61 protein-coding genes and 1 other annotated feature (2 of these 62 cut by a window edge) are annotated in these 56826 nt (G+C 42.6%); of the genes, 8 read left to right on the top strand and 53 right to left on the bottom strand.

What is annotated here, in order from left to right:
- The 3 genes in view from deoC to ACVC7Q_RS01595 are tightly spaced (at most 17 nt apart) and all read right to left on the bottom strand, a layout consistent with a single transcriptional unit that may run on beyond the window.
- On the bottom strand, positions 1–186 hold the start of the coding sequence (gene deoC / locus ACVC7Q_RS01605) for a deoxyribose-phosphate aldolase (RefSeq protein WP_447264576.1). Its footprint begins 477 nt before the window's first position; the window shows 186 of its 663 coding nt (coding positions 1–186); the start codon lies at positions 184–186; the stop codon falls past the left edge of the window.
- A 17-nt stretch (positions 187–203) separates the two neighbouring features.
- Positions 204–1481 (bottom strand): pyrimidine-nucleoside phosphorylase, encoded by a 1278-nt coding sequence (locus ACVC7Q_RS01600; protein ID WP_447264575.1) that lies wholly within the window; start codon positions 1479–1481, stop codon positions 204–206.
- On the bottom strand, positions 1478–2071 hold the full coding sequence (locus tag ACVC7Q_RS01595; protein WP_315377374.1) for a class I SAM-dependent methyltransferase: 594 nt from the start codon (positions 2069–2071) through the stop codon (positions 1478–1480). The genes ACVC7Q_RS01600 and ACVC7Q_RS01595 overlap by 4 nt, the downstream gene beginning before the upstream one ends.
- A 90-nt stretch (positions 2072–2161) precedes the next feature.
- On the opposite strand from ACVC7Q_RS01595, the gene coaA reads away from it, so the two are divergent.
- The 3 genes from coaA to ACVC7Q_RS01580 all read left to right on the top strand — a co-directional run bounded on the left by coaA (position 2162) and on the right by ACVC7Q_RS01580 (position 4003).
- Complete coding sequence (gene coaA, locus ACVC7Q_RS01590; protein WP_447264574.1) at positions 2162–3082, top strand: type I pantothenate kinase; 921 nt, start codon at positions 2162–2164, stop codon at positions 3080–3082.
- Positions 3083–3178: 96 nt separating this feature from the next.
- Complete coding sequence (gene rpsT / locus ACVC7Q_RS01585) at positions 3179–3427, top strand: 30S ribosomal protein S20 (RefSeq protein ID WP_003007640.1); 249 nt, start codon at positions 3179–3181, stop codon at positions 3425–3427.
- Positions 3428–3493: 66 nt separating this feature from the next.
- On the top strand, positions 3494–4003 hold the full coding sequence (locus ACVC7Q_RS01580; RefSeq protein ID WP_447264573.1) for a DNA topology modulation protein: 510 nt from the start codon (positions 3494–3496) through the stop codon (positions 4001–4003).
- Positions 4004–4317: 314 nt separating this feature from the next.
- Here the strand turns inward: ACVC7Q_RS01580 and ldcB are convergent, their stop codons facing one another.
- From ldcB to hemW, 17 genes are all read right to left on the bottom strand, one after another.
- On the bottom strand, positions 4318–5097 hold the full coding sequence (gene ldcB / locus ACVC7Q_RS01575) for an LD-carboxypeptidase LdcB/DacB (protein ID WP_447264572.1): 780 nt from the start codon (positions 5095–5097) through the stop codon (positions 4318–4320).
- 9 nt (positions 5098–5106) lie between these two features.
- Positions 5107–6894: a TcaA second domain-containing protein gene (locus ACVC7Q_RS01570; RefSeq protein WP_447264571.1), complete on the bottom strand. Its 1788-nt coding sequence runs from the start codon at positions 6892–6894 to the stop codon at positions 5107–5109.
- Positions 6895–6960: 66 nt separating this feature from the next.
- Positions 6961–7983 (bottom strand): DUF6574 domain-containing protein, encoded by a 1023-nt coding sequence (locus ACVC7Q_RS01565; protein ID WP_447264570.1) that lies wholly within the window; start codon positions 7981–7983, stop codon positions 6961–6963.
- Between the two features lie 165 nt (positions 7984–8148).
- Entirely contained in the window at positions 8149–8433 is a 285-nt protein-coding gene (locus tag ACVC7Q_RS01560; protein ID WP_447264569.1) for a rhodanese-like domain-containing protein, read from the bottom strand.
- A gap of 20 nt (positions 8434–8453) precedes the next feature.
- Positions 8454–8945 carry a prolyl-tRNA synthetase associated domain-containing protein gene (locus ACVC7Q_RS01555; RefSeq protein WP_447264568.1) on the bottom strand — a complete coding sequence of 164 codons (492 nt, stop codon included), beginning with the start codon at positions 8943–8945 and terminating at the stop codon, positions 8454–8456.
- Between the two features lie 12 nt (positions 8946–8957).
- Complete coding sequence (locus tag ACVC7Q_RS01550; RefSeq protein ID WP_447264567.1) at positions 8958–9542, bottom strand: uracil-DNA glycosylase family protein; 585 nt, start codon at positions 9540–9542, stop codon at positions 8958–8960.
- 52 nt (positions 9543–9594) lie between these two features.
- Positions 9595–11001, bottom strand: a complete 1407-nt coding sequence (gene pepV, locus ACVC7Q_RS01545) for a dipeptidase PepV (protein WP_447264566.1) — start codon at positions 10999–11001, stop codon at positions 9595–9597.
- A gap of 34 nt (positions 11002–11035) precedes the next feature.
- Complete coding sequence (locus ACVC7Q_RS01540) at positions 11036–11641, bottom strand: nitroreductase family protein (RefSeq protein ID WP_447264565.1); 606 nt, start codon at positions 11639–11641, stop codon at positions 11036–11038.
- Between the two features lie 149 nt (positions 11642–11790).
- Entirely contained in the window at positions 11791–12633 is an 843-nt protein-coding gene (locus ACVC7Q_RS01535) for a metallophosphoesterase family protein (protein ID WP_447264564.1), read from the bottom strand.
- A gap of 10 nt (positions 12634–12643) precedes the next feature.
- Positions 12644–14479: an excinuclease ABC subunit UvrC gene (uvrC, locus tag ACVC7Q_RS01530; protein WP_447264563.1), complete on the bottom strand. Its 1836-nt coding sequence runs from the start codon at positions 14477–14479 to the stop codon at positions 12644–12646.
- A 117-nt stretch (positions 14480–14596) separates the two neighbouring features.
- Complete coding sequence (locus ACVC7Q_RS01525; RefSeq protein WP_447264562.1) at positions 14597–15004, bottom strand: hypothetical protein; 408 nt, start codon at positions 15002–15004, stop codon at positions 14597–14599.
- A gap of 85 nt (positions 15005–15089) precedes the next feature.
- On the bottom strand, positions 15090–16073 hold the full coding sequence (locus ACVC7Q_RS01520; RefSeq protein ID WP_447264561.1) for a CPBP family intramembrane glutamic endopeptidase: 984 nt from the start codon (positions 16071–16073) through the stop codon (positions 15090–15092).
- On the bottom strand, positions 16070–16690 hold the full coding sequence (locus tag ACVC7Q_RS01515; RefSeq protein ID WP_447264560.1) for a TIGR01906 family membrane protein: 621 nt from the start codon (positions 16688–16690) through the stop codon (positions 16070–16072). Before ACVC7Q_RS01515 ends, ACVC7Q_RS01520 begins: the two co-directional genes overlap by 4 nt.
- Positions 16683–17453, bottom strand: coding sequence for a TIGR01457 family HAD-type hydrolase (locus ACVC7Q_RS01510; protein ID WP_447264559.1), 771 nt, complete (start codon positions 17451–17453; stop codon positions 16683–16685). The genes ACVC7Q_RS01515 and ACVC7Q_RS01510 overlap by 8 nt, the downstream gene beginning before the upstream one ends.
- Positions 17454–18140 (bottom strand): hypothetical protein, encoded by a 687-nt coding sequence (locus ACVC7Q_RS01505; protein ID WP_447264558.1) that lies wholly within the window; start codon positions 18138–18140, stop codon positions 17454–17456.
- The gene (locus ACVC7Q_RS01500; RefSeq protein WP_447264557.1) at positions 18130–18885 is read right to left on the bottom strand and encodes an acyl-ACP thioesterase domain-containing protein; all 756 of its coding nucleotides are present in this window, start codon (positions 18883–18885) and stop codon (positions 18130–18132) included. Before ACVC7Q_RS01500 ends, ACVC7Q_RS01505 begins: the two co-directional genes overlap by 11 nt.
- Positions 18886–18888: 3 nt before the next feature.
- Positions 18889–20019, bottom strand: coding sequence for a radical SAM family heme chaperone HemW (hemW, locus tag ACVC7Q_RS01495; protein WP_447264556.1), 1131 nt, complete (start codon positions 20017–20019; stop codon positions 18889–18891).
- 317 nt (positions 20020–20336) lie between these two features.
- On the opposite strand from hemW, the gene ACVC7Q_RS01490 reads away from it, so the two are divergent.
- Positions 20337–21860 (top strand): ATP-binding cassette domain-containing protein, encoded by a 1524-nt coding sequence (locus tag ACVC7Q_RS01490; protein WP_447264555.1) that lies wholly within the window; start codon positions 20337–20339, stop codon positions 21858–21860.
- 330 nt (positions 21861–22190) lie between these two features.
- On the opposite strand, the gene ACVC7Q_RS01485 is transcribed toward ACVC7Q_RS01490, so the two are convergent.
- From ACVC7Q_RS01485 to ACVC7Q_RS01405, 17 genes are all read right to left on the bottom strand, one after another.
- Positions 22191–23081 (bottom strand): RluA family pseudouridine synthase, encoded by an 891-nt coding sequence (locus tag ACVC7Q_RS01485; protein WP_447264554.1) that lies wholly within the window; start codon positions 23079–23081, stop codon positions 22191–22193.
- Entirely contained in the window at positions 23071–23532 is a 462-nt protein-coding gene (gene lspA, locus ACVC7Q_RS01480) for a signal peptidase II (protein WP_003001852.1), read from the bottom strand. The genes ACVC7Q_RS01485 and lspA overlap by 11 nt, the downstream gene beginning before the upstream one ends.
- A gap of 3 nt (positions 23533–23535) precedes the next feature.
- A complete protein-coding gene (locus ACVC7Q_RS01475) occupies positions 23536–24438 on the bottom strand; it encodes a LysR family transcriptional regulator (protein ID WP_003001728.1) in 903 nt (300 codons plus the stop codon).
- A 160-nt stretch (positions 24439–24598) separates the two neighbouring features.
- Positions 24599–25579 (bottom strand): tagatose-bisphosphate aldolase, encoded by a 981-nt coding sequence (gene lacD / locus ACVC7Q_RS01470; protein WP_447264553.1) that lies wholly within the window; start codon positions 25577–25579, stop codon positions 24599–24601.
- A 1-nt stretch (position 25580) separates the two neighbouring features.
- Positions 25581–26510 carry a tagatose-6-phosphate kinase gene (locus ACVC7Q_RS01465; RefSeq protein ID WP_447264552.1) on the bottom strand — a complete coding sequence of 310 codons (930 nt, stop codon included), beginning with the start codon at positions 26508–26510 and terminating at the stop codon, positions 25581–25583.
- Positions 26511–26520: 10 nt separating this feature from the next.
- Entirely contained in the window at positions 26521–27036 is a 516-nt protein-coding gene (gene lacB / locus ACVC7Q_RS01460) for a galactose-6-phosphate isomerase subunit LacB (protein ID WP_003002763.1), read from the bottom strand.
- 16 nt (positions 27037–27052) lie between these two features.
- Positions 27053–27478 (bottom strand): galactose-6-phosphate isomerase subunit LacA, encoded by a 426-nt coding sequence (gene lacA, locus ACVC7Q_RS01455; RefSeq protein ID WP_003002639.1) that lies wholly within the window; start codon positions 27476–27478, stop codon positions 27053–27055.
- A gap of 202 nt (positions 27479–27680) precedes the next feature.
- Positions 27681–29156 (bottom strand): PTS galactitol transporter subunit IIC, encoded by a 1476-nt coding sequence (locus ACVC7Q_RS01450; protein ID WP_049498245.1) that lies wholly within the window; start codon positions 29154–29156, stop codon positions 27681–27683.
- 98 nt (positions 29157–29254) lie between these two features.
- A complete protein-coding gene (locus ACVC7Q_RS01445; protein ID WP_003002828.1) occupies positions 29255–29560 on the bottom strand; it encodes a PTS sugar transporter subunit IIB in 306 nt (101 codons plus the stop codon).
- A 35-nt stretch (positions 29561–29595) separates the two neighbouring features.
- On the bottom strand, positions 29596–30072 hold the full coding sequence (locus ACVC7Q_RS01440; RefSeq protein ID WP_254726823.1) for a PTS sugar transporter subunit IIA: 477 nt from the start codon (positions 30070–30072) through the stop codon (positions 29596–29598).
- Positions 30073–30449: 377 nt separating this feature from the next.
- The gene (locus tag ACVC7Q_RS01435; RefSeq protein ID WP_201037582.1) at positions 30450–31196 is read right to left on the bottom strand and encodes a DeoR/GlpR family DNA-binding transcription regulator; all 747 of its coding nucleotides are present in this window, start codon (positions 31194–31196) and stop codon (positions 30450–30452) included.
- A 211-nt stretch (positions 31197–31407) separates the two neighbouring features.
- Complete coding sequence (gene rpmA / locus ACVC7Q_RS01430) at positions 31408–31701, bottom strand: 50S ribosomal protein L27 (protein WP_003002805.1); 294 nt, start codon at positions 31699–31701, stop codon at positions 31408–31410.
- 17 nt (positions 31702–31718) lie between these two features.
- Positions 31719–32063, bottom strand: coding sequence for a ribosomal-processing cysteine protease Prp (locus ACVC7Q_RS01425; RefSeq protein ID WP_031573608.1), 345 nt, complete (start codon positions 32061–32063; stop codon positions 31719–31721).
- A 15-nt stretch (positions 32064–32078) separates the two neighbouring features.
- Positions 32079–32393: a 50S ribosomal protein L21 gene (gene rplU / locus ACVC7Q_RS01420; RefSeq protein ID WP_003002830.1), complete on the bottom strand. Its 315-nt coding sequence runs from the start codon at positions 32391–32393 to the stop codon at positions 32079–32081.
- Between the two features lie 33 nt (positions 32394–32426).
- Positions 32427–32513, bottom strand: a sequence feature (ribosomal protein L21 leader region).
- A gap of 198 nt (positions 32514–32711) precedes the next feature.
- Positions 32712–34622, bottom strand: a complete 1911-nt coding sequence (locus tag ACVC7Q_RS01415) for a fructose-1,6-bisphosphatase (protein WP_447264551.1) — start codon at positions 34620–34622, stop codon at positions 32712–32714.
- A 53-nt stretch (positions 34623–34675) separates the two neighbouring features.
- The gene (locus tag ACVC7Q_RS01410; protein ID WP_447264550.1) at positions 34676–35488 is read right to left on the bottom strand and encodes a pyruvate, water dikinase regulatory protein; all 813 of its coding nucleotides are present in this window, start codon (positions 35486–35488) and stop codon (positions 34676–34678) included.
- 2 nt (positions 35489–35490) lie between these two features.
- Positions 35491–36129 carry a helix-turn-helix transcriptional regulator gene (locus ACVC7Q_RS01405; protein WP_447264549.1) on the bottom strand — a complete coding sequence of 213 codons (639 nt, stop codon included), beginning with the start codon at positions 36127–36129 and terminating at the stop codon, positions 35491–35493.
- Positions 36130–36368: 239 nt separating this feature from the next.
- Between ACVC7Q_RS01405 and ppdK the strand changes: the two genes are divergently transcribed.
- Positions 36369–38987 carry a pyruvate, phosphate dikinase gene (gene ppdK / locus ACVC7Q_RS01400; protein WP_447264548.1) on the top strand — a complete coding sequence of 873 codons (2619 nt, stop codon included), beginning with the start codon at positions 36369–36371 and terminating at the stop codon, positions 38985–38987.
- A gap of 172 nt (positions 38988–39159) precedes the next feature.
- Here ppdK and ACVC7Q_RS01395 read toward each other — a convergent pair whose 3' ends face one another.
- The 3 genes from ACVC7Q_RS01395 to ACVC7Q_RS01385 are packed head-to-tail and all read right to left on the bottom strand — an operon-like array spanning position 39160 to position 42136.
- Positions 39160–39702: a hypothetical protein gene (locus ACVC7Q_RS01395; protein WP_447264547.1), complete on the bottom strand. Its 543-nt coding sequence runs from the start codon at positions 39700–39702 to the stop codon at positions 39160–39162.
- A gap of 52 nt (positions 39703–39754) precedes the next feature.
- The gene (gene thiI, locus ACVC7Q_RS01390; RefSeq protein ID WP_447264546.1) at positions 39755–40975 is read right to left on the bottom strand and encodes a tRNA uracil 4-sulfurtransferase ThiI; all 1221 of its coding nucleotides are present in this window, start codon (positions 40973–40975) and stop codon (positions 39755–39757) included.
- Positions 40976–40993: 18 nt separating this feature from the next.
- Positions 40994–42136 (bottom strand): cysteine desulfurase family protein, encoded by a 1143-nt coding sequence (locus ACVC7Q_RS01385; RefSeq protein ID WP_447264545.1) that lies wholly within the window; start codon positions 42134–42136, stop codon positions 40994–40996.
- Between the two features lie 192 nt (positions 42137–42328).
- Here ACVC7Q_RS01385 and ACVC7Q_RS01380 point away from each other — a divergent pair, with 192 nt between their 5' ends.
- On the top strand, positions 42329–42763 hold the full coding sequence (locus ACVC7Q_RS01380) for a DUF6556 family protein (protein ID WP_447264544.1): 435 nt from the start codon (positions 42329–42331) through the stop codon (positions 42761–42763).
- Between the two features lie 19 nt (positions 42764–42782).
- On the opposite strand, the gene ACVC7Q_RS01375 is transcribed toward ACVC7Q_RS01380, so the two are convergent.
- From ACVC7Q_RS01375 to ACVC7Q_RS01330, 10 genes are all read right to left on the bottom strand, one after another.
- A complete protein-coding gene (locus ACVC7Q_RS01375) occupies positions 42783–42992 on the bottom strand; it encodes a hypothetical protein (protein ID WP_447264543.1) in 210 nt (69 codons plus the stop codon).
- Positions 42985–43455 (bottom strand): hypothetical protein, encoded by a 471-nt coding sequence (locus ACVC7Q_RS01370; protein ID WP_447264542.1) that lies wholly within the window; start codon positions 43453–43455, stop codon positions 42985–42987. Before ACVC7Q_RS01370 ends, ACVC7Q_RS01375 begins: the two co-directional genes overlap by 8 nt.
- 120 nt (positions 43456–43575) lie before the next feature.
- On the bottom strand, positions 43576–44646 hold the full coding sequence (locus ACVC7Q_RS01365; protein ID WP_447264541.1) for an ABC transporter substrate-binding protein: 1071 nt from the start codon (positions 44644–44646) through the stop codon (positions 43576–43578).
- A complete protein-coding gene (locus ACVC7Q_RS01360) occupies positions 44643–45416 on the bottom strand; it encodes an ABC transporter permease (RefSeq protein ID WP_003002847.1) in 774 nt (257 codons plus the stop codon). The genes ACVC7Q_RS01365 and ACVC7Q_RS01360 overlap by 4 nt, the downstream gene beginning before the upstream one ends.
- Positions 45413–46219: an ABC transporter permease gene (locus ACVC7Q_RS01355; RefSeq protein WP_223346177.1), complete on the bottom strand. Its 807-nt coding sequence runs from the start codon at positions 46217–46219 to the stop codon at positions 45413–45415. The genes ACVC7Q_RS01360 and ACVC7Q_RS01355 overlap by 4 nt, the downstream gene beginning before the upstream one ends.
- Complete coding sequence (locus ACVC7Q_RS01350) at positions 46200–47357, bottom strand: ABC transporter ATP-binding protein (protein WP_070665290.1); 1158 nt, start codon at positions 47355–47357, stop codon at positions 46200–46202. The genes ACVC7Q_RS01355 and ACVC7Q_RS01350 overlap by 20 nt, the downstream gene beginning before the upstream one ends.
- A 208-nt stretch (positions 47358–47565) precedes the next feature.
- Complete coding sequence (murB, locus tag ACVC7Q_RS01345; protein WP_447264540.1) at positions 47566–48462, bottom strand: UDP-N-acetylmuramate dehydrogenase; 897 nt, start codon at positions 48460–48462, stop codon at positions 47566–47568.
- Positions 48463–48581: 119 nt separating this feature from the next.
- Entirely contained in the window at positions 48582–49562 is a 981-nt protein-coding gene (locus ACVC7Q_RS01340; RefSeq protein ID WP_447264539.1) for a hypothetical protein, read from the bottom strand.
- A gap of 83 nt (positions 49563–49645) precedes the next feature.
- Positions 49646–50512 carry a homoserine kinase gene (thrB, locus tag ACVC7Q_RS01335; RefSeq protein ID WP_447264538.1) on the bottom strand — a complete coding sequence of 289 codons (867 nt, stop codon included), beginning with the start codon at positions 50510–50512 and terminating at the stop codon, positions 49646–49648.
- A 2-nt stretch (positions 50513–50514) separates the two neighbouring features.
- Positions 50515–51801, bottom strand: coding sequence for a homoserine dehydrogenase (locus ACVC7Q_RS01330; protein WP_447264537.1), 1287 nt, complete (start codon positions 51799–51801; stop codon positions 50515–50517).
- A 176-nt stretch (positions 51802–51977) separates the two neighbouring features.
- On the opposite strand from ACVC7Q_RS01330, the gene ACVC7Q_RS01325 reads away from it, so the two are divergent.
- Entirely contained in the window at positions 51978–52856 is an 879-nt protein-coding gene (locus tag ACVC7Q_RS01325) for a polysaccharide deacetylase family protein (RefSeq protein ID WP_447264536.1), read from the top strand.
- 42 nt (positions 52857–52898) lie between these two features.
- On the opposite strand, the gene ACVC7Q_RS01320 is transcribed toward ACVC7Q_RS01325, so the two are convergent.
- Positions 52899–53468, bottom strand: coding sequence for an HD domain-containing protein (locus ACVC7Q_RS01320; RefSeq protein ID WP_447264535.1), 570 nt, complete (start codon positions 53466–53468; stop codon positions 52899–52901).
- A 99-nt stretch (positions 53469–53567) separates the two neighbouring features.
- Positions 53568–54137: a TetR/AcrR family transcriptional regulator gene (locus ACVC7Q_RS01315; RefSeq protein ID WP_342977621.1), complete on the bottom strand. Its 570-nt coding sequence runs from the start codon at positions 54135–54137 to the stop codon at positions 53568–53570.
- A gap of 129 nt (positions 54138–54266) precedes the next feature.
- Between ACVC7Q_RS01315 and ACVC7Q_RS01310 the strand changes: the two genes are divergently transcribed.
- Positions 54267–55109: a DegV family protein gene (locus ACVC7Q_RS01310; RefSeq protein WP_447264534.1), complete on the top strand. Its 843-nt coding sequence runs from the start codon at positions 54267–54269 to the stop codon at positions 55107–55109.
- A 193-nt stretch (positions 55110–55302) separates the two neighbouring features.
- Here ACVC7Q_RS01310 and ACVC7Q_RS01305 read toward each other — a convergent pair whose 3' ends face one another.
- Positions 55303–56826, bottom strand: partial view of a hypothetical protein gene (locus tag ACVC7Q_RS01305; protein WP_447264533.1) — the 3' portion only. Its footprint extends 123 nt past the window's final position; 1524 of the gene's 1647 nt are visible here — the last part of the coding sequence; the start codon falls outside the window, past its right edge — the gene reads right to left on this strand; the stop codon is at positions 55303–55305.

The raw sequence follows: 56826 nt of genomic DNA, 5'->3' as shown, positions 1-56826 counted from the left end.
ACCAATGACGGTACAAACTTTAACGTCTGAATCGCGCAAGCCCTCAGCCGCAAAATTCACCCATGTCGGGTTCACACAGACACTCGCAAAATCATATGCCTTAGCTTCTTCGATCAATTTTTCGATCTGTTCTTGTTGCGCATCTGGTTTTAAAAGAGTGTGATCGATATATTTATTTAACTTCATATAATCTCCTGAGCTACTTAAGATATTATTTCAATAATTTCTTTAACGCTTTCAGCCCCTTCTAGTATTTTAACATTTTTTTTGAATTCTGTAACGCTTTCTTGTGAATTTTTTTCATTCACGAAAATACGAGCAATGCGTTCCCCTTTTTTAACCTGCTCTCCCACTTTTTTGTCAAATATAATCCCTGTTTCATAATCAAGCGGATCCGATTTGACAGCACGACCAGCACCAAGTCGCATGGCTAACAGGCCAAATTCCATGGCAGGTAAGGCCGCAATGACGCCATCTTGATCTGCTGTTACTTCAAGGACCTGATCTACTTTGACGGAACGATGCAAATCCTCTAAGTCTCCACCTTGTGCCACGACCATTTCTTCAAACTTGGCTAAGGCTTGTCCATTGCTCAAGTGTTCATGAATGGCTTCAATCGATTGATCTACATTGGCCAATTTCAACATGATTTGTGCTAATTCACAAATAAACTCTGTGACATCAGCACGCCCCTGTCCTTTTAGAATATCCAGGGCTTCCAAAATCTCTAAACGATTGCCAATACTGGTTCCCAAAGGTTGGCTCATATCTGTAATAACAGCGATTGTCTTGCGCCCTACGGCATTACCGAGATCCACCATGGTACGAGCTAGTTCACGCGCCTCTTCAATGGTCTTCATAAAGGCCCCTTCTCCAACGGTGACATCGAGAAGGATGGCATCTGCCCCAGCAGCAATTTTCTTACTCATGACGGAGCTAGCAATCAAAGGAATGGTATCCACTGTCGCCGTCACGTCCCGAAGAGCATACAAGAGTTTATCTGCTTTTACGAGTTGGTCGGATTGCCCAATGACCGATAAGCCGATCTCCTGCACCTGCTGGATGAATTCTTCTTGAGTCCGCTCAATTTGGAAGCCTTTAATGGATTCCAACTTATCGATGGTTCCACCTGTGTGGCCTAAGCCACGACCGCTCATTTTAGCAACTGGCACTCCGAAACTTGCAACCAGAGGCACCAAGACTAAGGTTACCTTGTCTCCCACACCACCAGTTGAATGTTTGTCTACCTTGATTCCTGGAATAGCTGACAGGTCAAACTGTTGCCCTGTTTGGACCATCTTCATGGTCATATGGGAGATTTCTTCTGTCGTCATCCCTTTAAAATAAACGGCCATAGCAAAAGCGGACATTTGGTAATCTGGAACTGTTCCAGCCACATATCCCTCAATCAGCCATTCAATTTCTTCTTTGTTTAAGGCAAGACCATCTCTTTTTTTCTGAATGATATCTACAGCTCTCATGATTCTTTCTCACTTCTTAAAATATAATAGCCTTTGTCTTTTTTTACGATCTCACAATTGCCAAACGTCTCTTCCATCTTGGCCTTAGCACTTGGAGCACCTTGCTTTTTCTGAATGACAATGGTCAAGTCTCCACCTGGCTTCAAATGATCAAAACTACCCGTAATCACCTGATGCACCACTTTCTTACCGGCTCGAATCGGCGGATTACTGATCACATGGTCAAAAACCCCTTCAACCGCTTCATAGACATCCGAAGAAAAGATCTGAGCTTCCACGCCATTTCGGCTGGCATTTTTCTTAGCCAAGTCTAGCGCCCGCTCATTGACATCCACCATGGTCACGGCGACTCCCTGTGCTTTAGCTAGAGAAAGGCCAATTGGACCATAGCCACAACCGACATCAAGAACGCTTTCCCCTCCTTGGAAATCCAGGGTTGATAAGAGCACCTGGCTTCCATAATCAATCATTTTTTTACTAAAGACGCCCGCATCTGTATAGAAATTCATCTTTTGTCCCAATAAAACAACAGCCAGATCATGAATATCATGGGCTGCATCTGGGTTTATATCGAAATACATTTTACTCATAAGGTTATTTTATCATAATTCATTCGTTTTTTAAATCGTTTACACGACCTCTAAAAATTGGTATACTAAAGACTACAATAGGAGTGACATATGGACAAAGAATTTCTACATTTTGAAAAAATCAATCGGGAAACCTGGCAAAATTTGCATCGCAAAACCACCCCGCCTCTCTCTCAAACAGAGCTTAATTCTATTAAAAGCTTTAACGACCGCATCAACCTCCAGGATGTGCGTGACGTCTACCTGCCTTTGACAAACTTGATCGGAATCTACAAGCGTTCAAAGGAAGATTTGGCCTTCTCAAAAGGGATTTTTCTTCAAAAAACCAGTGAACGCCAACCCTTTATCATTGGGGTTTCTGGGAGTGTTGCTGTTGGGAAATCGACTACTAGCCGTCTTCTCCAAATCCTACTTTCGCGGACCTTCGAAGGCTCGACCGTAGAATTGGTGACAACAGATGGCTTTCTCTATCCAAATGCTATCTTAAAAGAACAAGAGCTCCTCAATCGAAAAGGATTTCCTGAAAGCTATGATATGGAATTGCTTCTTGATTTTCTCAATCAAATCAAAAACAACAAGAGTGTGGAAATCCCTGTCTATTCCCACGAAATTTACGATATTGTCCCAGATGAGAAGCAAACGATTTTACCGGCTGATTTTGTCATTGTTGAAGGAATCAATGTCTTTCAAAATCCGCAAAATGACAGTCTCTATATGACCGATTTCTTTGATTTTTCAATCTATGTGGATGCCGCAGTCGATGATATCGAATCTTGGTATATCGATCGCTTCCAAAAACTCCTGGACTTAGCACAGAATGATCCCAAGAACTACTACTATCGATTTACGGAACAACCCCTAGAAGAAGTTTTAAGCATGGCCCATCAGGTCTGGGAATCCATTAATTTAATCAACTTGCAACATTACATTCAACCAACCCGTAACCGGGCTGATCTGATTCTCCATAAGGCAACCAACCATGAAATCGACGAAATTTATCTCAAACGCTAGAGAAAATGGCCTTTTAACGGTACTTTTTTAAGGAAAAGCTATTTTAGGCTTGTCAAATCTTAACTTTTCATATATAATGAGATAGTTAGATTATCAATGGAGGTGAATAACTTGGCAAACATTAAATCAGCTATCAAACGCGCTGAATTGAACGTTAAACAAAACGAAAAAAACTCAGCTCAAAAATCAGCTATGCGTACTGCAATCAAAGCTTTTGAAGCAAACCCATCTGAAGAACTTTACCGCGCTGCTAGCTCAGCTATCGATAAAGCAGAAACTAAAGGTTTGATCCACAAGAACAAAGCTAGCCGTGATAAAGCACGTCTTGCAGCGAAACTTGGTTAATCAAGAACAGCATAAAAATCAAGCTCTCCGGAGCTTTTTTTGTGCCTAAATTTTTGAGAGGTGCTTATGAAAATTGTTATTATCGGCTATTCTGGATCTGGAAAATCTACCTTGGCTGGAGCCTTATCTCGCTACTACTCCATCCCCAAGCTCCACATGGATACCCTTCAATTTCAACCGAGATGGATAGACAGTGACCGGGATTGGATGGAGGGACAGATGAAACAGTTTCTTAGCCAACATAAAGACTGGGTCATTGATGGAAATTATTCATGGTGTTGCTATGAGGAAAGAATGGAGCAAGCAGACCACATTATCTTTCTTAATTTCTCTCGTTGGAACTGCCTCTATAGAGCCTGGAAACGATACCGTCGTTATAAGGGACGCGTTCGCGAAAGTATGGCAGCAGGCTGCCCTGAACGCTTTGACTGGGAATTTATCCGTTGGATCCTTTGGGACGGCCGAACCAAGGGAGCTAAAGAAAGGTATCAAACTATTCGTTCCAGCTATCCTGATAAATTCATCACTCTCAAGAACCAAAAAGAATTTGATACATTTCTAAAAACCATACAATAAAAAGGTTAGGGTAAATATCCCAAAACTTTTTAAATTTAAACAAACTATTTTTAAATAAGTTAAACGATTCTGCAAAATATCAAAAATTAGTTCAAATTTTTAAAATGAATCAAGAAAATAACGAAACTTTCCGCCGTGAGAAAAGTACTTGAAACAACAATGTTTCAAGTACTCAGGAGTTTTGAAACCTTAGGTTCAAAACTAAGTCATGGAACTTCTGCGAAGTTCGCTGACGTCCGTACTCACCTAAGGAAAGTTTTTAAGATGACTTTTCCTTCAATAAAAAAGGTTGGGATTAAAATCCCAGCCTTTTCTTATTTATCAACGTAATCGCCACCGGTGAAGCCGTAATATTCTTCTAAACTCAAACCTGAGTCAGCAATCTCTTGGGCTTCTTTTCCGATATAGCGGAGATGCCAGCTTTCTGGCATGTAGCCTGTTACTTTTTCTTTACCTTCTTGGTAACGAACCACAAAGCCATATTTAGCAGCATTCTTGAGCAACCACTTACTTGGTCCAGGTTCGGTTACCAAATTACCACTGGTATCGATCAAATCAAAGGTCAAACCAGTTTGGTGTTCACTATAGCCTGGTCTTGCTGAATAACGATCTGCGGCTTCCCGACCATCTTGATTGACATAGTTTTGATAGAGTCGAACTTGGGTATCGTAGCTACGAAAACCACTATATTGGTCACTGATCGGATACCCCTCTGCCTGCATAGCTGCAATCAATTCATGAAGGGCCGAAACAGCTTCAGGATCTTCACCTGGGTTAAAGTCCGGCGCCAAAGGATAATGTTTGTTGGCGATCATCACCTCACCATATTTCCCTTTAACACTATAGTAAGAACCATTGTAGCTGACACCAGAGTCCACTTTCACATCTGACTTACCAGCTTTTGACGACTCTTCTTTGCCAGTCTCTTTTGACGTATCCTTTGCAGAAGACGTTTCTTTGGAAGACTTGGTTTGCGTTTGCTTGGTTTCTTCTTTTGCAGAAGATTTAGAACTAGTGGATTGAGATTGGGAGCAAGCTGTCAGGGTTAACAAGGCAACTGTCACCAACGTTAATTTGGAAAATCTTGCTTTCATGGGAATCTCCTATGATTCTTTTGTTACGACAATATCCGTGATTACATAACTTGCACCTACTTTTTTCAAGGTGTAAGTCTTGTACTTGCGGTTTTGTGAATCTGGATGACTATCTGTATAATGCACGGTAAAGTCTTCATAAGTTTTGATGGTCACCACACCATTTTCTTCAGTGACACTTTGAATATCCAAAGCTCCTGGAGTATAGTAGTCAATTTTAGCCTTTCGAACACCATCACCAGTTGTGAATTCTACCATGTCTTTGTAGGCTTGACTTTGTGTGTCATAGTATTTAGAGTAAGTGTTATTTCGATTTGAAACGGAGCTAAAGACAGCGTCGCGATACTCTTTCAAGAACTCTTCTACCAAGGTCCGATTTTGTTCTTCTTTGGCTGCTTGCGCTTTCTTAGCATCTTGAGCACTCTTGATGCGTTTTAAAGTATCTTTGGCTAGTTTGAGTTCGATCGGATCGTTTTCACCCTCTTCAATCGTCACCTTAGCCTTTTCAGTTGTGTAGGTTTCCCCATTCATATTGAAGACGGCATGCACTTCAATCTCTTGATAAGGGATGCTGTCTACTTCAAAGGTCGTGCTGGTTCCAACTTCTTTACCGTTGACCACAATCTTCACATCCGTTGGGTTTTCAACTTCATCTGGGAACTCAACTTCTAAATTGCGTTTTTCAGAATTCAACTGCAATTCTAAGTTATTCTTGGTTGCTTTTTTAGGATTGAGATGGATCTTAGAAGTGACATTTCCGACTTCTGTTTTAGCAGTCAATTCCATTTCTTTTGTATTGTAATGGAAAGAACCAAGATCTGTCACTGCATCTTTCTTCAAGGTCACGGTTTTATTAGCAGCCACTTTGAGTTTGGCTTGGTCCAAATTGGTCTTGACCTTGACTTGCACTGGATAGCTGGCCACACGGTATTCTTGGAAGATTCCAAATTTCTTGTCCGCCTTTTCCAAACCAAAGATCTTGTTGCCAGATTTATCCGTATAGCTACCTTCTCCACCATTATCAATGATCTTGTTCAACTCTGTGCCGATATCGACCCCTTGATCTTCCATGCTAGTAATAAAGCTTTCGGCTTCATCCTTTGTCCATTTATCGTTATCGGTTGAAAGCAGGTCTGCTGCTTCGCGATAATCCTTGGTGTCCACTGCCTTAATAAATTTATCTGCAGTCACTTCGACACGTGTTGTAGACTGGAAGTAAAAGAAGGCTGCCACCAAAGCGATTACAAGAACAGCAATGGCAGAAATAATCCCAATTTTCTTCTTAGAAAGTTTCTTCCCACTCTTCGTTTTAGGAGCCTTTGGTTTTTTCTGAGCTGGACTTGCCTCTGTGAAGGTTGATCCCTCAAAGACCTGCGTTTGCTCAGTAGCAAGTGGAGCCGTATACTCTTGAGTAGGCTGTTGAGGGACATATTCCTGTGTTTCTTCAGTTGAATCTGTGTTCACAAATTCTGCTTCAGGAACAGGTCCTGCAAAAAACTCGAAGTTCTGACTTTTAGCAGCGGTAAATTCTTCTGCACTTGGCTTGCGTCCATAGGTTTCTTCAAAATGTTGCAACCAAGCCTGACGAGCTGCCAGAAGTGGATCAACATTCTTCACTTCTTCAACTGGTTCAAGCACCGGTTCCTCGACAGGTGCTAGATTCTCTTCTGGGGCATTGCCTGCGATAGACTGAATTTGTTTTAAATCAAATCCACAGGCTTTCCCAGCCATAAACTCTTCTGGTGACGGTTTGCGACCGATCACTTTTTCAAATAATTCAACCCATTTCTTCTGCATGGATCTCTTCTCCCTCATTATAAAATAGGGAAAGTGGGTCCCCCCACCTTCCATTTTGTGATATTGTTAGAATCCAAAGTTAGAGAAATTTGGAGCACTTGGAATAAATCCAGTAGCTACTTGTTCTAAAATACGAGCATTTACATAAAGAACAAAGATGGCAATGAGAAGCAAGACAACAGATGATGCTACAAGAAGCAAGAATTTGTCTGCTTTAAAGCTCGTCTTGTTCAATCCTTGATGAACCACATAGCATGTTCCAACAAAGAACAAGAAGAAAATAAGGAAGTTCACAAAGCCATAAAATTCATAAACTTTTACAAGACCTACTAAGAAAGCGAGAAGGGCAAGTGGCAAAGTGTAAACAGACAAACGTCCAAATTCTTCAAATGAACGACCGTAACTATATTCCTTATCTTGAAGAACCACACGGCGAACAAAGAATCCAGCTACTTGGAAAGCGTAAATGCTAAAGAAGAGGGAAATCAATGTCAACATAAAGGCACGGAAATCCATTCCATAACCACCTGTAAATCCACTAGCTGTGAAGAAGGTCCCCAAGGTCAAGACAAAGGCAGTCAAGACATACTGTAAAATTCCGTTAAGAGCTTTTGGATTTTCTACAGCTGTTGGACGTTTTAAAGCTGAAAGGAACCAATTCCAATAACCACCAACGGCAACACCAAATTGACTTGGTTGGGCAGGATAAGCTTGTCCTGGTTGGCCTTGGAAAGGAGCTTGTTGATAAGATGCTTGAGTAGGTTGTTGGTAAGCTTGTTGTGGAGCTTGTTGGAAAGCAGGACCATTCGTTGGAGCAGGCTGAGGCTCTTGAACTGGAGCTGCTACTGGTTCTTCTGTAGGTGCAGCTGGTGCTGCTGGCGCTGCAACAAACTCTGGAGCTTGGGGCGCTACGACTGGTTCTTCCACAGGTGCAGTTGGTGCTGCGACAAACTCTGGGGCTTGGGGCGCTTCTGGAACCACTACTTCTTCTTGAAATTCTCCAGCAGCAAGTGCTTGAGCAATTTCTTCTGCACTAGCAGAACGACCATTTACGGCTTCAAAATAATCCAGCCAATCTTGTTTTGACATATTTAATCTCCTTAACTATTGTTCATACTAGGGTATTATACAAAATTTCTGAACCATTTTCAATGAAAGACTGGAAAATCCCTGTAATATCTTTTGAAAAACATACAAATCCTATACATTTTTAGAAATTAGTAAAGAAAAACGCCTCTTTTCAGAGGTCGTTTCTTAGGATTCAAATGCATCCATGCCACCTTGGACGTTGGTCACATCATAGCCTTGCTCTTCCAAAAATTGGCAAGCGCGTGCTGAGCGTCGACCAGACTTGCAGATGACATAATAGGGCTGATCCAACTCTAGTTCTTGGTAGCGATCTGCTAACTCAGATAGGGGAAGAAGGCTGACACCCTTCAAATGAAGCGCATCATACTCTTCCTGCTCACGTACATCAAGAACGTGTAAGTCTCCTTTTTGATATGCTTGGTAAAAGCTTGAAAATGGAATTTCTTTCATGATTTCTCCTATATGGTATGTTATGGAAGGGTTAGAATTTCATAGTTAAAGCTAATTGACTCTAAAAATCGGAACAAGTCTTGGGTTTTAATAAAGATGGTTTTTTCATTGGTATTGGGATGGAAAGTCATGATCTCCTCTGACACAATGTCTTTATCGAAATAGACTCGAATATCTTTTTCATCATTGTTTAATAAACCAAATGGAGAAACCGTTCCTGGCGGTAATTGCATTTTTTCAGCTAAAGAATCTGCTGAAGCCATGCGGATCCGGTTAGCTTCCACTTGTTCTTTGAAATCATCCATATCCAATGGTTTCTTGTCGTCCATGATGAGCAGATAGAATTGGGTTTTCTTTTTGTTGGTCAAAAACATGGACTTGGTCCGCACACCTTCTAAGCCTTCAATGTAAGAATCGGCCTGATCAGTCGTGAATGCAGGTGGGTGTTCCACTACATCAAATTTGATCCCAAGTTCTTCTAATTTGTCTTTAACTTGTTGGTATGCATCCATCTCCGATCTCCTTTATTTTTGAATGATCTGTTGAACTAACGTTTGCAATTCTGGCACCACCTCTGCCTCAAACCAAGGATTCTTAGCCATCCAGATTTGATTGCGAGGGGAAGGATGAACTAGTGGAAAATAGGTTGGCAAATAGTTCTTAAAATGCTGAACCCGTTCGGTTACCTTGCCACTAACCTTTTCATGAAGGTAGTAAGCTTGCGCATATTGTCCAATCAGGAGGGTCAACTCAATATCCGGACACTCCTTGAGAAGTTGAGGATGCCACTTTTCCGCAAAACCTTTGCGAGGGGGAAGGTCACCAGATTTCCCATGCCCTGGGAAATAAAAGTCCATGGGAATAACTGCAAACAAACCAGAATTATAAAAGGTGTCTTCGTCAACTCCTAACCATTCGCGCAGGCGGTCACCACTCTTATCCTTCCAGTAAATACCAGCTTCCTCCGTCTTCATCCCTGGAGCTTGCCCGATAATATTGATGCGAGCAGTTTTTGGTGCTGCAAAGAGTGGCTCGATCCCTTTCTCTGTATATGCTTTATTTTGAGGGTCTGTCATAATAGCTTCTTTAATGGTTTCAATCCTTGACATACGAACTCCTTCTATGGAAAAACTCAGCCAGAAAACCTGGCCGAGTAGTGGATTATTTGATTAATTCGTAGATGGCTTCTGCGTAAATAGCTGCTGCACGATAGAGATCTTCAACATCTGCGAATTCATTAGCTTGGTGCATCGTATTGACATAATCTGGGAACATAGCTCCAAAGGCAACACCACGTTTCAAGAGGCGACCAAAGGTACCACCACCGATCACTTGTTCGTGTCCTTTGAGACCAGTTTGTTTTTCATAAACACGCAAGAGAGTGGATACCAATTCATCATCCATCGGAACATAGTGAGGTGTGTGACCATGGGCTGACAAGCTCACTGTAGCCACGCCTTCGATCTTTTCAAGGATGGCTTTGATGGTTTCAGGATCTGTTCCTTGAGGGTAACGGATATTAAGGGCAATGGTATTGTCTGCTTGGCTTTCATCAAAATGGAAGACACCTGCATTCATGCTCAATGGTCCCATTTTGGCATCTGTATGAGCAATACCTAATTTTTCACCGGCAAAATCTTCGTGAAGAAGCGAAGCTGTCACATGAAGGTAAGCCTTAGCAGCGCCACCAAAATCAAATTGGTTCAACAAGAGCGCTAAGTAGGTTGCACCATTGATTCCATCTTCAGGAGTTGATCCGTGAGCTGATTTCCCAATAATTGTAACAGTATAGGTTTCTTCATCCACAGTTGAGATTTCATACTGAAGCTGGTGTTCCTTAGCAAAGGCATCTAAGAGGCCAGCAAGATCTGGAAGTTGTCCAGAAACGACTGCAGTCGCTGACTCTGGCACCATGTTTTCACGAAGGCCACCTGTAAAGCTATGAAGTTTAGCCTTCCCAGTGTTGTCATTTCCAAAATGAAGGTACTCCGTAATGTTTCCTTTTTCCCCATTGATAATCGGGAACTCTGCATCTGGAGAGAAGCCAAAATCTGGTTCTGGAAGACCCACATGTTTGAAATAGTAGTCCATGTCCCCCCAACCTGATTCCTCATCCGTTCCTACTACAAAACGCACGCGCTTAGAAACTGGAAGTCCTAAGTCTTTAATGATCTTCAAACCATAGTAGCAAGCCATTGTAGGCCCTTTATCATCAGATGAGCCACGCGCATAGAGCTTGCCATCGATAATCTCTGGTTTGTAAGGGTCTGTCTTCCAACCACTACCTGCAGGCACGACGTCCATATGGGCAAAGATCCCAAGCTCTTCTTCTCCTTCACCAAAGGTAAAGTGACCGGCATAATTGTCCACATTCTTGGTCTCATAGCCATCACGCTTAGCAATTTCCAAGAATTTTTCAAGAGCTTTTACAGGACCAGGTCCAAAAGGATGCTCTGCATCTGCCTTGCTGTCATCACGTTCCGAATTGATTTCCAAAAGGCTGTATAGGTCAGCCATCATCTCTTCGCGACGTTTTTCTACTTCTGCTTTAAAGTCAACTGTTGTCATGCATTCCTCCTCTATCTTCTATTTGCTGAATGACTTAGCGTTTTTCAATGATTTCGTCTACTGGCAAGCGGTAGCTAGGTTCTACCTTCTCAGCAGCATAGCCGACCGTAATCAAGACTTCCGGACGGAAACGCTCTTCAATGTCCAATACTTCATTGATTTTTGATTTATCAAAGCCCAAGATAATATTGGTTCCAATACCTTGGTCCGTCAAAGCAAGTACCAAGTTCATAGCCACAAGACCGGCATTCAAAGCTAAGTAATCACTTGTTTGTTGGGCATCATAGCGAGCAAATTCAGCAGGAAGGTTTTGCATGAAGTATTGCAACTGCTCATCTGTGAAGTTCTTAACCCCACCGACACGCGCAATCTTGCGAGCCCGTTTTTGCAAATCGGTATCTGTAAAGAGGGCGATGGTCACAGGCGCTTCCATGACTTGATCGTAGTTTGCACCATAGGCTAATTTTGCCAATTCTGCATTTTTTTGACGAACGACCACAAATTTCCAAGGTTGGCTATTGTGAACACTTGGAGCTAAGGTCGCAATTTCGATAGCTGTCCGTACATCCTTTGGATCGACCGGCTGATCTGTAAAATGCTTGATCGCATGACGTTTTTTGTTGAGTTCTAGGAATTTCATAGTCAACTTCCTTTTCTAATTCTATTACCTCTATTTTAACACAAAATGAAAGAGCTTGCAGGGTTTTACAGCCCAAGATTGTGAAAAAAGAAGCGGACATTTTGAAGATCCGCCTCTTTTTGGATAGATTGAATACACAAGAGATCCATCTAGGATTCATTGGAAAGGTCAAAATAGGCAGCTACTTCCTTGGCATAGTTGTATTTCTCATTTAAGCTAGCTAGCAACTCACTATTATGGCCTGGATAATTATCCTCTCGTCTCAATTCTTCGTAGAGTTCAATATAGGGAAGGTCCTTGTCCTTGGCATCTTGAAGCTCTGCTTCATAGTCGTAAGCCACCTTCCGAAATTGCAGGTTGGTCACTCCATCTGCTTCGACATCGATCAGCGCATACTGGGCCCTGTGGTTTTGAATTGGTTCCCAGTCGAAATAAGGCATACCAATGGTGCCGGGGTTGATGATTTGCTGGCCTTGACTGCCATAGCGGAGCAACTGCTTGTGGACATGACCGTAGATGGCCATATCTGTCTGGTCATCCAGCAATTGATCAAAGTTCTCTGTCGCATTTGCTGGACGCAAGTCTCCACCATAATTCTTTTCTGGCAAGTTGTGGGTCAGGGAAAATCGAATGCCATTGACCTCCTTCTTCTCCACTAGAGGAAGGGAGCGAAGCCAATCAATTCGTTTAGGATCTAGCCCTTCCATAAGGTACTGAGTGAGACGGAGCATCTGGATCTCCTGCGGATCCTCAAGCCCGTACTCGCCATCCAAAGCCTCTAGGACACAATCGTCCCAATTTCCACGAACAGCTGCTGTAATCGGAATCGCATCCAGCAAGTCAAAAAGGTCCTCTCTTCCAGGCCCCGGAAGCAAAATGTCCCCTAAAAGCCAGTATTCCGTCGTGCCTAGAGCACGCGCATCCGCAATCACTGCCTCTAGGGCTCTTGTATCTCCGTGAATATCAGATAAAATAGCAATTCGATGGTTCATTATTAACTCCTTATGATTGATATGGTTCAGAATCTTCCGCCACTTCCATCAAGGGACTTGCTTCTTCCTGCTTTCCTTGTTGGAGCTTGGCTTGCACCGCCTCCGCGACTGCTCGCGGAATGCCGACTGTAACGATCTCATCCACACTGGCTTCTTTGATCTTAGTCAGTGACTTGAAGTGCTTCATCAGCAACTGCTTGCGCTTTGGTCCCAAGCCTTCGATTCCGTCCAACTGGGAGGAGAAGGAATTCTTGGACCGTAGCTGGCGGTGGAAGGTGATGGCGAAACGGTGAACTTCATCCTGGATCCGCTGGAGAAGGAAAAATTCCTGCGAGGTGCGAGAGAGTTCGATGACTTGGAGAGGATCACCGAAGAGTAATTCATGAGTCTGGTGCTTATCATTCTTTTGCAGGCCTGCAATAGGAATATCCAGCCCTAACTCTTCTTGGATGACTTGCTTAGCGATATTAACTTGCCCCTGACCCCCATCGATAACGATCAGATCTGGTGGCGTCAGGCCATCCCGCATAACCCGGCTATAGCGTCTGCGAATGACTTCCCGCATGCTGGCATAGTCATCTGGCCCAATGACAGTTTTGATCTTGTACTTGCGGTAGTCCTTTTTGCTTGGCTTCCCATTGACAAAGACGACCATAGCTGAAACCGGACTGGTCCCCATGATGTTGGAGTTATCAAAAGATTCAATCCGCACTGGGGTCGGAATTTGCAGAAGTTTTCCAAGATTTTCAATAGCCCCTTGGGTCTTCTCCATGGATTTTTCAAGGAGATTGAACTTCTGCTCCAGACTAACACGGGCATTCTTGATGGCCAGATTGACCAACTGCTTCTTCTCCCCTCGCTGGGGCTTGAGAACCTTGGTATCCACTAGGGCCTTGACCGCTTCTTCATCAATATCTTGAGGGATCAAAATCTCATTGGGAATTAGGTGAGATTTCTCCTGATAAAACTGTCCCACATAGGTCAAGAAATCCTCGTCCGGATCATTGTAGTAAGGGAAGAGATTGACATCGCGCTCGATCAGTTTGCCCTGACGGACAAAGAAGACTTGCACACACATCCAGCCCTTGTCTACGTAGTAGCCAAAAACATCCCGGTTCTGCAAATCCTTGGCCATGACCCGCTGTTTGGTCCGCAGGGTCCCAATAGCCTGGATCAGATCCCGATACTCTGCAGCCCGCTCAAATTCCATGTTTTGCGCAGCGGTAGTCATCTTGAGCTTGAGCTCATCGATAATCTTGTCATCCTGCCCCTTAAGGAAATCAGAAACCTCCTGGGCCATGCCCTTGAAATAGGCCTCGTCCTTGTGACAGACAGTATGGGCCATACACTGGCCTAAATGGTAGTAAAAGCAAACCTTGGAAGGCGGATTGGTACACTTACGGAATGGGAAAATCCGATCCAAGAGCCGCTTAATCTCATTGGCCGCCCCTACGTCTGGATAGGGACCGAAATAGAGACCGCCATCCTTTTTGACCTGGCGCGTGATGATGAGACGCGGATAGCGCTCATTGGTAATCTTGATGAAGGGATAGGACTTGTCGTCCTTGAGCATGATATTGTACTTGGGCTTGTTCTCCTTGATGAGGTTGATCTCGAGAAGCAAGGCCTCAATATTGGACTCAGTGACGATAAACTCAAAATCCACAATCTCAGATACCAGGGCTTCCGTCTTAGTATCGTGGCTCCCTCTAAAATAGGACCGCACCCGATTGCGAAGATTCTTGGCCTTCCCCACATAGATGATGGTACCGTTTTTGTCTTTGTGAATGTAACAGCCCGGACTCGTGGGTAGAAGCTCGAGCTTGGATTTAATCAAGTTATTCATACTCTCTATTATAGCAAAAAAGGGAGGCATTGGCCTCTCTGTATTATATCTGTTTTTTTTATATCCGCCTTCACCAAGTCAAAAATAATTATTAAATGGTATATCAGACATCCAATCTCAATCCTTTATCTTCACTTGCCCTTTTTCGTATCCCGAATACCAACTACTATTCGGACTAACATACTCAGGTAATTCCTTTTGTGGCTGATCTCCTGAAAGAGTTAAAATTCCATCATATATCATACAAGAATACTTCTCTGAATCTCTAACAAATTCATTATTTTCAGTATCATATGAGTAAGAATGCTCTGAACTACCTTCCTTTATGGTGATCTGCTCTCCTTCTATTTTTATCCATGATGTTTTATCTAGGGAGGCTGTTTTAGTAGATTCATTTTTTACCGTCAGATAGTATATTCCATCTTTTGATTTCATCTCATCAAGGTTAATCCTGATAATCCCTAAAATCATAAGTGCAGGGATTATCAACAGAAACCATTTCCATTTTTTTGATTTATTTTTCATCAGTAGACATTGCTCCATTTTAAATTTACGTTACTCTCTATTATAGCAAAAAGAGGGATCTAAAAGGATCCCCCTTTAATGATACTTATCCTTTGAAATTGGCCATCTGGAAGAGCGGAATCACATAAGGAACAATAGACATCAGGATAGTGAATAGCACGAAGAACCAGAACCAGAAGGAAGCGAGGGCACGCTGGAAAACTCCCGGCTGAGGTTTATTGGCCTGAATATAAGCCTTGATAGCTGGCCATTTAGTCGCAAGAACCACTATCATGACAATGGAACCAATGGCTAAAACACCGATTTGGAGCCAATTCGCTAGTCCCTCATCCACATGATAGGCTACATAATGCAAGCCTTGGGAAATGGCAAAATTATTGAAAATGTGATAGAAAATCGCCCACCAGATATTGTATTCAAAGGCAATGTAGCCGAATCCTAGACCAATGATACCCGCGAAAAAGAGCTGGTCAAAATTGGCATGGAAGAGGCCGAACAAGATAGCCGTCATGACAATGGCAAAGATTTTGCCATACCGTTCCAAGCCTCGCAAGCCAGCCCCACGGAAGAAGAATTCCTCTGTGATAGGACCAAAAAATCCAGCATACAAGAGCATGGTCCAAGATCGCTCAATCGTATCTCCTAGATCTGGTGTTGGAGAATGAAGGCCAATGGTCTCAAACATGCGCTCAATCACTTGTGTCATCACAGATGAAAAGACTTGAGAAAAGCCAAGAAAGGCGAGAAGAATAAAGAAGACTGAAAGTGTCATCTTACGTCCCTTGTGCTTAAGATCATATTTATAAAGGGCCTTCTTGCGATAGGCATTAAAAAGAAAGAGTCCAATGGAAATAGAGATGAGGTAGGGAATACCAGCCCAAACATTCAGAGTGTTTAGTTTCTCCGTTATTTGACTTGGATCTTTTCTGAGAGAGCCTGCTAGGGTTAAGCCTAAGAGGACTTCCCACAGGACGGTTACTAAGGTCATTACCAAGAGATAAATGGCAAGTGTCCCAGAATACCTTCCTATATCTTTTTTAGGGTCTAATAATCGGTTATATTGGTTCATTTCTTCCTCCTAGAAAATAGATAAAAACTCGCACAGACTCCTTCGTATAAGACAAAGAAAATCAAAAAGGCATGCATAAAGTAGTCTTCTGGTAATGCAAGAATAATCGAATCCACGCGCGGATCAAAGAGCCAAGTATTGTCCCCAGCAAATAAGACCTGATGAAAAAGCGTAAAGAATTGATCAAAGCCAATTATAACAGTCATCACTGCAAGCACTACTGGTAAAACCAGCATCCAAAAGAAGAGACTTCGGTACAAGGCCAGGTAGCCTTTTCTGACGACTGTCCGCATAAACTGGATAAAACCAGGTAGAGTAACCAAGAAAACGACCGTCACCAAATGAAACAGGTACTTGACAGCCTCAAAATGGTGCAAGCCATTTTTGGAAGAGGGGAATTGAGGCATCTTCAACACCCATTGAAAAGGATTGGTCAAGTAGTTCATCAAGACATTAAAATTCTTCATGATGACTGAAGCCGAAAAACCAGTTCGGCTTTGAATCCCCAACCAATGAATCTCCATGGGATAGAGGGCCCATGCTAGGCCAATGGTGAGAAGGATCGTAACTGACAAGATAAAGAAAAATTGGTTGATTAATTTTAAACTTTTAAGCATCAAAATCCCACTCCGCTAGGCTAGAAACGACATTTGTCGGTGCAACTGGTAAGGTTGGTACTTCTTCTGGTTTGGTAAAACCAGTCGTCACCAGAAGGGTCGGAATCCCATTGTCAATACCAGCACGGATATCTGTTAGATAATTATCCCCTACCATAACGACTTCTTCTCTTTCAAGACCCAGGTGTTCAATAGCCTTATCCATGATGATGGCCTTTGGTTTCCCAATGATCACTGGCTCCACCCGTGTTGCTGCTTCGACAAGGGCAATCAGGGATCCTGCTCCTGGCATCAAGCCACGCTCTGTTGGAATGTTCAGGTCCGGATTGGTCCCGATAAAGTGAGCTCCTTTTTGAATGGCCAAGGTCGCAAGAGCAAACTTCTCATAATCCACTTGCCAATCGAGGCCAATCACCACATAATCAGGTGCTTCTTCATCGATGATATAGCCAGCTTCTTCAATAGCATCCTTGAGCCCCGCTTCTCCGATCACATAGACCTTTTTGCCCAAATTTTGGTCATTCATGTAGTCAATGGTCGCAAGGGTAGCTGTATAGATAGTCGAAACTGGGGTTTCAATATTGAAATGAGTGGCCAGCATATCCCGAACAGTCTCTGGTGTGCGGGTTGTGTTGTTGGTCACAAAGAGATAGGGAATCTCACGCGCCTGCAGTTCATGAACAAAAGCTTCTCCTGCAGGAATTCGTGATTTTCCTTTGTAAATAGTGCCATCCAAATCAATCAAATAGCCCTTATAGTGCATTTATTCTTCCCTTTCTGTGTTAGCTTCGTCATGTAACTTCTCTGCATCGACTCGTCCACCAGAACCATATAAGAGCAAGGCTCCAGCATAGAGGACAAATTGTAACACCAAACCTGTAAAATTAATCCCTTGACTTCCCGATTGGGTGAACAAGAAGGATGCTACCATGAGGATCACAATAGTCAATAACAAGCCTATCACGGTTGCCTGATCCACACTGATTTGATAAACCGTGCGTTTGGTGCTCCGATTTTTCCCATCAGACTTAGTTTCTGGTTGCAAATTCTCCACAAAATCCGTCACCAAGGTCGCAGCGAGGCTGACTGTTGTGCTAAAGAGCACGCCTTGAGACAAGCGGTGATAGAAATTGGACCAGAAGGATCCTGATTGGCTAGTAATCCCAATCGAGAAGATCATGACCGGTAAAAGAAAGGCCAAGGTGAAATGGATCCAGACCCGATACCAGCGTACATCTTCTCTTAAAAAGCGACTAAAACTATCTAGATTCAAGCGATAGCGGAAAAATTTATAAATTTCCTCTACCAGGATGATGCCCAAAGCACAAAGAGTCAAGAGCCAATCTCCCAACATGTACAAAGGGTTCTTTTGACGCTTGGCATAGGCCACAACCCGTTTTTGATAGCTTTCAAGCTCCTGTTTTTTATTTTTTAATCTTCTACTTTCCATAAGTCCAACCCTTTTCTTCTACTTCTTCCCACTCGATTTCAGCTTGGGCATTGATCTGACCATCTGAAGTAATTTGGTGCTGAGTTTTCAAGCCCTCTTGTTCATATTGAGAGGTGATGAGACCTCCTGCTAGCACTTCTTTGACATATTTTAGATGAACTTTTTTAGGGACATGATGGGTCAAGAAGTCTGCTCCCATCACCTCAAAAACCCAGTCCAAGTACTTGCTATTGTTGACATGTCCGTTCATATCCAAGTCGTAAAACCGAACCCGGTATTCTTGTTCCACGCCGCCTTCTAATTCTTTGAAACGGGGACCACGGAGTATGATTTTTGAAAATTCAGAGTCAAAGGCATCCGTGATTTCGCTCATAACAGGATGAACCTTGCGTGCATCCCGATCCATCAAGACAAAGGTCGCTACCATCTCAATGATGGTATTTCCTGCTTCATCCTTGATATTAAAAGCCCGATAGCAGAAAAGGCGATTATGGCTCTTGGCATAGGTTTCGATGGTGATCTTTTCATCAAATACAGGGAGACGCTCGATCTTCATATTGTAATCCGTGATAATCCAGACCAGGTTGTAGTTCTCTAAAATGTACATATCACTCATACCCAGCTCAATCGATTGCATGCCCGATACCTGTAAAGACAGCAAGATCAATTGGGGAATCTTAATATAACCATTGACATCGCTCATATCAAACGGAATTTTCATGCTGTATTCAAATGTTTTTGCCATTTTCTACTCCAAAATAAACTTCTCTGCTACAGTGTCTCCTAAAAAGAGACCTTTCTTGGTCATTCGTACAATGTCCTTGTCAGGTACCAAAAGGCCCTGCTGGGTCAATTCCTCAACCACTGATCCATATTGTTGGTCAAAATTCACACCAAACTTTTCTTCAAAACGCTTCTTGGAAACGCCTGTTTTCTTACGTAGTCCTAGAAACATCTCTTCTTCCATCATTTCTGTCTGAGTCAGATGTTCTTCTTGGACACGCGCATTTCCCTTATCAACAGCCTGCATATAGTGACGGATAGGCCCATGATTCTTGTAGCGAACACCGTTAACATAGCCGGATGCTCCAGCTCCCAGACCATAATACTCAGCATTGTCCCAATACATGAGATTGTGTCGACTTTCAAAACCAGGCTTGGAGAAATTAGAAATTTCGTAATGCTCAAAGCCTGCTCGCTCCAACTCCTGAATAATGTATTCAAACATCTCTGCTTCCAACTCCTCTTTAGGTAGAGGAAGCTTACCCCGTCTCATGCGGTTCATAAAGACTGTGTGATTCTCAAGAATCAAGCTATAGAGGCTCATGTGGGGAATGTCAAGGGCAAGAGCCTTAGCGACATTCTCTTTGACCTGGTCCATGGTTTGTGTCGGAAGGGCATAGATGAGGTCAATCGAAATATTGTCAAAACCAGCCAGTTTCAGACGGTCGATATTGTCATAAATGTCCTGCTCTTGATGGCTCCGACCAATCTTCTTAAGTAAGCGATTATCAAAGGTCTGCACGCCCAATGAAACCCGATTAACCGGCGAATCCTTCAAGACCGCAATCTTATCCGGATCCAAATCACCAGGATTGGCCTCGATCGTCAGCTCTTCCATCTGAGACAGATCAAGCGACTTGGTCAGCTCCTTGAGCAGATAGGCTAGCTGATCCGCAGTTAGAGCTGTCGGTGTCCCACCCCCAATATAGAGAGTTCGTAAGTGTGTGATTTCTTCCCGACGAAATTCTTGGATCAAATGCTCTAAATAGGCATCGACCGGTTGGTTCTTAATAAAGACCTTCGAAAAATCACAATAAAAACAAATCTGGGTACAAAATGGGATGTGGACATAAGCGGACGTTGGTTTTGTATGCATACCTTTAATTATACCATAAAATCCCCCCGAGTCCTTAAAGAAAAGGGAATAAGAAGCCAGGAATTCCTTGACAAGAAGGAATAAAAGGAATAGAATAAATTTAATCATATTCGGAGGTAAGGAGATATGAACAACTAAGTTTCGTTAAATAAAATACTTTATTTAGTGGACTGCTTGTTCTATCTCTTTTTGTGTACCCTCTCGCCTATTCTCCAACCATTTGTTGGCTAAATAAGTTTTTTTCTGCTTGGGTTCCACATGAATACAGCTCTACTAAATAGGTAGAGCTGTTTTTTGTCCCAGTAGAAAGGAATCTTATGCTAAAACTATCCCACCTCACTATCCGACATACAAAAGATTTACGAGATCTGGTTCAAGATCTGTCCCTGACTATTCATGAAGGAGAAAAAGTTGCTATTATTGGCGAAGAAGGGAATGGAAAATCTTCCTTACTTCAGGTCCTCATGTCCCCAAAATCTCTACCAGATTATCTGACCATAGAAGGAGAAATCACCACTTCCTTTCACTCCTATGCCTATATTCCCCAAACTTTACCGGAAGCTTTGAAGGGAAAAACCTTGGAAGAATATTTTTTTGGAGAGAACGAGCTAGACTATGCCACCCTCTACAGACTGGCTGATCAATTGCATTTTAATAGCGAGCGCTTTGCAAGCGATCAAGCTATCGGAAGTCTATCTGGAGGAGAAGCCCTCAAGATCCAACTGCTTCACGAACTTTGTTGTCCTCATGAATTGCTATTTTTAGATGAACCTTCAAATGATCTGGATTTAGAGACCTTGGACTGGCTCCAGCAGATGATCCAAACGAGTCCCCAAACCATCATATTTATTTCCCATCATGAGGATTTTTTGACTCAGACGGCGGATACCATCATTCACCTCAGACAGATCAAACACCGCAAAGAAGCTGAAACCATCGTAGAGCACCTAGGCTATCAAGACTACAGTAGCCAGAGGGAACAACAATTTAAGCAACAGTCTCAGCAAGCGGCCAACGATCAACGAGCCTACAAAAAAACAATGGAGAAGCACCATCGCGTCCGTCAGCAAGTCGAAACCTCCTTACGAAATACCAAAGATAGCACTGCTGGACGTCTCCTGGCAAAGAAAATGAAGTCCCTCCTCTCACAAGAAAAGCGCTACGAGCGAGAATTCCAGTCCATGACTTCCCAACCCTATGATGAGGAAATCATCAATCTGCATTTCCCTTCCCTCACTCCCTTGTCTCCTCAAAAACGTGTCCTTCTCTTAGATCAAGAAGAGCTCGCAATTGGGAATCGTGTCCTAGTCAAGAACCTCTCCCTCACACTTCAAGGGCAGGATAAGATAGGGATTATCGGATCCAACGGTGTTGGGAAATCCACTTTCCTAAAAATGATCTGGGAGATCTTACGGAAGAATGAGAGCATCCGCATTGCCTATATGCCTCAAGATTACACTGAACGTCTCCCTCTGACTCAGACACCGGTTCAATTTCTACAGCACTCAGGTGATCGCGAAGAAATCAACACTATTCAATTGCATTTAGCCTCCCTCAACTTTACTTATTCTGAAATGCATCATCCTATCTCTGAACTTTCTGGTGGCCAGCAAGGAAAACTCTTCCTCCTTCAATTAGTACTCACAAGTCCCCAGTTTCTGCTCTTGGACGAGCCTACTCGTAATTTTTCCCCCACTTCCCAACCAGAAATTCGTCGCCTATTCGCAGACTACCCAGGTGGACTGGTTACGGTCTCTCACGACCGGACCTTCCTCAAAGAAGTCTGCCAAAAAATCTATCGTCTGACTGAACATGGTTTCGTAGAGATAGAGTCGCTCTAACGTAAAAAAAGATTGGCCAAAAAACCAATCTTTTACATTTAAAATAAAGTCCTCTTAGAAACTTTCCTTAGGCGAGAACGGACGTCAGCGAACTTCATAGAAGTTCCATGACTTAGTTTTGAACCTAAGGTTTCAAAAATCCCGAGTGAGGCTGGGACAAAAGTCCTAGCCTCTCAATTGTCTTTGCATTGTCGAGCAATACGCAGTGGTTGAGTGGGCTCTACTACGCTGACTTCATCAGCTTTTACAGCCCTACTCAACTGTGCGGAGGTGGGACGACGAAATCGAATTCTAACGAATTACCGATTTCTGTCCCACTCTCATTTTTCATTATCCTTTTCGAAGGTCTTCCAGCGTTTTCTCAAAGATCGCTGGCACTTCTGCCGTAAATTCCAAAGTCTCTCCTGTGCGAGGGTGGGTAAAGCCGAGTGTCCGCGCATGAAGAAACTGACCTTGTCCTTTGAGTGTCTTCTTAGGACCATAAGCAGGGTCTCCAGCTACTGGATGGCCAATATAGGCCATGTGCACCCGAATTTGGTGGGTGCGACCGGTCTCCAGTTGCAACTCTACTAAGGTGTAATTTCCAAAGCGTTCCAAGACTTGAAAACGGGTCACTGCAGGTTTTCCTTTAGCCGTCACTGCTTGTTTTTTACGGTCCTTTTCACTGCGACCAATTGGTGCTTCGATCATGCCCCGATCGTTAGGAAGATTTCCATGGACAATGGCCCAATACTTCCGGAGAGATTTTTTGTCTTTTAGTTCCTCTGCTAAGGCGACGTGGGCTTGGTCATTTTTTGCGACCATCAAGAGGCCTGACGTGTCTTTGTCAATCCGGTGGACGATTCCTGGACGCAATTCTCCATTGATCCCTGAAAGGTCCTTGACATGGTATAAAAGGGCATTGACCAAGGTTCCACTGGTGTGGCCGGCACTCGGGTGAACAACCATGCCTTGGGGTTTATTGACGACGACGACATCCCGGTCCTCATAGACGATGTCTAAGGGCAGATCTTCTGCTTCATAGCTGACCTCTTCCACTTCTGGGACTTCATACTGGATGATGTCTCCTTCTTTGACCGTATACTTAGCTTTTTTCACAGTTTCATTGACCAGAACTTTTCCTTCTTTGATCTGCTCATTGGCTACAGCTCGTGACAAGGGAGTTAAATCCGCCAAAGCCTTATCCAGTCGCGCACCGGCTACTTCGATTTTAATTTCCATGCGTTTCCTCTTTCAACATCAGGATCAGGAGCAAGAAAACTCCAACTGTCAAATAACTATCTGCTACATTAAAAATGGCAAAATTCATAAAATCCAGGTGGAACATATCGACCACAAAGCCCTGACGCAGGCGATCGATAAAATTCCCCAAGCCACCTGCAATCACCAAGGTCAAGCCCGTCACCATCCAAAGCGACCCCTTGAGGTGCTTATAAAGATAGTAAAAGGCCCCCACCATCACGACTAGAGTAATGAGGGTAAAGAACCATTGCTGATTTTCAAGAAGCGAAAAAGCTGCACCTGTGTTTTGAAGATAGGTCAGGCTGACCACATGGGGAATAAAAGACTTAACGACACCCAGTGGAATGTTCTTGACTACATACCATTTGACCAACTGATCCAGTAGGACCAATAGCACGATTGCTACCGGAACCATTGTTTTTCTCTTCATTTCTTACCTCTTTTGATCAAAATACTCTACCATGACCTCGACAAACTTCTCTGCTACAGGGGAGAGATCCATCTCTTCGCGTTTGACATAGACCATTTTATTGTCCAAGTTGTCTTCTAAAGGAATCACGGTAATGCCATTCACTGACTGGCTATCTAAAAAGCCTGATCCTGTCGCATAAGCATCTGTCCGCTCCAAGATCCCATTCAAGGTAGCCCGGTCGGTTACATTGAACATTTGGGAGCTTGAACTGGTATCGACAAAGTTCTCTGAATAATAGAGGTACTCATCTTTTTCTTGGGTAAAGCGAACAGTTGGCAACTGAGCTAGATCTTCCATGACCAGTTTTTTCTTCTTAGCCAGAGGGTGTCCCTTGCGAAGGTAAATATGAGTCTGAAAAGGAATTAAATCCACCACTTCAAGCCCTAATTTATCGACCCGTTGCATAATCCCCTTGGTATTTTGACGGTTTAGATAAATAATCCCCAACTCACTATGCCCTTGAGCCACTTCATCCAAAATTTGGACCGTCGTTGACTCAAAGATGCGGAAGTTTTTATTTTCCGGATAGCGGATCGAGAATTCCGTCATCAAAGGCGGCAAGAAGTCATAGTGTTGACTAGAGATAGAGAATTCTTTCTTCTCTTCTTCAGGACTGGCATATTGATTTTGAAAAATATCAAACCCTTTGACCACATCCTGCGCTTTTTCATAAAATTCCATTCCCCGACGGGTCAAAAAAGTCCCAGAACTGGTCCGACGAAAAATCTTAAAGCCCAATTCTTTTTCCAGATCTCTGACGGAGATGGACAAGCTCGGCTGACTCACATACATTTTTTCAGCAGCCTCACGAAAAGTACCACTATTGGCAATCGCCACTACATATCGTAATTGTTGTATATTCATTCTATTTTCCTTATTACAGTATCGATCTATTATACCATAAATTAGGGGCTGAAAGAAGAGATGGGGTTAAGAGACCTTCATCAAGTGAAAATAAAAAAAACTGGAAGACCTTCTCCCAGTTTTTTGAATGTTGCTTTAGGAGGCAATCATCATTTGAATCTTATACGCGTTCTGTCCAAGGTGTTGCTACTTTAGCCAAGACTGCGTTCAATTCTTCAATATTTTGACGCCCTTCTGTACGAAGCCATTCACGAGCAGCTGCTTCTCCATCTTTGATGTAGGCTTCTACTGAACCTGCCCAAGTCGCACGTCCACAAAGAACACCATTGAAGTTTGCACCTGATTCGTGGGCAAAGACAAGAGTTTCTTGGAAGAGTTTTGCAGATATACCTGCACTGAGGTAGATGTATGGAAGGTTGGTTGCTTCTTCTTGTTCTTTGAAGAAAGCAGCTGCTTCTTCACGACTATAGACAACTTCTCCTTCTCCAAATCCTTCCACGAAGTTCACATTAACTGGGACTTCCACTTTCAAGACATCGATATTGAAACGAGGATCTGAGAAGACTTTCATAGCCTCAATCACCTTACGAGGTTTCACTTTCGCATATTCAGCAGAGGTTGCATCTGCAATTCCTTCATCATAAGCCAAGATTTCAAGGAAGAATGGAATGTCTTCTGCAGCGCATTCAGAACCGATGCGTTCGATATAAGCTTGTTTTTCTTGGTTGAGTTCATCTGCACTGTCTACATCATAGTAGAGCAAGAATTTCACAGCATCTGCACCTTGTTCTTTGATGCGTTTTGCTGACCAAAGGTTCAAGCAGTCAGGCAAGCGTTTGGTGCTAGACGTATCGTACCCTGTCTTTTCGTATGCGAGCAAGAGTCCTGCATCTTTGTCCAAGGCTTTCGTAGCTGGCAAACCATATTCTGGGTCCAACAACATAGAGGAAGCATATTTGGTCAATTCATCTGCTACAAGGACTTTCAATTCTTCCATTTGTGCTACAGTTGGCTCAGTGTCTTGGTATTTGGCCATCAAGCGTTTCAAAGCCCCACGTTGGTCGAAGGCCAAAGCTGAAATGACACCGTCTTTTGTACTAAGACGTTCCAAATAGTTGCGTTTTTGTTCTGTTAATACCATTTTATACCTCTTTTACTATTAATTGTTGATACAAGGCATCATAGTGCCCCATGTTGACATGTCCTGTTTGTGCTTCTTGCGCATTTAACATTCCAAGAACATTTGCTTTCTTGAGCAAGTCTGCGTCACTCTCATGATGATAGAGACCAGATGCAATCCCTGCAACAGTCGAATCACCAGATCCGACTGGATTAACGACATCAATCTTAGGAATATCTACCTTATAGAAGACATCCCCGCGCTTAGCGAAAGCGCCATTTGCACCAAGGGAGACAACCACCCATTCGATGCCATCAAAGAGAGAATCCTGAAGAACTTCTTTTAAGTCTTCCACATTCTTACTCACTTTTTTTCCTAACAACTGAGATAATTCTTCATTGTTTGGTTTAATGACCGTAGGCTTGACAGCTGCTTGAATGGCAGCTTCTAAAGAAGCTCCCGAGCAATCGAGTACGACTGGTTTCCCAGCTTCGCTTGCAATCTTGACAAGGCTAGCATAGTAGTCCACTGGTAAACCAGCAGGAAGACTTCCAGAGATGGCAACAACTTCTACTTGTTCAACCAAGTGACGATAATGGTCGAGAAAGTCTTGCCCTTCTTTCTCAGAAATGGTTGGACCTTTTTCTAAGATTTCTGTTTGCTTGCCTTCGTGAAGGATGGCGATACAATTACGTGTATCTCCAGCAATTTCAAAGAAACGTTCCTCTATCCCTTCTCCTAAATGATCGAGAATGAATTGCCCCGTTCGACCACCAAGTAGACCAGTCGCTGCCACTGGATCCTTTATCTCAGAAAGTACACGGGTAACATTGAGACCTTTCCCACCAGCTGTCTTACTCACCTCAGCCACACGATTGACTGTATCCAACTGGAGTACATCCAAAGGATAAGAAATATCAATCGAAGGGTTCATCGTGACCGTTAATATCATACGTCACCTCTTAGTCGTGGTATTCACCACGGTCCCATTTTTCAAGGAATTCTGTAAAGAAATCAGCATCCGCTTGATGAGCATTATGGGTTTCCACATGTTGGATCTTAGCGATCAATTTTTTATTTTCTTCAGTTGGTTTGTATTCAGCATGGATGAATGCTTCAATGATATCGCACATGAGCAATTCACCAGTAATTTTACCACCAAATCCGATGACATTTGCGTTCAATTCTTCTTTTGCATAGAGAGCAGTTGTCATATCGCGTACCAAGGCAGAACGGATACCAGGTACTTTGTTAACAGCATTGTTAATCCCAACACCCGTACCACAGATACAAACACCAAGATCTGCTTGGCCACTTGCTACGGCTTCACCGACTTTCTTACCAAAGATTGGATAGTGGGTACGTGTATGGTCATAAGTTCCAAAGTCGAGCACTTCGTATCCTTTTGATTTCAAAAAATCAGAAACAGCCATTTTTTCATTTGTCACAATGTGATCACAACCAATTGCAATTCTCATTTGAATTCTCCTCTCATTAGCACATCTTATTCAACATATCAACACGGATTTGGTGACGGCCACCGTCGTATTTACCATTGACGAATCCTTTGGCAATGTTCTTGGCCAATTCATCCCCAACAATTTCAGCACCCATGGTAATTATTCGAGAATTGTTGTGGCCACGTGTCATATAAGCAGAACGTTCATCTGAAACTTCTGCTGCCACCATTCCCTTGATTTTAGTCGCAACCATAAATGGACCAGCTCCATAAGCATCAATCACGATTCCAAGATTTTGATCGTTTTTGTTCACTTCGCTCGCAACTGCAAGTGTCACATCTACAAAATCTTGACCTTCAGCGGTTACATCTACAACATCGAAGTTTTCTTTTACAAGAAACTCTTTCACGAGATCTTTTAATCTTAATCCTGCAGCATCTGCACCAATTACAATAGACATGTCCTGTCCTCCTTTTGTTTGTTTCAGCAAATATTCCTGTTGCTATTTTTTCACAAAGAAACAATTTCTTACTTTTGATATTATATTACACCTATTTTGAACGAAAGTCAACATTTTATTGTTTATTTTCGAACATTTTTTTAAATTAAAAACACCATATCTAGAAAAGATATGGTGTCAGTTTTCAAACTACATGAAACGATTATTTTGCATTTGCTGCGTATTCTTCGTTACGTTTGATCATTTGTTTTCTGTACCAAGCGAAGATTCCGATATAGAATGCCAAGAAGACAACTACACCAAGGATCGCTTTGATATCACCAGTTGTTGCGTTACCGATTGTCCAACCGAGCAATTTTTCAACTGGTCCTTCAAGAGTTGAGTGAGTGATCAATTGAGTAGAAGCTACCCCTTTAGGGAAGGCATCAACACTCTTAGCCAATTGAGTTGCAAATGGTGCAATCAATGTACCTGAAAGAAGGAAGAGTGGCAAGAGAAGGCTTCCAAAGATGATCATACGGATCAATTTACCGCGTGTTACAACCAACAAGGCTGGAGTTACACCCATAGCGATGATACCAGCAAGTGGCAAGATACCATTTCCGACTTTAGAAAGAAGCACTGCTTCGATCAACATGATTGGTGCAAGTACGTTGGCACAAGCCCAGATTTCAGCACGACCAGCGATAAATGGCCAGTCCAAACCGATGTTGAATTTACGTCCTTGAAGACGTTTAGTAGCAACGTTTGTAATACCTTGTGACAATGGTTCTACCGCTGCGATGAACCAAGAACCGATCAATGAGAACAATTCCAAGCAGACACCGGCAGTCAAACCAAGGCTCAACCAACCTTTAATAACCAATTCCCATTTGTCAGCATCTTGCACACCAGCAACTGGATGTGGAGTACCCATGATACCGATGACGATACCAAGAAGGAAACCGATAAAGAATTTAGATCCCCAGAAACCGATCTTCTTGTTCAATTTAGCAGCATCGAAGTCGTATTTATCAAGACCCGGGAAGAATTTGTCAAAGATTTTATCCAAGACCATGATGATTGGGTTCATCATGTAGTTCATGTGAGTAGATGTCATAGGTGATGAACTTGGTGCATTCAACAAATCATCAAATGTTGGTTTCATCAAGTCTGAGTTGATGATTTTCATAACCCCTACAAGGACAACGGCAAGAGTGGCAACGAAAAGTGAAACTCCTTGGCTGACACCGTTGTTGTCCGCATACCATTTGATCAAAAGACCAGTGATAGACAAGTGCCAGATATCAAAGATGTCGACGTCAAGTGTATCAGTCTTCTTGATCGCAAGCATGATAACGTTGACGATCAACATAATCAATAAGAAGTAAAGTGTCCAGGCAGATCCCCAAGTAATGGTCGCAAGAGGCGCCCAACCAACGTCTGTGATATTCAATTGAATACCAGTATTCTCAACGAATTTTGCAAGAGATGCTGAGAAAGCTCCATTCAACATACCGATGATAGCACCGATACCAGTAAGGGCGATGGCAAGTTTAATACCACCTTCAAGTGCTTTAGAGAATTTCACTCCAAATAAGAGAGCCAATAAAGTCAAGACGATCAACATGATGATCGGAGCACCCATGTCTAGGATGGGTTTGAAAAATTTATTGGCAAAATCAATAATGCCATTCATAATAAATCCTCCCGATTTATGAATTTTTTGTAATTTACAGCATAAAGTGTTCCCAATTTTAAAATTAGATAACGCTTACAATCACGTTTAAAAAAATATTAACTTAATCCATGTTCTTTAATGGCAGCTTCGATGTTATCAAAGACTGGCGCACTCATCGCTGGAATACGGAACAAGATTGGTCCTGCTTCTACCACTGGAATACCAGGATCGAATCCCAAATCAGTCGCAGCAATTGGAGTAAAGATATCATAACCAGAAATCAAATCTTCATTGACGTCTTTGACCATGACAGCGTCACAACGCACATCATAACCACGGTTTGACAACTCTTCTTCCAACGCATTCTTAATTTGGTGGCTAGAGTTAACGCCTGCACCACAGGCAGCTAAAATTTTAATCATTTGGATGTCCTCCATTATAAATATTTACGAATGTTTTAGGAAATAGTTTCCGTAATGTATTGATAAAGCTTATCTTCACTATCTAATTTTGATAGAGCTTCGAGATTTCCATTGGATGTAAAGAAATCCATCAGCTGGGCCAAAATATTGGTTTGGCTTGAGCTCGTATTATTGATAATGAAGAATAAGAGTGAAACTTGAACTTCCTTATCTGGAGCAATCATATTATGGAAGGTTACGGGTTGATCCAAACGAACCACAACCACATTCTCAGTGAGATTATGGACAATGTCTGTGTGCGGGATCGCCACATTTGGTAAGTCCTTACCAAGAAATTCCATGTCTAATCCAGTCGGGAAAGACTTTTCACGCTCAATCAAAGCGGAACGATAGGTTGGTGTCACAATCTGTCGCTCTTCCAATAAGCTTGCTACCTGCTTAAAGAGATCTGTTTGATCCTTGGCATGTAGGCAAAACACAAGATCTTTGTTAAAGAGTTGATTTAACCCCATTGTTGCCACCTCCTTATCTAACTATTTATTTATAGCTTCAGTATATCACTATATTGATTGATTGTCAATCTTTTTTTGTCTAAATTTGTTCATTTTTGTTTATATAACACTCTAAAGCGCTTTCTATCCGTCATTTTCCAACATCATTAAATCAGTAAAAAGAGAGTGGGACAGCTTCAACAGTCTGGGAGACTGTTGAAGGTTGCAGATAAAGGAAACATAGTTTCCGTCAACATAGGGCATCTTTGAAGCTTAAAAAGCGAACAAAGACTTAGGATACTTGCTTCGCAAGTTCTATCCGCCACCTCAACCACTGCGTCTTGCTCGACAATCAAAAGACAATTGAGAGGCTAGGACTTTTGTCCCAGCCTCTGATTTTATATGATTTTCGTATACAAGCCGTATTTGTCTTTGATCTTCTTTGGAATACTATCATCAGTAATAATGGCATTCAGGTCTTCCACTCGATAGAAACTATAGAAAGAATAGCTATCAAACTTACTGTTATCTGCAACCACATATTTCTCAATTGCATTGTTTAGAATAATAGCATTACCATTTCCTTCTTCTTCATTGGCTGTGGAAACATGATGCCCATCGATGCCATTGACCCCGATGAAAGCTTTAGAAACCTTTATTTCTTTCAAGAGTTTATTGGCAAATTGCCCGACAAAAGTTTGTGTCTTCACCCGGTAGCGACCACCAACTAAGATCAGGTCATAATTTGGAAAATCCTTTAGCTTTTCAAAAATGGGGAGGGAATTGGTGACAATACTGATTTCCTTTCCTTCTAAATAGTCGCCGATAAAATCTGTTGTCGTACCAGACCCAATAAAGACGGTATCCCCATTTTCGATCAACTCTGCACATTTTTTTGCAATGGTTCGTTTCTCATCAATATTGATGAGATTTTTCTCACTGTGAGAAGCCTCTAACAAGCTATCTTTTACCTTTTTGTGGGCTCCACCATGTACACGAACTAAAAGACCTTGTTTTTCAAGATCGATCAGATCGCGACGAATGGTCATGTCTGTCACCCCAAAGAGTTCCTTGAGTTCTTTGACTGATACCACACTTTTTCGATCCAGTTCCTGAAGAATTTCAACATGTCTGCTATCTTTCATGGTACTACTTCCATTCCTACTATATTTGTCTCTATTATACTACATTTTTCAAAAAACACAAATTCAAACATTATATTAACAATGGTAAACATGATATTTTTAAATAAATAAAAGAAAAAAGCCTTCTGATAAATCAGAAAGCTTTAATTTTGCTATTTCTAGCTTCCTCACCTTTGGATCAGGCTCGGGACAAAAAGGTTTAAAAACCTTTTTATTTTGCGATTGGGTAAACAGAAACTTGTTTTTTATCGCGACCTTTACGTTCGAAGCGTACTACGCCTTCAACTTTTGCGAACAAAGTATCGTCTCCACCACGTCCAACGTTCACACCTGGGTAGATGTGTGTACCGCGTTGACGGTAAAGGATAGATCCACCTGTTACAGTTTGTCCATCAGCTGCTTTAGCTCCAAGACGTTTTGCTTGTGAATCACGTCCGTTTGATGTAGAACCTCCACCTTTTTTGTGGGCGAAAAGTTGCAAGTTAGCAAGATTCAATTTCAACATAATTGTTTTCCTCCATGTTAGTTTTCTGTGATAACTCTTGTTTGGACGAACTCTGAAGAGTTCTCCGATAAGTTTGCCATCCCTAAGAAAAATGATTCAAAGAATAGTTGGGTCATTTCTCTTTGATGTGGTGGAATATCTGTCGGGATAGTGACCCGAAGGAAGCCACCTTCTTCTTCGTTTAATTCTAGATCCGGTTCGTAGCCTGCAAATTTCTCAACAGAGTTGATAAAGTTAATGGCTAGAGTCGAAACCGATGCACACACGACATCAAAGCCATATTCACCGCTTCCAGCGTGCCCAGTGATTTCTGCACTCCTCAGCTCGCCATCTTCGGCTCGTTCAAAGACTGCTTGTATCATGTGTTCTCCTAAAAATTAAGCGTTGATAGCGTTGATGACAACTTTAGTGTAAGGTTGACGGTGACCTTGTTTACGGTGGCTACCTTTTTTAGGTTTGTACTTGTAAGTAACAACTTTCTTTTGTTTTCCTTGTTTTTCAACAGTTCCAACAACAGTAGCTCCTGAAACAAGTGGAGTTCCGACAACAGTGTTTTCACCACCAACAAGAACAACTTCGTTAAATGTAACTTCTTGACCAGCTTCGACGTTCAATTTTTCAACGTAGATAGCTTGACCAACTTCAACTTTAACTTGTTTTCCGCCAGTTTTAATGATTGCGTATGTGCTCATTATGCACCTCCTATGTATTTTTGGGTTTCCCCGTATTTTGTGAAGACTCGCCTAGCATCGTGGGACGAACCACTTAAGCTCAAAGGATGAGCGACGATGATCGAGCGGTTGCACAGGCATGTGCATAGTCAACTCTCTAAGTATATCACTTCTATCAGACAAAGACAAGTATTTTTGCGCTTTGAAAGCGAATTTTCTTTGAAAAATTTCTTTTAAGTGTTTAAAAGAATTAAATAGCTACTAAAGCTCTTGGCAATCTTTATAAAAGTATTATTTAAGATTCTTTTTTTCTTTTATTTGTTCCTTTGGTGAATGATGTCAAGCATCATAAAATTCATGGAGCAACTGGATCAATTCTTGCTGTTGTTCTAGTAAGTTCTGACCGATGGTAGTTGACTGGATGAGGGTACGGTCCTCCAGGTCTTCAATCACCTTCTTCAAGGACGTTTGCTCAAATGGCGAATCTACAACCTTTTGAATATCTTGGAAGGGCTGATGGGTGACAAGTTGAAAGCCATAGGAATTATTAAGGAGTGAATAACCTGCTGTACCTGTCTTCTTTTGATAAGCTTCGCAAAGCCCCCCATCAATGACAAAGAGCAGTCCTTCACCTCGAATGGGTGATTCCCCTTTTCCTGTTTTAACCGGTGTATGGCCATTCACAATACGAGATAAGTTGGTTTCAAGACCAAATTCCTCTAAAAGTAATTGGCAAATCTTTTTTGAATTTCGATAGCTAAAATACTCATTTTCTACTTCCTTATGCGTTTCTGGCTCTTCAATAAAATACCGTTCAAAGGTCGTCATCTTATTCTTCCCAAAGAGGGGAGACAATGGCCCTCGCCAGCAATACCATACTAAATCCGTTGAAAGGTCATCCCCAACCTCTTTGTTTTTTGCTGCAAGGCGAATATGATATTCGAAAAAATCTAGTAATTCTTTCCCCGCATACTGAGCTTGATGAAGCACTAGAGGTTGAAATTCCCCAGAAGGTTTCAAGGGTATACAACCATGAAACAGCAAGTGGTGATTGTAAATCTTATACATGGATCCCTTTTGCATTAAGAGCTCCATATGTTCAGCCATTTTGGGAGATCCTTGGAAGGAAGACAGCATACTAGCTACTATTTGTTTTTCCTCTATGCTTAATTCTGAAGGATTTGCCCGATCTATGGTTTGGAAGCAGGTGTTTTGCAAGGAATAGTTCTTCCCGTCAATGGTGATAGAGTTCTTCCAATAATCAATTTTATCCAGCAGGATTTGATTGTCCATCTGAAATTCTGGCCGTCTCTTCATCAATTGAGTTTCTACCTTAAATTGGAGAATGGCCAGCGCTTGATGAACCTTTTCCAGTTGCAATATTTCTTCAGCTGTAAATTCATCCGCCCTTGTCCCTAGGATGGGACTAAACTTAGGATTGGCTTTGTAGGTCTTATCCGCAAATAAGCTTAAAGAACGAATGTTTAAACCATAGGCTTTTTCGATATCCCATAAGTAACCATAACGTGCTGCAATGCGCAATACATTCAATAAACATGCCTTGGATCCAAAGTAAGCCCCCATCCAAATGATATCGTGATTGCCCCATTGAATGTCTAAAGAATGAAAATCAAGGAGCTCATCCATTACCTGGGCACTTCCAACCCCTCTATCAAAAATATCTCCTACCACATGCAGGTGATCAATCAATAAGCGACGAATACTGCTGGCAATTCCCAAGATAAAGGGATCCGCTTCTCTTAGTTCAATAACATAACTTAAGATCGTATGGAAATAAGAATGTTTATCAGCTAGTGTAAGATCACTATAGATCAGTTCTTCTATGATATAGGCATATTCCTGGGGCAAGGCCTTTCTAAGTTTGGAGCGGCTATATTTAGCTGCCACAAAACTTAGTAGAGTTAAGAGCTGAGAAATCGTTGATTTATACCACTCTTTCTCCTTATTCACTTGTTCCAAAACCCGTTCTGGATAAGATACGAGAGCTGACAGTGTATTCTTTTCCTCTTGTGTCAATGAAGCTACAAAGCAGTCATTAATTTTTTCATTTAAAATTCCAGCGCAACTCCTCAAAATATAATCAAAAGCTGCAAATTCTCCATGAATATCACTAATGTAAAGCTCTGTCCCTTTTGGTAGGTTCAAAATGGCCTCAAGATTAGTAAGTTCAGTAATGACTTTTTGACGAGAATCAAATTTCTCTAGTAAAATACGCTTATATTGCTCCATATCAACTCTCCAAGGATTCTCTATTTACAACCTCATCTACGCTGATTCAAGAATCAGTTCATCTTCTTCAATTCCTCTTCAATTAGGAAAGCTGTCTCTTCAATCGATTTATCTGTCATATTGATGATTTGAGCGCCAAATTGTTTAAAGACCTTCTTGGAATAATCCAATTCTTGATAAATTTTTTCTAAATCCGTATAACTTGTTTCTTGCGTTAATCCTAAAGAATCCAAGCGATGGCTTCGAACTTTCATTAATTTTTCAGGCTCACAGATCAGACCAATCAAGCGTCGAGAATCAACCTTATCTAAGACCTGAGGTAAAGGAACTTCAGGGATCAAAGGCAGATTTGCAACCTTGTAGCCCTTATTGGCCAGGTAAATACTCAGGGGAGTTTTTGAGGTACGGGAAACACCAAGCAGGACCAAATCGGCTTCTAAAAACCCCTGAGGTACCTTACCGTCATCATATTTAACAGCGAATTCAATTGCTGAAATTTTCTTAAAATAATCACTGTCTAAGCGGTGCAAGGTTCCTGGAACTTCTATTGGTCTGGTACCAGTCTTTTCTTCAATAATTTCAAAAAATGGATACATGAGATCCAAATAAGCCAAAGCATTTTTTTGGCTAAATTCTCTGGCTACTGATGCTAACTGACTATTGACTAAGGTGCTGATGACAAGTGCATTATCCTTCAAGGCATCATATAAGATATCCAAGAGTTCCTCTTCTTGATTGATAAAAGGGAACCGATAACTATTATTAAAAATGATATCTGGGTACTGTGCGGTAACTGCTGACAATAATTTTTGGGAAGTCCCACCCAAAGAATCTGAAATACTATATACAATGATCTCTTTTTTCATATTTATTCCTCTTCACTCTTCAGTTCAGCATTTCTTGCTTGTAGAATAATGTAATCGAGCAAGGCTGATTTGGTCACCGTTCCAACAACTTTTCGATCATTCTCTTCATCGACTACCGGTAAGGAATCGATGGCATGATCTTGCAGGAGAGCAGCCGCTTCTAAGATGTTCATGTCTTTTGTACAGGTAATGATATGGGGCATTCGAGTCATACAAACTGCTACAGGAGTCGTCTGTATACTCGAATTGAGAGATGCTCTCAATAAATCTTTACGGGACATAATTCCCAGTAAGAGCTTGTCTTCATCGATAACATAGAGGACATCGGCATCATACATAAAAAGGGTAATAATCGCATCTTGAATATAGGAATCATGGGTGACTAAAACAGGAGAGGTCATGATCTCTGCCACTTCTTTTTGAAAAGTATCAAAAAAGTAAAGCGTTTCGAGATCTAATCCAGAGTAGGTATAGCCAATTTTTGGTGTAGCTTTCAAAATACCAACCAAGGTTAGAAAGGACAAATCTGGACGCAGGGTCGCCCTTGAAATATCCAATAACTCAGAAATCTTCTCTCCACTTAAGGGCTGATGCAATTTTACAATTTCAACTATTTTCTTTTGACGTTCACTTAATTTCAAAATTTCCTAGCCTTTCTATTTCTATCTCCATAATGATTATATCAGACCTATCCAAGGAAATATTCACACTATATCCATTCTTCACTTTCAAATAATCATCATTTTTACTGAATATTATAGCAAAATAATCCAAATAGTCAACATAAAAAGAGGTATGTTTTATTTGACAAATATATGTGATGTATATTACAATGATTTTGTCTTAAATATGACACATATTTAGTTTTTTGGAGGCTTATATGACAAAATGGATTTACTCCTTCGAAGAAGGGAGTGCGAAGGACAATGATCTCCTGGGTGGGAAAGGGGCTAATTTAGCGGAGATGAGCCATTTGGGACTACCCGTTCCTCCTGGATTTACCATCACTACTAAAAGTTGTATCCACTATCTTGATCATCCTGACTTCTTTGATTCCTCTTTAAAAGAGGAGATTTTGAAAGCGGTTGCCCAATTGGAAGAAAAAACGGGTAAGTCCTTTAGAGGAGAAGATCCTCACTTACTCTTAGTCTCTGTCCGGAGCGGAGCTAAATTTTCGATGCCTGGGATGATGGATACCATTCTCAATCTTGGTCTCAATGATCAACGGACTCAATTACTAGCCAAAGAAACCAATCTTGATTTCGCCTACAACTGCTATCGCCGTCTACTCCAAATGTTTGCTGATGTGGTCTATGGCATTGATAAGGGACTTTTTGATGAGCAACTAGCTACATTTGAACAAAAACAGAATAAAAAGGCCCATGATTTTGACCTGGCCCAGCAACAAGAATTGATCCAGCGCTATAAAGATCTCTACGCCAAACACAAGAAGCAATTTCCTGAGACCACTAATGAGCAACTCTATGCAGCTATCCAAGCAGTCTTTAAATCTTGGAATAACAATCGGGCTAGAATTTACCGGGAGCTTCATCAGATTCCTCATGATTTAGGAACAGCTGTCAATGTTCAAGCCATGGTCTTCGGAAATAGTGACGAAGCCAGCGGAACAGGGGTTTGCTTCACTAGAAATCCTGCAACTGGGGAGGCGGAACTTTTCGGTGAATTTTTGCTGAATGCTCAAGGGGAAGATGTCGTCGCTGGTATCCGTACGCCCGAGCCGATTGCAGCCTTAAAAGAGATCCAACCAGAAACCTATCAGGCTTTCAAAGACTATGCCAAGATCCTTGAAAACCACTATAAGGATATGCAGGATATTGAATTTACCATCGAGAAAGGCAAGCTCTACATCCTACAAACCCGAAATGGAAAACGAACAGCCAAGGCTTCCTTAAAGATTGCTTTAGATATGGTGGATCAAGGTCTGATTAGTAAGGAAGAGGCACTCCTCAGAGTTGCCCCTGCTTCCATCAGTCAACTAATACACCCAGTCTTTGAGGAAACTGCTTTAGAGAAAGCTCCTTTCTTAGCCCAAGGTCTACCAGCTAGCCCAGGTGCAGCTACTGGCCAAATCGTCTTTACTGCCGATCGAGCTAAAGAAATCCATCAAGAAGGGAAAAAAGTCATCCTTGTAAGACAAGAAACGTCTCCAGAAGATATTGAAGGGATGATTGTCAGCCAAGCCATTGTCACTAGCCAAGGGGGTATGACTTCTCACGCTGCTGTTGTAGCTCGTGGTATGGGAACTTGCTGTGTCGCTGGTTGTGGAGAGTTGACCATTAGCGAGGAGAACAAAACCCTTTCCTGTGGCAGTCTAGTCCTAAGGGAGGGAGATCTGATCTCCGTCGACGGCTATTCTGGCCGCATTTATCGTGGCGAACTTCCAACTGTCCTAGTAGAAAATAACCAAGACCTCCAGCGCTTGCTTGCTTGGGCAGATGAAGTCGCCATCCTTCAAGTTCGAGCCAATGCAGAAACAGTCAAAGACTTAACGACAGCAATGAACTTTGGGGCCAAAGGCGTCGGCCTAGCCCGTACGGAACACATGTTCTTTGAACAAGAACGGATTCTCGAAATGCGTCGCCTCATCTTAGCGGATTCCGAAGAAGAAACAAAAGAAGCCCTCAATAGGCTCCTAGACTTCCAGGAAAAAGATTTCTTCCAAATGTTCCAAACCGTCCAAGACAAACCAATGATTGTTCGCCTACTTGATCCACCCATGCATGAATTCCTACCTAGGGATTCCCAAGAAATTGCATTATTAGCAAGCAAACTAAAAAAATCTCCTGAAAAACTTGCCGACCGCATCGAAGGTCTGCAGGAAAGTAATCCGATGTTGGGACACCGGGGTTGCCGTCTCGGCATAACTAAGCCGGAAATCTACAAGATGCAGACAGAAGCTATTTTTAGAAGTGCTATCAAATTGCATCAGCAAGGTCAAACGATCAAGCCGGAAATCATGGTTCCTTTAATTGCTGATCAAAAAGAATTCGAATGCATCAAAGAGTATCTCGTTCAACATATTGAACATCTTTTCGAGCAGTATGGTCAGGAGCCATTTCCTTATGAAATTGGTACCATGATTGAACTACCCCGCGCCTGCCTAACTGCTGATAAACTGGCTCAAGAAGCCGATTTCTTCAGTTTTGGCACCAATGACTTAACCCAGATGACCTATGGCTTCTCTCGGGATGATATTGGAAAATTCATTGGCCACTACAAGGATAAGGATATTCTTTCTTTCGACCCTTTCCAAAAAATTGATAAGGATGGCGTCGGTGAATTAATGAAAATCGCCATCCGCAAAGCACATCAGGTAAAACCAAACCTCGCTATCGGTATCTGTGGCGAAGTTGGCGGAGATCCTTCTTCTATCTCCTTCTTCCAAAACATTCAAGTAACTTACGTTTCCTGCTCTCCTTACCGGGTTCCTGCTGCTAGACTAGCCGTTGCTCAAGCAGCAATTCAAGCCAAAAACTAATCTGTGCTTACTGAATATTTCTTGTAACCCTCTATATTTTAAAGGATCTAGCCTTCCCATTACAGACTAGATCCCTTTCTTTCTGTTGCGATCAAAAAGCCCCTCAACCTAAAAGACAGTTCTAGGTTCAGGGGTGATTGAAGTCTTATTATTTTTTATCTCCATCCTCTTATCAGTTGCTTTTAAATTTGAAGTCCTTAAAACTCATTTTAGCTTTCGACGAATCAGTCATGCTATTCAATTTTTCTTCTTGTTCTTTGGTGATTTTAACAGGAATAGCTGAAACCATATTCGGTTTTAAAACACCTGATTCGTTGATCTGATAGTCTACGGTAATATTTTCAAGAAGCGGTGCTCCATCATATTCCAAGTTCAGAACAAAAGAGGCGTCTCGATCAATGTTTGTAGTGGTCCGATTTACCATTAAGAATAAGGCAAAGCGATTTTCCTCATTTCCAAACGTATAACCTGGGAAAAAGACAAATATTTTACCGGCATCTCCGAGCGTCGGATGTTCCTTGATAAATTTCTCAGAGGCTTCCAAGACTTCGTTTTCCTGGTCTTTATACTTGTCGGCTCTAACAAATGTGAGAGGTTCTTTTTTACTACTAGTTGATTGGCTCGTCTTCTCTTCTTTTTTCGGGCCAGTAAAGGATACTTTAACACAGCCTGTCAACAGAAGCAAACTCGTCATTAATACGATAATTTTTTTCATTTTCTCTCCTTCTAGTTCTTTTTAAAAAGAGGCTGGAAAATCCCAGTCTCTATTATAATAGATCCTCAATCAGGTCATCGACCTCATCTTTTTCTGCTTTTGGTGTGATCTCTGTTACGATGATGCCTGCTACAGCTCGTTCGACCAAAGCTTCCACATCCATGCGTTGTTCATACTGCTCCGCATTCTTAAGTTTTGGATTGGTCTTTGGACGGTCAGGCGCAAAAATCGTACAACAATCTTCAAATGGTTGAATCGAGATTTCAAAGGTATCAATCGCTTGGGCGATGTCAATGATCTCCAACTTGTCCATGGTCACCACCGGACGAATGATCGGCGTATTGGTCACTGCATTAATAGCCTGCATACTCTCTAGAGTTTGACTAGCCACTTGTCCCAAGCTCTCGCCATTGATAATAACGAGACCACGTCTTTCCTCACGAATCCGGTCTGTAATGCGCATCATAAAACGTCGAGTCAGGGTCATGAGATAAGCTTCCGGCGCTTTTGCCTTAATTTCCTCTTGGATCTCTGTGAAGGGCACCTCGATAAATTGGATATTGCCCCCAAACTTGGTCAACTTGCGTGTTAGGTCTTGCGCTTTTTTCAGCGCACCAGGACTTGTATAAGGAGGACTCGCAAAGTGGACCGCTTCGATATCCACGCCACGCTTCAAGGCCAAGTAACCAGCTACTGGAGAGTCGATCCCACCAGACAGCATGAGCATGCCCTTGCCAGAGGTCCCGACAGGAAGACCGCCTGCTCCCTTGATGGTTTCATAAGAGATGTAGGCTGCTTCTTCTCGGATTTCGACTTGCAGATTGATATCTGGCTTTTTCATCTGTGCCTGAATGGTTGGGATCGCTTCAAAGACAGCGCCACCTAGAGTTTGATTGAGCTCGCGGCTATCGAGCTCAAAAGTGTGGTCACTCCGCTTACTTGAGATTTTAAAGGTCAGGCCTTCCTTGTAAATCTCCTTCATAATCTCTTGTACAGCAGCTTTCAAGGCTGGAACTGATTTTTCAATCTTGTAAACGGGTGAAAAATTTTGAATCCCAAAGACCTGCTTGAGCGATGCTGCCACTGGTTCATAATCTGTTCCGTGCAGATAAGCATGCGCCCGATCGCGGTCTGCGATCACCTTGACAGCTGGATAAATAGATAAAACATCTTGAATATTATTGCGCAATTTGTTGATAAAACGCATGCGGTTCTTCCCTTTAGTAGAAAGCTCTCCATAGCGAATCATAATTTCTGAATAGGTTAAGGTCATATTGATTTCCTTCTATAATTAACGTACTTTTCGTGTTTGCTCGTAAATCAGTTTGAACTTGGTCAAGAATTGCTCGACTTGGCTCATGTCATTTTCAAGATCGAGACTCAATCGGACTGCTGTCTGGGCCATACTCTTGTCCACTCCCATCGCAATCAAAGTACCTGCTGGTTTTCCAGCTTTGGAAGAGCAGGCACTGGTCGTCGAGATGTAGATGTCAAACTCTTCAAAGGCGTGGACGACTACTTCTCCTCGAACGCCCTTGATTCCAAAGGTCAAGATGTGAGGCGCAAAGTGATCCTCACCAGAAAAGACGGTGACATCTGAATAGTTAGCCAATTCTTGACGAATGACTTCTTTCATTTGCTGAGTCTTGCTGGCAAAAGCTTCTTGGTTTTCAATAGCCAAGCGTAGGGCTTTTGCTGTCGCTGCGATTCCCGCTACGTTTTCTGTCGTCGACCGCATTTCTTTTTCTTGGCCACCACCTGTTAAGAGGGGTGTGATCTTTTTGCCTTCTTTGATGTAGACAAAGCCGACTCCACGAAGGCCATGGAATTTATGACTAGAGAAGGTTGCAAAGTCCACGCGCTCTGGTAGATAGAGCTCTGTTGCCACCTTGGCCAAGGCTTGAACCGCATCGACATGGAAACTAATGGTTGGGCGATCCTCAAGGAGTGCCGCGATGTCATGAATGGGCTGGATGGAGCCAATCTCATTGTTGACGGCCATGATAGAGACCAAGGTCGTATCTGGACGGAGAAGACTAGCCAAGGCATCCACTTTGACAAAGCCACGCGCATCCACTGGAGCATAATCCACTTCGAATCCCTGCGTCTTTAACCAAGCAGCGGACTCCTTGATAGCGGGATGCTCGATGTCAGAGACAATGATATGCTTGCCATAAGGGGCTTTCTCAAAGGCGACACCCTTGAGAACCCAGTTGTCTCCTTCCGTCCCACCAGACGTGAAATAAATCTCCTCAGCTTTCTTACCAATTAACTCCGCAATCTGTTTTCTAGAAGCCTCTAAAATACGAGTAGCTTGACTACCTAGATTGTGCAAACTAGAAGGATTACCCCAGATCCGATTCGCTACTTCCGTATAGGTCGCAAGGGCTTCCGGATAGGGTTTGGTCGTTGCTGAATTATCAAAATAAATCATGTCTTGAACATCCATCACTTTCTTTTTACGTAACTTCTATTTTATCATTTCTAACCGCTTGGGACAAGGATTTGATCACTAGACCTGGTGCAAAATCACTCCCTAAAATTCAGTTCTTTTTAGACATTTTTCAGAAAATGACTTATAATAGGAAAGTGTTAAAAAAAAATTCATGATAGAAAGAGAACCAATATGTCACAATATTCAAGAAGTAACAAAAACCAAAAACCTGAGGAAAAAGTCGATACCAAACCATCTCGCGGTGAAAAGGTAAAACAAGGTCTATCACTATTTCAAACGGTTGTAGCTACAATTGCTAGTCTTTTAGGGATTATCGTCACTTCTATTACGATTATGAGTCTGCTTAATAAAGACAATCAAAAAACAGAAGATAAGCCATCTAGCAGCACCAGCGTCGTCGTGGTTCACGATAAGAGTTCTGACTCTACCGCGACTGACACCAACACAAATACCAACACGCAAACCGATTCAAGCAATACAGAGACAAGTTCTCAAAAAGAAACCAATAGCTCATCTGCTGCAGACACCAGTTCATCTGCTGCACAAGACCAAGGCTCCACCGCAACAGACAGTGGCGCAGATACAGCATCATCTGGATCCAACTAAAAAATCAGTAAGGGCAACCTTACTGATTTTTCTTAGCTTCTGATTTCCATTTTTTCTGATGTTTATAGAAAGCATCGATCTCATTGTCATACTCCCATTTGAGCTTTGAGCGCTCTTCCTGGATTTGATCCAATTGCTTATATGGAAAGTTCATGGGCCTATCACGATAAGTTGATTCAGCTAATGAACCATATAGATTGTCAAAACTGCTCAAATTCCAATTACTCAAATAATCTTCCCCCTATTCTAATGTCGGATCCTATATACATCTCATCTAGATTCAATGTATTGTCCTCATTAATTGGGATATCTACTCCCCAACTTGATTCTTCAATATTATTTATACGTCCATAAACACTCATATAATATTCAGGAGTTGTCAGTCCACCATCACCCCATTGTGTCTGATCCCAATCAATCTGAACGGATTCAACTTTTGAATTTTTTGCTTTGACTAAATCAATAACCTTCTGTTCGTGTTCTTTTAGATAGTCAAGTTGTTCTTTTTTTATCTCTTCTTCTGATTTTTTTACGACTTTCTTTGAAGAAGAGGCCGTTATCTTCTGCTCCGGCCTTTTGGTCAGGGTCATGATTTTTCCTCCAAAAAAAACGAGTCCTAGGATCGGTAACAGAATAATCAAAAATAGTTCCAGTCCTCTCTTCATCTCTTCTTCTCCAATCCTTCCTTTCATGACTGAATGGGCCAGTCACTTTCTTTACTATTATAGCATCTTTCATTTGAATCTCAATCTAACTCACTAGTTAGAGACTTTATGCAGTAATAAAAAAGGAACCCGGAGGTTCCTTTTGTGTTATTTTCGATACATCTTGACCTGAAGGTAAAGATCGTTATAGACTCCAAGCAATTTCTTGCCTAATTGTTGATAGACTTCCAAATGGTCCAGTGTTTCATCGCTTGGATAGAAGGCTTGGTCATTTTGGATTTCTTTTGGCAACATGGCTTTGGCTTTTTTATTTGGCGTTGAGTAGCCAACATAAAGAGCATTTTTCAAAGCATTTTTAGGACGAAGCATAAAGTTAATAAAGGCATATGCTGCTTCTTTATTTTTCACGGTTTTTGGAATGACAATGTTATCAAACCAAAGGTTGCTGGCTTCGGTTGGGACGACATAGCGAAGATCCTTATTGGCATCCAGCATTTGGCTAGCTTCTCCTGAGAAGGTAACCCCAATAGCTGCATTGTTTTGGATCATATAGCCTTTCATCTCATCGGCCACCAAAGCTTTGATATTTGGCGTCAAGGTGTAGAGTTTATCTACTGCCTCTTGCAATTTCTTGGGATCCTTTTCATTGAGGCTATAGCCCAAGGTATTGAGACCAATTCCCATCACCTCACGCGCCCCATCGTACATCATGATGTCATTTTTGTACTCTTCACGCCAGAGATCAGCCCAATGTTCCGGAGCTTCTTTGACCATCTTAGTATTGTAGACGATCCCCAAGGTGCCCCAGAAGTAAGGAACGGAATATTGGTTGCCCGGATCAAATGATTGGTTCAACAGTTTTGGATCAATATTTTCCATCCCTTTGATCTTGGATTGATCCAATTTTTCAACCAAATGCTCATCCATCATCTTGGCAATCATGTATTCACTCGGAATGGCAATATCGTAGGTCGTGCCCCCCTGCTTGATCTTGGTGTACATGGCTTCGTTGGAATCAAAGGTATCATATTGCACCTGAATTCCCGTCTCTTTGGTGAATTCCTGGAGCAATTCAGGATCAACATAATCTCCCCAGTTATAGATGACTAGCTTGTCACTATTCTTGGTATTCATGCTGGCTTCGATCTGGTGGCTAATTCCCCAGAGGATCAAGATCACCATGACAATCCCTGTTAGGAATGAATAGAGTTTTTTCATGCTGCTTCCTCCTTTTCACGGGTGATAAAGTAATAACCGATGACCAAGAGCACACTAAAGAGAAAGACAAGGGCTGACAAGGCATTGATGCTGAGGGAAATTCCCTGACGAGCACGTGAGTAGATCTCTACAGACAAGGTTGTAAAACCATTTCCGGTTACAAAGAAGGTCACGGCAAAGTCATCAAGAGAATAGGTAAAGGCCATAAAGTAGCCCGCAATAATGGCTGGTGTCAGATACGGCAACATGATCTCTTTGAGCATTTGCACTTGAGTAGCTCCTAAGTCATAGGCAGCATTAACCATATCCCGGTTCATTTCCTTAAGGCGCGGCAAGACCATCAAGACCACAATGGGAATCGAGAAGGCCACGTGACTAGCTAGAACTGATAAGAAACCTAGCTGGTACTTCACCGTCGTAAAGAGAATCAAGAAGCTGGCCCCGATCATAACGTCTGGCGCTACCATAAGAATGTTGTTGATGGAAAGCAATGGTCCTTCTAACTTCTTCTTAGATTGATAAATATAAATGGCTCCAAAGGTTCCGATCACCGTCGCAATCAAGGCTGACAAGAAGGCCAACAGGAAGGTCTCTGACAAGATCAGCATCAGGCGACTATCTGCGAACAACTCGTTGAAATGTTCAAGTGTGAAGCCTGTAAAGGCATTCATATCTCCCCCTTTATTGAAAGCATAAAAGATCAAATAGAAGATAGGAAGATAGAGAATCAGAAAGACGAAACCTAGATAGAAATGAGATACTTTTTTCATCGTTCTCTCCTTTCTCTCGTTGCCCACATGGTCAAGAGCATGGCAAGGATCAGAACAACTCCGATGGTAGAACCCATTCCCCAGTTTTGTGTTGTCAGGAAGTGCTGTTCAATCGCAGTCCCTAAGGTAATGACGCGGTTTCCACCGATCATCCGTGTCAACATGAAGAGACTCAGACTAGGAATAAAGACAGACTGCACACCTGAACGGACTCCATTCATGGACAAGGGGAAGACCACACGACGGAAGGTATCCCAACGATTGGCTCCCAAATCATAGCTGGCATTGATCAAGTTTGGATCTAAGTCATCTAAGACATTAAAGATCGGCAAGATCATGAAAGGCAACTCGATGTAGCTAGCTACAAAGATAAAGGAGAAATCGGTAAAGAGGATCTGCTGGGGAGCGACTCCGAGAAAGCTTAAAAAGCTATTAATAGAGCCGTCTTGACCAAAGATTCCGATAAAGGCATAGGCCTTAAGCAAGAGATTGACCCAGGTTGGCAAGACGATCAACATCAACCACAACTGCCGGTGTTTGAGCAGCGTCAAAAAGTAAGCAGTCGGGTAGGAGATCAAGAGCGTCACCAAGGTGACGATTCCGGCATAAAGGACCGAATTAAAGCTCATCTTTAAATAGGTCAGATTTTGCGAAGTAAAGAACTCTTTGTAGTTTTCAAGTGAAAACTGCCCTTCAACGTTGAAAAATGATTGAAAGATAATCATGACTACAGGAGCCAAGACAAAGAGAAAAATCCACAAGAAATAGGGGAGGATAAATAGATTAGAGGTTGTTTTCTTCATCTCTCTCCTCCTCAATGGCATTAATCAAACCAGCTTCTTGCTCTTCCACTTCAACGTACTCTTCAATCCGCGCATCGAATTCTTCTTCGGTTTCATTGAGACGCATGACGTGGATGTCTTCTGGTTCAAAGTCTAGCCCGATGACTTCTCCCACGATGGCCTTACGAGTAGAGTGAATCATCCACTCATTTCCCAAATCATCATAGGCAATGATCTCATAATGCACCCCACGGAAGAGCTGGGTGTCCACCTTTACTTGGAGCTTGCCTTCTTCAGGAAGAGTGATGCGCAAGTCTTCTGGACGAATGACGACTTCAACTGGTTCATTTGGACGCATCCCCCCGTCGACCGCTTCAAAGCGTTTGCCATTGAACTCAACCAAGTAGTCCTCGATCATGCGACCATCTAGGATGTTGGATTCCCCGATAAAAGTCGCTACAAAGTGGTTGATCGGTTCATCATAGATATCAACTGGTGTACCAGATTGGACGATCTCTCCTTCATTCATGACAAAGATCCAGTCACTCATGGCAAGGGCTTCTTCTTGGTCGTGAGTGACAAAGACAAAGGTAATCCCCAAGCGTTGTTGCAATTCTCGCAACTCATACTGCATGTCTGTCCGAAGTTTCAAGTCAAGTGCAGACAAAGGCTCATCTAAAAGGACCACTCGTGGTTCATTGATAATAGCCCGTGCAATAGCTACCCGCTGGCGTTGACCACCCGATAATTTTTGGATCGAGCGTTTTTCAAATCCTGCTAACTGGACCATTTTCAATACTTCTGAAACTCGACGTTCGATCTCAGCCTTGTCCAGCTTTTTCAAACGAAGGGGGAAAGCCACATTTTCAAAGACCGTCATATGCGGAAACAGGGCATAGGACTGAAAGACGGTGTGGACATCCCGCTTGTTGGTAGGGACATCATTGATCCGTTCCCCATCAAGGTAGACATCTCCAGAGCTAGCATCCAAAAGACCGGCAATAATATTCAGGATAGTTGATTTTCCTGATCCAGATGCACCGAGCAGGGTATAGAACTTCCCTTCTTCCAATTCAAAATTGATATCCTTTAGGACAACGGTTCCGCTATCTTCAAAGACCTTTGTAACATTTTTAAACTCAATAATTGGTTTTTTCAATTCACATAAATTCCTTCTTTACTACGATTACCAAACTGCTTTTCAAACGAAAACGCAGCGGCTGACAGGAAGTCCTGTCAGACCACCAATACCTCTCGGGGACTTATTAGACTGCCCCACCTATTTACGGTATCGATAGGCACTCACCCCCTTTCCGACTGATGCCATCGATGTTTACACTATCAACTGTTCTTCAATACTAACGTTCTTAGGCTTGGCCGATAATGCGAACTTCTGGTTCTAAACGGACGCCTGAGTGAGCTTCTACTGCCTCAATGACATGGGCGATCAGATCTTCGTAGTCCTTAGCTGTTCCATTGTCGACATTGACCATAAAGCCAGCATGCTTTTCAGAAACTTCCACACCACCAATTCGATAGCCTTTCAGACCTGCTTCGCTAATTAATTGACCTGCAAAATGACCGACAGGACGCTTAAAGACAGATCCACAAGAAGGGTATTCAAGGGGTTGTTTCAACTGACGAAGATGGGTCAACCGATCCATCTCCTGTTTGATTTGCTCGTGATTGCCTGGTGACAAAGCAAATTTGGCAGAGATGACGACAGCACCTGTCTCTTGAATCTTAGAATGACGGTAACCGAAAGCTAGTTCACTCGCTGACAGAGTTTCGATTTCCCCGTCTTTGGTCAAGACCTTACAGGACACCAGAACATGAGCAATCTCTCCTCCATAGGCTCCCGCATTCATAAAGACAGCACCACCAACACTGCCTGGAATGCCACTAGCAAACTCGAAGCCTTTCAAACTATGGTACAAGGCCACATGGGTGGTGTCGATGAGTTTAGCCCCTGCTTCTGCTTCGACCACATAACCATCCACACTGATATCTCGCAAGCGATCAAACATAATGACAAATCCCGGTATGCCCCCATCTCGGACAATAATATTAGAAGAATTCCCCAGGACCATCCATGGAATATTCTCCTGGTTCGCAAAGCGTACAATTCGTTTTAATTCGTATTGGTTGCGAGGAAAGGCCAGAAATTCAGCATTTCCCCCAACCTTTGTATAGGTATAATATTTTAATGGTTCTTGAAAACGGATATCAATCCCTTCAAGAATTTGATTCATTTCTTCAATCATCTTTCTGTCTGTTCTCTCTCTATATAAAATACAAACTATTATACCAAATTTTTGACTATTTTTCGACCCTAAAAAACAAAAGAAGGCCCATAGTATTCAGGCCTTCCTTTTACCATTTATTATGCAATTTTACGTGCGATGGTACGATTCTTTTGTCCATCCAGAGCTGATTTGACTGAAATCCAAGCACCACCAAGAGTAAAGACAGCTAGCAAGCCTAGATTCAAATAAAAGTTATCTGGGACGTCCCCTTGGAATGTCGCTTCATTGAGAAGCGACCAGGTCATACCAAATGGCAAATCCAGTTCACTCATAAGCGCCAAAGTATAATCTAATTGGTTGACCAAAAAGACGGTCAAGACCATCAAAATTGCTGAAACTACCACACCTTTTTTAGTCAATTTTTTACCAAGAATCTCATAACCTTTGATGGTACAAAAACCGAGGGCCGCACCTGCCAAAACAGACACATAGCCGAGACGTGCTACTAAGAGGGCAACTGCTCCACCGATGATCACACCGATCACGGCCCCTACAATCCCTAAGAGGAAGTTTTCTTCCCGCGCTTCATAAGCCTCCACCGTGTCTTGCATTTCTGCTTCGTAGGCTCTAAAGGTTGCATCATCGATTAAAAAGATCGCATCACCGATTTGATAGAGGCCGATCGGTTCTTCCTCACCCGTCTCCGCATTCACTTGCACAAATTGGTGGTTGAGTAAGAAATCAACAATATCTTGGATAGCTGTCCATAAGGTTTCGACAGCCTTCCCTTTGGTCATCCCACCTTTGACGACGATCGAGGTCAAGTAACCATCAAAAGAGATGGCATTAATGGCTTTTGATTGTTCTTTTAATTCATTCCAAAGAATCTCACCGTCTTCGATTAAGTCTCCTTCGGAACCTTGTTTCACACTAAGTGAAATGGTAAATACATTCTTGGTTTGAGCTCCTTCAATGACTAACAAGAAGCCTTCACGCTCCCCGTACATCACACGAGCTTCGCCATCAAATTTCAGACCAAGATCGGTAGCAATACTATATAAATATTCTGGTTTCATGTTTCCCCCTAGATTTTCGGGAAAGCTTGAGCTTATCCCCATACAGTTCCCATTCTACCATAGGAGAAGCAAAAAGGACATATACAAAAGTATACATCCTTTTTTCAATTGTGTTACATTCAGTCTTATTTCTCAACACGAACGCCAAATGTGTCGATTTTAAGTTGGAAAATCTGACCATCTAGCCTGAGGTTTTCGAGAGCTGCGACAAAGGCTGCGGCATGCTCCGGTGCCAAAAGGTTCATGATTGTTGGGCCTGCTCCTGAAAGATAGGTGGCATAAGCATCGTGTTGATGCGCAACTTCTTTTACCTGAGGGAACTCTTTGACCAAGGATTGACGGTAGCGCTCGTGGAAATGATCTGACTCAATGGAGCGACCAGCCGTCAGCAAATCTCCCTTGAGGAGAGCTGCGATGGCCACATTGGCTACACTACTAGCTGCAACAGCTTCCTTATAAGACCATTCTTTCGGTAGGACATTGCGACTATCGCTGGTCTTCAATTGGTAGCTCGGTACAAAGGCCACCAGATCACAGCTTGGGAAGTCAGCCGTAACATATTGGACATCCTCACCAATATAGCTCGCAATGACCATATTCCCAAAGATAGCTGGAGCTACATTATCCGGATGCCCTTCGATCTCGGTCGCGATGCGTAATTTCTCAGCATCTGATAGCTGGAGATTGGCTAATTGATTGGCCAATTCAATCCCTGCTACAATGACAGAACTAGAAGAACCAAGACCACGCGCCAAAGGCACTTCACTGGTCATCTTGATATGATGTGGTTGAATAGCTGGGGCAATCGACAGGGCTGTTGAGAGCAAGAGGTTTTTCTCGTCTGTCGGAATCCCTGCTCCTAAATCATGCTCAATCAACCAAGCATCTGCTGGTTCAAGCACTTTAATGGTCAAATAACGAGTAACGGCAATCCCAACAGAATCAAATCCGGGCCCTACATTGGCACTGGTTGCTGGAACAATAATCTTCATGCTTATTCTCCCAAGACCTTAAAGGTATTCAAGAGTTCGAAATTCGGCTCTGAATCCAGTTTTTCAACCAAGTTCTTGAATTGTGTCTGATTGACTTGGTGGGTAATGATAACCACACTTGCATAGTGACCATCAGAGTCTTCTTGGAGGATTTGTTTGAAGGAAGCTCCTTCTGCATTAAAGATCTCCGCGAGACGCAAGATTTGACCAGTCGCATCTGGTGCCTTGATTGAGAAGTAATAATTGTTCTTCACATCTTCAGGCTTAGCCAATTGAAGAGGACGACTGTATTCATTGAAGGCTTTGCCGATCGTTCCTTCTTTTAGACGACGGACAATGCGAACGAGGTCGGCAACGACACTTGTCGCAGTTGGTTTTTGACCAGCACCAGGTCCATAGTACATAGACTCACCAATCCCGATGGATTCCACATAGACCGCATTCATGACGTCGTTCACACCAGCAAGTGGGTGTTGTTTTGGAAGGAAGGTTGGTGTCACCTCTGCTGCAATCCCTGATTCGGTTTCAACGATCGAGCCGACCAGTTTGATCACATAACCAAGGCTTTGAGCGACAGAGACATCTTGAGGAGTGATCTGGCTGATTCCTTTGTGACCTACTTGGTCAAATTGGATGTTCATCCCAAAGGCAAATTGACTCAAGATCACCATCTTGTAGGCTGCATCGATCCCTTCGACGTCATTGGTTGGGTCACTTTCAGCGTAACCAAGGCGTTGCGCTTCTGCTAAAGCATCCTCATAAGTCCAGCCTTCTTCGACCATTTTGGTCATCATGAAGTTAGAAGTACCATTGACCACACCAAGAACCTTGGTCACCTTGTCGGAAGCTAAAGAATTCACCAAGGTCCGAAGGATGGGGATCCCACCCGCTACGGCAGCTTCATAATAAAGGGCCACTTGGTGTTTTTTAGCAATCTCTAGCAGCTCACTTCCATGAACAGCAAGAAGGTCTTTGTTGGCAGAGACCACATGCTTACCTGCTTCCAGAGCACGGGTGATAAAGGTCTTGGCTGGCTCTATCCGGCCCATCAATTCAACCACGATGGCAATCTCTTTGTCTTCAATAATCTCATCGACATTGGTCACAAAGTTGTAGTCATGACCAGCCGCTTGCAAGCTTTCCTTCTCCGCATCATCGCGAACCAAGACCTTGGCGATCTCGATTTCATCTTGAGCTGCCTGGGTGATTTTTTCATGGTTTTCTTTTAATAAAAATGGTACGCCACTAGCAACAGTACCAAATCCTAGTAAGGCAATTTTAACAGACATCCTATGAGTCTCCTTGAATTTTCTATAATAGCTCCATTATAACAAAAACTTGGGCTTTTGACAGCCAATTGCCTTAAAAAGTCTGAATTTTCATGACAGGACCAGTTTGTAGCAAGTTCTGGAAAAAAACATAGAATTTGTGGTACAATATAGAAAATAATGAAAGCGGTGACACCATGAGTAAACGAAGAGTACCTAAAAAAATCAAAGCCCTACTTGGAATTAACGCCTTCCTACTGGTCTGTATCTTTATTTGTAGCTTTCTTCTGATCAAACGGATCACTCAGCCGAGTGACGGAAATACAAGTAGCACTGCTGTGACACGTTCTCTCGAGGAGGATAGCTCCTCTATCGAGTGGACCCGAGTGAAAAAGCCGGTCAAACTGCCCATCCTCATGTACCACTCTGTGCACAATATGGCTGAGTCCGAAGCTGCCAATGCCAATCTAATTGTCGATCCAGAAACCTTTGAGAGCCAACTAAAGGCCCTGAAAAAAGCGGGTTACTACACATTGACACCAGAGGAAGCCTATCGCATCCTCGCTAAGAACGAAGTGCCCAAAGGAAAGAAATATGTCTGGTTGACCTTTGATGATGGCGTCGAGGATTTCTATACCATCGTCTATCCGCTTCTTAAGAAATACAAGATGACGGCCACCAACAATATCATCACAGACTTTACCCAAAAGGAAAAAGAAAATGTCCTGACCTTTGACCAAATCAAAGAGATGAAACATGCTGGCTTGACCTTTGAAAGCCATACGGTCAATCATCCAGACCTAGCCAATTCCAGCCTTGAGACCCAAAAGAATGAGCTAGTCGCTTCTAAACGCCTGCTGGATAAGGTGCTGGATCAAAATACCAGCGTTATCGTCTACCCATCTGGTCGCTACAGCCAGGTCACGATCGACCAAGCCAAGAAAGCTGACTACAAACTAGGCCTCACCACTAAAAATGGACTCGCCAGCTCCGCTGATGGCCTCTATTCCCTCAAACGAGTTCGGATCCTTCCAACCACTACAGGAGAGGATCTCCTAGCCATGATCCAAGAATAAAGAAAGACCCCTGTCTGAGATCATTTCAGACAGGGGTTCTTGTTAGAGTTCCTTCTCTAGTTCATTTAGAAAGGTGATTAAAAATTGGTGGCGACTTTCTGCCATTTGTTTAGCAGTCTCCGTGTTCATTTCATCTTTTAAGAGGAGCAACTTGTCATGGAAATGTTGGACGGTATCAGTAAGGGGTCTCCCTTTGTGGCCACCATAGGAAAAAGTTCGCGCAATTCCTACAGCTCCTATCGCATCCAGGCGGTCTGCATCCTGGACAATCTTGCCTTCTAAGGTTTCTGGATGTTTACCGCGATTTTTGCTGAAAGAAACAGCATTGATTACCTTACAAATCTGGTCGATTTGGTTTTTAGGAATATCAACCTCTTTTAGAAACATGCGAGCATTCGCATTATTCTCTGTTTGAAACAATTTATCATCATCAGCATCGTGAAGAAGAGCTGACAAGCCCACTATCTCCAGATCACATGGACCTTCTGCTTGCGCGATTCTCATAGCATTGATATAGACGCGAAGGGTATGCCCCACATCATGGCCATCCGCTCGATCAGCAAATAAGGTTTTAACATACTGCTTAGCAGCAAGAATTCGTTCTTCGATCATCGTTCTTTTCCTTTGAATAATCTGTGTACAGTTCTATCTATTCATTTGAGCTAGTTATGGAGAGGGGGAAGTTTACTAAAAACCACCTCTCGGTGGTTCTTACTTCTTCTTTTGTGGAAAGAGGGGAAGGCCAAGGGTCGCGATCTTCTCAGCGGGTATCTTCATGCCATCCTTGATCCATTTGGAGATCACAGAGACGATGGCGGAGCTCCAGAAAGAATTGAGGTAGCTGGCAGCACCATTTGATGAGCTGCCATTTCGTTTTTCTAAAAAGTCATAGACTGCCTTGGTCAAGAGCCGTTCAAAATTGTAATCAATGGCCAGGCTGATAATCTTGGCCTCTTTCTTGACTTCCTTAAAAAGATAGACCCAGACTTGGTAGAGATCTGTCTTGAGGTTGTAGCCATCTAAAGACTTGGTAATCTTTGCGATACTAGATTGAAAGATAGACTCTAGAATCTCTTCTTTTGATCCATAATTGCGGTAAAAGGCCGCGCGAGAGACCCCAGCACGCTGAACCAGCTCAGAGATGGTGATCTTTTTCAGATCTTTTTTCTCCAATAGTTGCAGGAGAGAGATTTCGATGGATTCTCGTGTAATCGCATTGTTTTCTTGGTTAAATCGTTTGAGATTTTCCAAGGATTTCTCGGATATTTTTCTTTCTGCCATAACATTTACTTTCTATCTGTCTCACCTGATGATATCTGCTTGGATAGCACTGTACTTCATGATATAATTGTAAAAGAAGACAAACTACTTGTCAATGTACATTTTTATACAATTATGAGGTATGAACTGATGAAATGGAAAATTATTGCGGATTCAGGATGTGACTACCGCTCTTTGGACAACCTTGCACCAGATACAGAGTTTGTCAGTGTCCCACTGACCATCCAAGTGGGGGATACCATCTATACAGATAATGCCCAACTCAATATCGATCAGATGATGGAGGAGATGTACGCGACTGCGACTGCATCTAAGTCTGCCTGTCCAAGTCCGGATGATTATATGAAGTCTTTTGAAGGGGCGGATAATATCTTCGTTGTTACCATCACAGGTACCCTTTCTGGTAGTTACAATAGTGCTGAGGTGGCCAAGAAAATTTATCTGGAAGAGCATCCGAATACCAATATTCACGTCATTAATAGCTTGTCAGCTGGGGGCGAGGTGGACCTGATCGTTCGCAAGCTCAACCAGTTGGTTGCTGAAGATCTGGATTTTGATCAAGTGGTCGAAGTCATCACAAAATACCAAGAAAAAACCAAGTTGCTCTTTGTTTTGGCCAAGGTGGATAATCTGGTCAAAAATGGGCGTCTCAGCAAATTGATCGGAACGGTTGTCGGGCTCCTCAATATCCGTATGGTTGGGGAAGCTAGTAAGACAGGTACCCTCGAGTTGCTTCAAAAAGCACGGGGCAAAAAGAAAGCGATCAAGGCTGCTTTTGATGAATTAATCAAGGCAGGCTATAATGGCGGACATATTACCATTGCCCACCGCAACAATGAAAAATTTATCGAGCAATTCTCTGAATTGGTTCGTGAGAAATTTGCCCGTGCAAACATCGAAGTCCTTCCTACTTCTGGACTTTGTAGTTTCTACGCCGAAGAAGGCGGGCTCCTCATGGGGTATGAGATTTAAGTTACCACTAAAAAGAGGCTAGGACAAAAGTCCTAGCCTCTCAATTGTTTTTGGATTGTCGAGCAAGACGCAGTGGTTGAGTGGGCTCTACTACGCTAATTTCATCAACTTTACAGCCCTACTCAACTGTGCGGAGGTGGGACGACGAAATCGAATTCTAACGAATGACCGATTTCTTTCCCACTCTCTCTTTTTATTCTCCGATCTCTTGGTAGAGAGTGCGGATTTTTTTGCGGTAGATGGCAGAGCTGATTCCTGCTCCGATTAGCAGGATGACGCTATAAAGGATCACAGCCAGCAGGGTGCTGACGGAATGATAGGTCCAAATGAAGCTAACAATGATCAAGAGAAACATCACAAAGATAAAGACAATCAAGAGGATAGACTGAAGAGCTGCATTTCCACGATGACGAGTCATCAACTCTGTGATATTGGTCCAATTGGTACTAAAATTTTGAAAATCTTTGACATAGTCTCGAATGCAGATCGGAATGGTGGTTACAAACCAGATCAGCAACATGGCAAGGATGGCCAAGGGATGCACGCCAAAATAGAGACAAACACCAACCAGAAGAAGGACAGGAAGGATGGATTGCACCAAATAGAGCAACCAAAACTTCATAAAGAGATAGCGCTTAAAATCAATAGGGAGCGATCTCAAGTACTCAAAGTTTTCACGCTCCAGCGAAATACCGATACTGGTCAAGCCTCCAAAACTATTGAACACACCGATCAAGATGGCAACAAGGGTCAGTGGCACCAGATACTGGGGTGTCAAGTAAGGACTGAGGCCTCCTATATTCTTCGATGCTCCTGCTGCTCCACTGAGGAGAAAAATATATGGCAGAATGCTCATCATCAAGAGAACTTGCACCATAAGGGTTCCATCGCTCAAGAGTCTGCGATGATACTGAATGACAAATCGTCTAAAGGAGTCTTTTTGGCCAACCTTGATGCCTCTCACGCGCTCTTTGACGGTTTGGTTGGTCGCAACTGCAAGAGCTGCATCATAGAATTGTGGGATCACGATTTTGCGAACTAAGCCGATCAATACCAAAAGCACCGCTATCCAGCCCAGAAGGCCGAGGATCGCTCCTCCATCAAAAGGATGGAGGATGAACTGATGAAAGGCCGTAAAAGGTGGAAATAGAATGGGAATATCTGCGCCCCCCGTCACTTCTACCCGATGGGTCTGGACTAGATTGAGATAGAGATAAGCTCCTAGACTCAGAAGAGAACCAATTCCGACCATGATGTTGGAGACCAGGGTCGTGTGTTTTTTGAAAAAGAGGGTCTTAGTGATCAGATGGGATAGGATGATCGTCGCTAAAAATAGAACGCCTAAGAGAATTAAGGCACAAAAGAGGCCTAGCAGGATCCCTAACGGATTGAAGCTGCCTGCTTGGACAGGCAGGATCAGAAAATAGCTGACCAAGGGAAGGATAGCCATGAGAAGGGTCAGGATGACCGAGATACTCTTTCCAGCAATGACTTCCGCATCTGAGAAGGCATAGGGCCGGTAAAACTGCAGGTCCTTGCTTTCATAAAAGACATTGTAAAAGCTCATAAAGCCTTGAGAAATGGTCATCAAGGAAAAGAGGGCGACCATATTGACAAAGAAGGCTGGTTGGTTTACAAAATCATAAATGCTAAAGAGCAAGCCAAATATGACGAAATAGACCAATCCTAAAAAGAGGTAGTTGAGCACCGATTTGCG

The sequence above is a fragment of the Streptococcus sp. W151 genome, from assembly GCF_053010205.1.
Note: the sequence above shows the minus strand (reverse complement) of the source record. Positions and strands in the feature narration are given on the sequence as shown.

Bases quoted from the DNA above. Each gene is read 5' to 3' on its own strand.
- ACVC7Q_RS01600 (WP_447264575.1), bottom strand. From the start codon at position 1,481: ATGAGAGCTGTAGATATCATTCAGAAAAAAAGAGATGGTCTTGCCTTA.
- ACVC7Q_RS01595 (WP_315377374.1), bottom strand. From the start codon at position 2,071: ATGAGTAAAATGTATTTCGATATAAACCCAGATGCAGCCCATGATATT.
- coaA (WP_447264574.1), top strand. From the start codon at position 2,162: ATGGACAAAGAATTTCTACATTTTGAAAAAATCAATCGGGAAACCTGG.
- rpsT (WP_003007640.1), top strand. From the start codon at position 3,179: ATGGAGGTGAATAACTTGGCAAACATTAAATCAGCTATCAAACGCGCT.
- ACVC7Q_RS01580 (WP_447264573.1), top strand. From the start codon at position 3,494: ATGAAAATTGTTATTATCGGCTATTCTGGATCTGGAAAATCTACCTTG.
- ldcB (WP_447264572.1), bottom strand. From the start codon at position 5,097: ATGAAAGCAAGATTTTCCAAATTAACGTTGGTGACAGTTGCCTTGTTA.
- ACVC7Q_RS01570 (WP_447264571.1), bottom strand. From the start codon at position 6,894: ATGCAGAAGAAATGGGTTGAATTATTTGAAAAAGTGATCGGTCGCAAA.
- ACVC7Q_RS01565 (WP_447264570.1), bottom strand. From the start codon at position 7,983: ATGTCAAAACAAGATTGGCTGGATTATTTTGAAGCCGTAAATGGTCGT.
- ACVC7Q_RS01560 (WP_447264569.1), bottom strand. From the start codon at position 8,433: ATGAAAGAAATTCCATTTTCAAGCTTTTACCAAGCATATCAAAAAGGA.
- ACVC7Q_RS01555 (WP_447264568.1), bottom strand. From the start codon at position 8,945: ATGGATGCATACCAACAAGTTAAAGACAAATTAGAAGAACTTGGGATC.
- ACVC7Q_RS01550 (WP_447264567.1), bottom strand. From the start codon at position 9,542: ATGTCAAGGATTGAAACCATTAAAGAAGCTATTATGACAGACCCTCAA.
- pepV (WP_447264566.1), bottom strand. From the start codon at position 11,001: ATGACAACAGTTGACTTTAAAGCAGAAGTAGAAAAACGTCGCGAAGAG.
- ACVC7Q_RS01540 (WP_447264565.1), bottom strand. From the start codon at position 11,641: ATGAAATTCCTAGAACTCAACAAAAAACGTCATGCGATCAAGCATTTT.
- ACVC7Q_RS01535 (WP_447264564.1), bottom strand. From the start codon at position 12,633: ATGAACCATCGAATTGCTATTTTATCTGATATTCACGGAGATACAAGA.
- uvrC (WP_447264563.1), bottom strand. From the start codon at position 14,479: ATGAATAACTTGATTAAATCCAAGCTCGAGCTTCTACCCACGAGTCCG.
- ACVC7Q_RS01525 (WP_447264562.1), bottom strand. From the start codon at position 15,004: ATGAAAAATAAATCAAAAAAATGGAAATGGTTTCTGTTGATAATCCCT.
- ACVC7Q_RS01520 (WP_447264561.1), bottom strand. From the start codon at position 16,073: ATGAACCAATATAACCGATTATTAGACCCTAAAAAAGATATAGGAAGG.
- ACVC7Q_RS01515 (WP_447264560.1), bottom strand. From the start codon at position 16,690: ATGCTTAAAAGTTTAAAATTAATCAACCAATTTTTCTTTATCTTGTCA.
- ACVC7Q_RS01510 (WP_447264559.1), bottom strand. From the start codon at position 17,453: ATGCACTATAAGGGCTATTTGATTGATTTGGATGGCACTATTTACAAA.
- ACVC7Q_RS01505 (WP_447264558.1), bottom strand. From the start codon at position 18,140: ATGGAAAGTAGAAGATTAAAAAATAAAAAACAGGAGCTTGAAAGCTAT.
- ACVC7Q_RS01500 (WP_447264557.1), bottom strand. From the start codon at position 18,885: ATGGCAAAAACATTTGAATACAGCATGAAAATTCCGTTTGATATGAGC.
- hemW (WP_447264556.1), bottom strand. From the start codon at position 20,019: ATGCATACAAAACCAACGTCCGCTTATGTCCACATCCCATTTTGTACC.
- ACVC7Q_RS01490 (WP_447264555.1), top strand. From the start codon at position 20,337: ATGCTAAAACTATCCCACCTCACTATCCGACATACAAAAGATTTACGA.
- ACVC7Q_RS01485 (WP_447264554.1), bottom strand. From the start codon at position 23,081: ATGGAAATTAAAATCGAAGTAGCCGGTGCGCGACTGGATAAGGCTTTG.
- lspA (WP_003001852.1), bottom strand. From the start codon at position 23,532: ATGAAGAGAAAAACAATGGTTCCGGTAGCAATCGTGCTATTGGTCCTA.
- ACVC7Q_RS01475 (WP_003001728.1), bottom strand. From the start codon at position 24,438: ATGAATATACAACAATTACGATATGTAGTGGCGATTGCCAATAGTGGT.
- lacD (WP_447264553.1), bottom strand. From the start codon at position 25,579: ATGGTATTAACAGAACAAAAACGCAACTATTTGGAACGTCTTAGTACA.
- ACVC7Q_RS01465 (WP_447264552.1), bottom strand. From the start codon at position 26,510: ATGATATTAACGGTCACGATGAACCCTTCGATTGATATTTCTTATCCT.
- lacB (WP_003002763.1), bottom strand. From the start codon at position 27,036: ATGAGAATTGCAATTGGTTGTGATCACATTGTGACAAATGAAAAAATG.
- lacA (WP_003002639.1), bottom strand. From the start codon at position 27,478: ATGTCTATTGTAATTGGTGCAGATGCTGCAGGATTAAGATTAAAAGAT.
- ACVC7Q_RS01450 (WP_049498245.1), bottom strand. From the start codon at position 29,156: ATGAATGGCATTATTGATTTTGCCAATAAATTTTTCAAACCCATCCTA.
- ACVC7Q_RS01445 (WP_003002828.1), bottom strand. From the start codon at position 29,560: ATGATTAAAATTTTAGCTGCCTGTGGTGCAGGCGTTAACTCTAGCCAC.
- ACVC7Q_RS01440 (WP_254726823.1), bottom strand. From the start codon at position 30,072: ATGGGGTTAAATCAACTCTTTAACAAAGATCTTGTGTTTTGCCTACAT.
- ACVC7Q_RS01435 (WP_201037582.1), bottom strand. From the start codon at position 31,196: ATGAAAGATAGCAGACATGTTGAAATTCTTCAGGAACTGGATCGAAAA.
- rpmA (WP_003002805.1), bottom strand. From the start codon at position 31,701: ATGTTGAAATTGAATCTTGCTAACTTGCAACTTTTCGCCCACAAAAAA.
- ACVC7Q_RS01425 (WP_031573608.1), bottom strand. From the start codon at position 32,063: ATGATACAAGCAGTCTTTGAACGAGCCGAAGATGGCGAGCTGAGGAGT.
- rplU (WP_003002830.1), bottom strand. From the start codon at position 32,393: ATGAGCACATACGCAATCATTAAAACTGGCGGAAAACAAGTTAAAGTT.
- ACVC7Q_RS01415 (WP_447264551.1), bottom strand. From the start codon at position 34,622: ATGGAGCAATATAAGCGTATTTTACTAGAGAAATTTGATTCTCGTCAA.
- ACVC7Q_RS01410 (WP_447264550.1), bottom strand. From the start codon at position 35,488: ATGAAAAAAGAGATCATTGTATATAGTATTTCAGATTCTTTGGGTGGG.
- ppdK (WP_447264548.1), top strand. From the start codon at position 36,369: ATGACAAAATGGATTTACTCCTTCGAAGAAGGGAGTGCGAAGGACAAT.
- ACVC7Q_RS01395 (WP_447264547.1), bottom strand. From the start codon at position 39,702: ATGAAAAAAATTATCGTATTAATGACGAGTTTGCTTCTGTTGACAGGC.
- thiI (WP_447264546.1), bottom strand. From the start codon at position 40,975: ATGACCTTAACCTATTCAGAAATTATGATTCGCTATGGAGAGCTTTCT.
- ACVC7Q_RS01385 (WP_447264545.1), bottom strand. From the start codon at position 42,136: ATGATTTATTTTGATAATTCAGCAACGACCAAACCCTATCCGGAAGCC.
- ACVC7Q_RS01380 (WP_447264544.1), top strand. From the start codon at position 42,329: ATGTCACAATATTCAAGAAGTAACAAAAACCAAAAACCTGAGGAAAAA.
- ACVC7Q_RS01370 (WP_447264542.1), bottom strand. From the start codon at position 43,455: ATGAAAGGAAGGATTGGAGAAGAAGAGATGAAGAGAGGACTGGAACTA.
- ACVC7Q_RS01365 (WP_447264541.1), bottom strand. From the start codon at position 44,646: ATGAAAAAACTCTATTCATTCCTAACAGGGATTGTCATGGTGATCTTG.
- ACVC7Q_RS01360 (WP_003002847.1), bottom strand. From the start codon at position 45,416: ATGAAAAAAGTATCTCATTTCTATCTAGGTTTCGTCTTTCTGATTCTC.
- ACVC7Q_RS01355 (WP_223346177.1), bottom strand. From the start codon at position 46,219: ATGAAGAAAACAACCTCTAATCTATTTATCCTCCCCTATTTCTTGTGG.
- murB (WP_447264540.1), bottom strand. From the start codon at position 48,462: ATGATTGAAGAAATGAATCAAATTCTTGAAGGGATTGATATCCGTTTT.
- ACVC7Q_RS01340 (WP_447264539.1), bottom strand. From the start codon at position 49,562: ATGGGGATAAGCTCAAGCTTTCCCGAAAATCTAGGGGGAAACATGAAA.
- thrB (WP_447264538.1), bottom strand. From the start codon at position 50,512: ATGAAGATTATTGTTCCAGCAACCAGTGCCAATGTAGGGCCCGGATTT.
- ACVC7Q_RS01330 (WP_447264537.1), bottom strand. From the start codon at position 51,801: ATGTCTGTTAAAATTGCCTTACTAGGATTTGGTACTGTTGCTAGTGGC.
- ACVC7Q_RS01325 (WP_447264536.1), top strand. From the start codon at position 51,978: ATGAGTAAACGAAGAGTACCTAAAAAAATCAAAGCCCTACTTGGAATT.
- ACVC7Q_RS01320 (WP_447264535.1), bottom strand. From the start codon at position 53,468: ATGATCGAAGAACGAATTCTTGCTGCTAAGCAGTATGTTAAAACCTTA.
- ACVC7Q_RS01315 (WP_342977621.1), bottom strand. From the start codon at position 54,137: ATGGCAGAAAGAAAAATATCCGAGAAATCCTTGGAAAATCTCAAACGA.
- ACVC7Q_RS01310 (WP_447264534.1), top strand. From the start codon at position 54,267: ATGAAATGGAAAATTATTGCGGATTCAGGATGTGACTACCGCTCTTTG.